Origin of the sequence: Dietzia maris, from assembly GCF_014144855.1 — a bacterium.
In the GTDB taxonomy this organism is placed as follows: domain Bacteria; phylum Actinomycetota; class Actinomycetes; order Mycobacteriales; family Mycobacteriaceae; genus Dietzia; species Dietzia kunjamensis.
Window position 1 is genome coordinate 1 of record NZ_JAALDN010000123.1, and the last position, 43,423, is coordinate 43,423.

The following is a 43,423-nucleotide window of genomic DNA, read 5'->3' on the forward strand; positions in this document are numbered from 1 at the left end:
TCAGTCGCCGGGTGCGCGGGCGGCTCAGTCGCCGGTGAGGACGACCGCCCGGCCGAGCACCTCACCGCGGTCGAGCGCCTGGTAGGTCTCCGGAGCCTCGGCCAGCGGGACGCGCCGGGAGATCATGCCGCCCAGGTCGAGCTTCCCCGCCGCCAACAGGCGCACGAGCGCCGGAACGTCCTGACGGGCGCGGGCGCCGTACGAGCCCTTGATCTGGATCTTGCGACGCACGATGCGGGCCAGGTCCACGTCGAGCGTGGTGCCCGCGGGGGGGATGCCCACGACCACGACCCGCCCGCCCTCGCGGGCGATGTCGGTCGCCTGCCGGGTGGTGGCCGCCGACCCCAGCGCCTCGAAGGCGACGTCCACCCCGCGTCCGCCGGTGATCTCCATGATCGCCTCGGTGGCGTCGGCCTCACGCGAGTTGACGGTGTGGGTGGCGCCCATGCGGCGCGCGAGGGCGAGCTTGTCGTCGTCCACGTCGATCGCGATCACCGACTCCGCGCCACTGACCGCCGACAGCTGGACGATGTTCTGACCGACCCCACCGACCGCCACCACCGCAACGGATTCCCCGGTCCGGACGTCGCCCACGTTGCGGACCGCTCCGTAGGCGGTGAACATCGAACACCCGAGGATGGCGGAATCGGTGAGGTCGAGCTGCTCGGGGAGGGCGAACACCGCGGTGGCGGGCGTGACGCTGTACTCGGCCAGCCCGCCCATCGAGTACATGGACAGTGGTTCGCCGGAGGCCCGGTGCAGGCGCGTCTCGCCGTCGTACAGGGTGCCGCGCAGGCGGTTGTACTCGAAGAATGTGGAGCAGATGTCCTCCATGCCACGGGCGCAGTTCTCGCACGACCCGCACGGCATGATGAAGGAGCCGACCACCCGGTCGCCGGGCCGAACGTGGGTGACCCCGGCGCCGACCTCGGCGACGACACCGGAGATCTCGTGGCCCAGGACTCCCGGCAGCGGGAACCCGACCTCGCCCTTCATCACGTGCAGGTCCGTGTGGCAGACCCCGCAGGCGTGGTTGTGGACCAGGACCTCGCCGGCGCGCGGTTCCGGAATCGGGATGTCCTCGATCACCAACGGGGACCCGGTCTCGACGCACACCGCAGCTCTCATGGGGCCGACTGTACGCAGCGTTCAGCGGCCGAGGAGCTCGTCCGAGATGATCCGCATCTGGATCTCGCTGGTGCCCTCGAAGATCCTGGTGAGGCGGGCGTCGCGCCAGTGCCGTTCCACCTGGAAGTCGGTGGTGTAACCGGCACCCCCGTGGATCTGGACGCCCTGCGACGTGACCCGCTCGGCCATCTCGGTCGCCACGAGCTTGCACATGGCGGCCTCGAGCGAACACCGGCGTCCCGAGTCGATCGCGGTGGCCACCGAGTACATGAGCTGACGCGCGGCCTCGATGTCCGCGGCCATCTTGGCGATCTCGAAGCGCAGATACTGGAACTGGCCGATCGGCTGACCGAACTGCTCCCGGGTGGCGACGTACGCGATCGAGTCCTCCAGTGCGGCGCGGGCGAGTCCGATCGCGCGGGCCGCGGTGTGGGCACGCCCTACTTCGAGACCGGACACCGCCATGTAGAAGCCCTTGCCCTCCTCGCCGAGCAGCGCGTCGGCGGGGATCCGGAAGTCGTCGAAGGACAACTCCCAGGTCTGCCAGCCGAAGTAACCGATCTTGCGGACCGGGTTGCCGCTGATGCCGGAGGGGAAGGAGCCGCGCTCCTTCTCCACCAGGAAGGTCGAGATGCCCCGGTGCGGGTTGTCCGGGTCGCGGTCCGGATCGGTGCGGGCGAACAGAACGAGGTAGTCGGCCTGGTCGGCGTAGGTGCACCACATCTTGGTCCCGTTGATCACCCAGGCGTCGCCGTCGCGGACGGCGCGGCACGAGATGTTGGCGACGTCGGACCCCGCCTCGGCCTCCGAGAGCGCGTACGCGCCCAGCCATTCGCCGCGGGCGACGCGGGGGAGCAGGTGGGCCTGCTGCTCGGCGGTGAAGCCGCCGCCCATGCCGTTTCCCCGCGCGAGCAGACCGGACACCGACAGCCACCCGCGGGCCAACTCCTCGGCGACCAGGCAGTACTCGAAGACGCCCAGTCCCAGGCCGCCGTGCTCCTCGTCGATCATGATCCCGAAGAAGCCCATGTCGGCCATCTTCTGCCGTAGCTCGTCCGGGATGTCGCCCTTCTCCGGGTCCAGGCGGTTCGCGACCGGGAGGACCTCTCTGGCGGTGAAGTCGCGTGCGAGGTCCCGGATCGCGAGGCGCTCCTCCGTGAGGTAGACGGGAACGTACTCGCGGGCGGTGGGTTTGTGGGTCATCCGGATCGTCCTCCCGGTGTGAGTCGGTCGTTGTCCGCGCCGAGGGAGGGCGCCGGGCCCGTGGCGAGGTGGTCCCCGTCGAACGTCGCGGGGTGCGCGGCGGCCAGATAGGGGCCGATGCCGGGTTGGTCGAGGCGCGAGAAGAGGGGGTTGGCCTCGAGTTCGCCCTCTGAGACGACCTCGGCGAACGTGCGGTAGCGCTCGTGCAGCACCACCGAGTCGTCCAGGGCCCGCGCGACCTCGTCGGTGGTGTGGGCGGAGAACCAGCGGGCGAACAGTGCGGCGAGGACCTCGCGATAGGAGTAGCGGTCGGACTCTTCCGTGAAGTCGGCGCCGGTCGCGGTCTCGAGCGCGTCGACGGCCTCCCGGGTGCCCGTGAGGCGGGCCAGGTCGTGGAAGTGCCGGGCGGTCAGGGCGACGATCATGAACCGACCGCCGTCGCAGGTGGTGAAGTCCGTGCCGAAGGTCCCGTAGACGTGATTGCCCACGGCAGGCCGCGACGACCCGTCGAGCTGTGGTTCGGTGAGGTACCCGAGTGTCCCCGCGGTGGCCAGCGCGACGTCGTCGAGGGGCAGGACGATCCGCCGCCCGCGGCCGGTCCGCTCACGTTCGCGGACGGCGGCCACCACGGCCAGCGCCGCGTGCAGTCCGGCGGCCAGGTCCCAGGCCGGCAGGGCGTGGTTGACGACGCGGCCCGAGCCGGGGCCGGTGATGGCGGGGAAACCGAGGGCGGCGTTGACGGTGTAGTCGACCGCCGGGCGGCCATCGCGGCGACCGAGGAGCTCCAGGCTGATGAGGTCGGGTCGGGATCCGGCCAGGACGTCGTGACTCATCCACGACCGCCCGCCCGAGTTCGTCACGAGGATCCCCCCACCCTCGCCGGGCGCGGTGACGAGCTCGCGGAACGCCCGCCGGCCGTCGTCGGAGCGCAGATCGAGAGTGACCGAGGCCTTGCCCCGGTTGAGCCCGGTCCAGTAGATCGACGTCCCGTCGGGCGCAAGGGGCCACCGGTTCACGTCCGCCGCGCCACCCACCGGGTCGACCCGGATGATCTCGGCGCCGAGCTGCGCCAGCGTGAGTCCGCACAAGGGTGAGGCGACGAAGCTCGAGAGCTCGACGACGCGGATCCCGTCCAGCGGTCGGGACGCGGAGGGCTCTGTCATCAACGGCTCCCGGTGGTGCGGCGGGCCGGTTGCCCCGCGGTGCAAATCCTGATAATAGTTTGAAGCATACAGCGTGGATTGTGTTCCGCGACACCCATCGCCGGCGGACAGGGGCGAGACCATGAGCGAGCAGCCGAGCAGCGCGACCCCCGTGGTCGACACAGACACGGAGGTCGACGCGGAAGACTTCGCGGCCATCCTCGCGACCACGCGTGAATACATCCGTTCGGTGGTCGTGCCCCGAGAGCGGGAGATCGCCGACACCGACGCGGTCCCCGACGACATCCGTGCAGACCTGGCCGACATGGGCTTGTTCGGGTACGCGATCCCACAGCAGTGGGGCGGGTTGGGCCTCGACCTGACCCAGGATGTCGAGTTGGCGATGGAATTCGGCTACACGACGCTGGCCATGAGGTCGTTGTTCGGAACCAACAACGGGATCGCCGGCCAGGTTCTCGTGAACTTCGGCACCGACGCCCAGAAGGCTGAATGGCTCGAGCGGATCGCCTCCGGCGAGGTCATCGCCTCGTTCGCCCTGACCGAGGACGGCGCCGGCTCGAACCCCGCCGGGCTGACCACGAAGGCCGTGCGAGACGGCGGTGCGGGCAGTGGGGGCGGTGACTGGATCATCGACGGCACCAAGCGTTTCATCACCAACGCCCCGCTGGCGGATCTGTTCATCGTGTTCGCACGTACCCGTCCCGCCGATGCCGGCGGGACGGGGATCGCCGTGTTCCTCGTCCCGGCGGACGCCCCGGGCGTGAGTGTCGGCCCCAGGGACAAGAAAATGGGGCAGGAGGGCGCGTGGACCGCCGAGGTGGACTTCCGGGGTGTGCGCGTACCCGCCACCGCCCTGGTGGGGGGCGACGAGGACGCCGGGTACCGGGCGGCGATGACCTCGCTGGCCCGCGGCCGCATCCACATCGCCGCCGTCGCCGTGGGATCGGCGCAGCGGGCGCTCGACGAGTCGCTCGCCTTCGCGGCGACCACCACCCAGGGTGGCGAGGCCATCGGCGGGTTCCAACTGGTCCAGGGGATGCTCGCCGACCAGCAGACCGGCGTCATGGCGGGCCGTGCCCTCGTCCGCGAGGCCGCCGCCAAGTACGTCTCCGGCGAGGACCGCAGGATCGCCCCCTCGGTGGCCAAGCTGTACTGCACCGAGATGGTCGCCGACGTCGCGGACAAGGCGGTCCAGATCCACGGCGGCACGGGCTACATGCGGGGCGTGGCGGTGGAGCGGATCTACCGTGACGTCCGACTGCTCCGCCTGTACGAGGGCACGAGCGAGATCCAGCGCCTCATCATCGGCGGTGGCCTCGTGCGCGGGGCGATGCGGGACGCGGGTCCCCGGTGACCGCCGAGCCCCTTCCGCTGGCGGGTATCACCGTGGTCGCGGTGGAGCAGGCCGTCGCCGCGCCCCTGGCCACCCGGCACCTGGCCGACCTCGGCGCGCGCGTCATCAAGATCGAACGCCCGGGGGAGGGTGACTTCGCCCGTGCCTATGACGACGCCGTGCACGGGCTGGCCTCCCACTTCGTGTGGCTGGGCCGGGGCAAGGAGTCGATCGAACTCGACCTCGCCTCGCCGGGCGGCAGGGAGACCGCGCTGGCCCTGGTCGACCGGGCAGACGTGGTGATCAGCAACCTGGCGCCCGGGGCGATGGACCGGTTGGGATTCGGGGCGACGGCGCTACGTGAGCGACGGAAGGACCTCGTCGTCGTCACCATCTCCGGCTACGGAGACGGCGGTCCGTACACGGACCGCAAGGCCTACGACATGCTCGTGCAGGCCGAGTCCGGGCTGTGCTCGATCACCGGCACCCCCGAGGCCGCCGCCAAGACCGGGGTCCCGGTGTCCGACATCGCCACCGGGATGTACGCCCTGTCGGCGATCCTGTCGGCGCTCTTCCGGCGGGAACGGACCGGGCGCGGGGCCACCGTCGAGGTGTCCATGTTCGAGGCCACCGCCGAGTGGATGGGCCACCCCATGTACACCCGGATGTATGCGGGGAGACAGGTCGAGCGGATGGGACTGTCCCACGCGTCGATCTGCCCGTACGACGCGTTCCCGACCCGCGACGGGCAGGTGTTGATCGGCGTCCAGAACGACCGGGGATGGGCCGCGCTGGTGCGCGATGTGTTGGGGCGGCCGGAGTTGGTCGACGACGAAAGGTACGCCACCAACATCGCTCGCGTCGCCCGGAGGGCCGAGGTGGACGCGCTGATCGGCTCCCTGACCATGGGGTACGGCTCTGTGGAGCTGGCCGACCGGCTCGACGAGTTCGGCGTCCCGGCGGGGCGGCTCAACGACGTCGCCGGGCTGGTCGACCACCCGCAACTCGCGGCGCGGGATCGGTGGCGGGACGTCGAGACGCCCGCGGGTCCGGTCCGCGGTCTGCTCCCGCCGATGACCTTCACCGATGTAGAGCTGCCCATGGGGCCCGTTCCCGCACTGGGGCAGCACACCGACGCGATCCTGGCGGAACTGGGCGCGAACGCACGAGAAGAGGACACGCATCATGGGACTACTTGAGGGCAAGACCGCAGTCGTCACCGGGGCCGCGCGCGGCATCGGGTTGGAGATCGCCCGGACGTTCATCGACCAGGGCGCGCGGGTGGTGATCGGCGACATCGACGACGAGGCGGGCGCCGCGGCCGTCGCCGACCTGGGCGGGCAGGACACCGCGCGCTACGTCCACTGCGACGTCCGGGACGGAGCGGCGGTCGAGGCGATGATCGACGTGGCCGAGGAGGCGTTCGGGCCGCTGGGGGTGTTCGTCAACAACGCGGGCATCACCCGTGACGCGACCATGCGCAAGATGACCGAGCAGCAGTTCGACGACATCATCGCCATCCACCTCAAGGGCACGTGGAACGGCACCCGCGCCGCCGCCGGCCGGATGCGCGGGCACGGGGGAGGGGCGATCGTCAACATCTCGTCGATCTCCGGCAAGGTCGGTCTCGTCGGCCAGACCAACTACTCCGCAGCCAAGGCCGGGATCGTGGGGCTCACCAAGGCGGCGGCCAAGGAGGTGGCATTCGCGGGGGTGCGCGTCAACGCGGTCCAGCCGGGGCTCATCCGCACCGCCATGACGCTGGCCATGCCCGAGCACGTCTGGGAGGAGAAGTTGGCCGAGATCCCCATGGGGCGCGCAGCCGAGCCGAGCGAGGTCGCGCAGGTGGTGCTGTTCCTCGCCAGTGACATGTCCAGTTACATGACCGGCACCGTCCTGGAGATCACGGGCGGGCGGCACATCTGAGTGTGCGGGACCGGGCCGCTCAGCCGAGGTCCCAGCGGATCGGCTGGGCGAGCTCGGAGTGGAACCGCTTCTCGAGGTACGTGGTGTGCTCGTCGATGTGCACGGACATCAGCCGGGAGGCGGTGTCCGCGTCGCGATCGGCGATCGCGGCGTAGATGTCCCCGTGGATGTCGCAGGTCAGTTCGCGCTGGCGCTTCGGGTAGCTGATCCCCATCGAGGCGCCGGCGATGAGGCCCGTCAGCGCGTCGAAGAGATACCCGAAGAGGGCGTTGCCGGAGCTCCAGGCGATGAGTTCGTGAAACAGCTCGGAGTGGGCCGAGAAGGCCGCCGGGTCGCCCAGTCGGTCCCGGGTCTGACGCAGGTTCCCCGCGAGTCGTTCCAGACCGGCGTCGTCGATCCGCGTGGTGGCCAGCCGCGCGATACCCGGCTCGAGGGCCGCGCGGGCCTCCATGATCGTCGAGAACGGGGCGTTCTCGAACTGCAGGAGCAGGCTCAGGCTGGCGGCGAGGGTGCCGCCGTCGGGCTGCTGCACGACCGGGCCGCCGCCCGGGCCGGGCTTGAGCATGATGACGCCCTGGAGCTCCAGGTAGCGCAGCGATTCCCGGAGGGTGCCGCGCCCGACCCCGTACTCCTCCAACATGAGGTGCTCGGGGGGCAGCCGGTCGCCGACGGTGTTCCCGCGGCGGGAGATGTCCTCGACGATCTGCTGGGCGACGAGCAGGGCCGTCTTCTTGGGCCTGCCGACCCCCGGGCGACCGCCGCCGCTGCCTGAACTCATGACAACCATTATCCCCGTCTCCCGGCTCAGGGCATGAGCACGGTGTAGGTCCAGTCCAGGACGGGCGCGTCGCCGTCCTGCCGGTGCGCGGTCACGAGCGACCGGAGGTCGAGCGCCGTGCCACCGCCTGCCGCCTCCACCGCAGCGCCCACCACGATGTCGCTGCTCAGGGTGTCGCCCTCGCGAACTGAGCCGACGTGGTCGCACGAGTGCCACCCGAGCACCGTGAGCATGGACGGCAGGGCGCGCGTGGCCTGCGAGAGCGCGAGCCCGATGGTGTGGCCGCCGTAGACCAACCGACCGGAGCCCGAGGCGCGGCCGTCGTGATGCGTCTGCGCGATGTTCATCGTCAGTCGCGCCAGCGCCGGCGCGTCGGACACCACGTCGGCGCCGACGCGCAGTACGGTGCCGGCCGCGGGGATCGGCGTGAGTCCGCGCGGGAGCGCGGCTCGGTAGGCGTCGAGGTCCCAGCCCTGCGGCGACGCCCACGGCTGCCGGTGGTCGCCGCCGATGGCCGACAGGTCGTCTTCGTGGACGCAGGACCCGGGATCGACACCCGGCGACAGCGGCAGCATCGCGCAGCGGTGGAAGTCCAGGACTGTCCGGCCGTCCTGGTCGGTGGTGGTGATCCGGAGCGCGGCCAATCCGGTGGCCGCGCGGCCGGGTCTGGGGGAGTTGGTCCTGAGACCGACCACCTCGGTCCGCGTCGAGAGGGTGTCACCGATCCGGGGAGCCGTGAGTAGGCGCAGGCCCCGATAGAACAGGTTGGCCTTCACCCGGTGGGTCACCACGGTGGACTGACCGATCGCGATGTCGGTCACCAGCCCGGGGTGCGCCACCGCGACGCCGGTGACCGCGTGGGACAGGTGGCGGTCCAGGGGAAGGCGCAGGCGGTCGCCGAGGACGGCCTGGTGCGCGGCCGCCAGCCCGTCGGTCAGGGTGACCGCGGGGGCCGTGTCGACGACCTGTCCCACCTCGAGCTGGTCGAAATAGGGGCCGCCGATCTCCACGACGGGTCCCTGCGGGGCGGGGTTCCCGGTCATCGCGGCCTCCTTCCGGCGCGGGTGGCGTGCGTCGCGCGGCAGCGCGCCCGACGGCTGACCGATCACACTCTACACAAAACCATGCGCATCATTATTGACTATTGGGCGATGCGTTGCGACGATGAGGTCCGGAGCCCGCCTGACCGGCGGATCGAGATGACGACGAGGTGTTCTGCGGTGCCGGACCTGAACGATGATGAGGCCTACCTCGTTGCGACCGTGCGTCGGTTCATCGATCGCGAGGTCAAGCCGTCCGTGCGCGAGATGGAACACGCGAACGAGTACCCCGAACGCTGGATCGAGCAGATGAAGGCGATCGGTATCTACGGCCTGGCGGTGCCCGAGGAATTCGGGGGGACGCCGGTCTCGATGCCGTGCTACGTCCGCATCACCGAGGAACTCGCCCGCGGGTGGATGTCACTCGCCGGCGCCATGGGCGGGCACACCGTGGTCGCCACACTGCTCGCCGAGTTCGGCACCGAGGAGCAGAAAGCCACCTACCTTCCCCGGTTGGCGACCGGTGAGATCCGGGCCACCATGGCGCTGACGGAGCCCGGCGGGGGATCCGATCTCCAGGCGATGACCACCACCGCCACGACTCAGGGCGAGGAGCTCGTGATCACGGGCACCAAGACGTGGATCTCCAACGCGCGACGCTCCGGCCTCATCGCTCTGCTGTGCAAGACCGACCCGTCCGCGACGCCCAGACACCAGGGCATCTCTATCGTCCTGGTCGAGCACGGTCCCGGACTGACGGTCTCCGAGGACCTGTCCAAACTCGGGTACAAGGGAGTCGAGACCTGCGAACTCGCCTTCGACGGGTACCGCACCCCCGCCTCCCGAATCCTCGGAGCAGAACCGGGTAGGGGCTTCGCGCAGATGATGAAGGGCCTGGAGACCGGCCGGATCCAGGTGGCCAGCCGCGCGCTGGGCGTCGCGGCCGCGGCGCTCGAGGACTCCCTCGCGTACGCGCAGCAACGCGAATCCTTCGGACAACCCATCTGGAAGCACCAGGCCGTCGGGCATCACCTGGCCGACATGGCCACCAAGCTCACCGCCGCCCGCCAGCTCACCCTGTTCGCCGCCGAGAAGGCCGACGCCGGCGAGCGCTGCGACATGGAGGCGGGGATGGCCAAGCTCTTCGCCTCCGAGGTGGGGATGGAGATCGCGCTCGACGCCGTCCGGATCCACGGCGGCTACGGGTACTCCACGGAGTACGACATCGAGCGGTACTTCCGCGACGCCCCGCTCATGATCGTGGGCGAGGGGACCAACGAGATCCAGCGCAACGTCATCGCATCGCAACTGGTGGCACGTGGCGGGTTGGAATGAGGAGAGGACTGTCATGAAGGTGTTCGAGGGGCTGGAGCAGCTCGAGGCCGAGCTCGGCCGGCATGTCGGGTACAGCGACTGGATGGAGATCACCCAGGAGCGCATCGACGCGTTCGCGGAGGCCACCGGGGACCACCAGTGGATCCACGTCGACCCGGCGCGGGCGGCCGAGGGACCGTACGGCCGCACCATCGCGCACGGGTACCTCACCCTGTCGCTGTTGCCGGTGCTCGGCGCCGAGGTCATGGAGATCCGGGGCTTCGCCATGATGATCAACTACGGGGTGGACAAGGTGCGGTTCCCCGCCCCGGTACCGGTCGGGTCACGGATCCGTGCGGGGATCGAGTTGACGTCGCTCCAGCGGAAGTCGTCGGGGGTGCAACTCAACAGTCTGGTGACCGTCGAGGTCGAGGGCTCCGACCGGCCGGCGGTCGTGGCCGAGACCGTGCGGATGATGGTCGAGTGAGGCGACAGGCGCCGGGGCCCGGATCCAGGATGGCCGAGGCGCTGGCCGACGTGGTGATCTGTGAACCCGTGCGGACCGCGGTGGGCCGCCGGGGCGGTGTCCTGGCGCCACTGCAGGCCGCCGACCTCGCCGCGGTCGCGATAGCCGGACTCGTCGACCGCACCGGCCTCGGAACGACGGACATCGACGACGTGATCCTGGGCCAGTGCTACCCCAACGGTGAGGCGCCCGCGATCGGGCGGGTGGCGGCACTCGATGCCGGGCTCGACATCAGCACGCCGGGGATCCAGATCGACCGCCGCTGCGGATCGGGACTTCAGGCCGTGCTCAACGCGGCGATGCAGGTCGCCGTCGGCGTGAGCGAGGTGGTGATCGCCGGTGGCGCGGAGTCGATGTCGAACAGTGAGTTCTACTCCCTGGGTCTGCGCGGCGGGGTCCGCAGCGACCGGGTCGAGTTCATCGACCGCATCGCTCGTGGCCGGGTGACCTCCGGCGGCCGCGACCACCCGGTGGCGGGCGGCATGCTCGAGACCGCCGAGAACCTCCGCGCGGAGTACTCCATCTCCCGGACGGAGCAGGACGAACTGGCGGCCGAGAGCCAGCGGCGCGCGATCGCCGCCCAGGACTCGGGGGTGTTCGACGAGGAGATCGTGCCGGTGCAGGTCCCTCAGCGGAAGGGAGAGCTCGTCGTCGTCGACACCGACGAACACCCCCGGCGAGGCGTCACGGCCGAGTCCCTCGCCGCACTGCGCCCCGTCCGCCTCCGCGTCGACCCCGGCGCGACGGTGACGGCCGGCAACGCGTCGGGGGAGAACGACGGCGCGGCGGTGTGCGTGGTGACCACCCGCGGTCGCGCCGAGGAGCTGGGGCTGCGCGCCTACGTCCGACCGCTCGGTTGGGCGGTGGCCGGCGTCCACCCCGCGCGGATGGGCATCGGCCCCGTTCCCGCGACGGCCCGGTTACTCCGGCAACTCGACCTGCGGCTGGCGGACTTCGACCTCATCGAACTCAACGAGGCGTTCGCCGCGCAGGTGCTCGCGTGCCTGCGGGAATGGGAGTCGGACCACGGGTTCACCGCCGCCGATCGCGAGCGGCTCAACGTCCACGGTTCCGGGATCTCGCTCGGGCATCCCGTCGGGGCCACCGGTACGCGCATCCTCACCACCATGGCGCGCGAACTGGCGCGCCGGGAGGGCCGGCTCGCCCTGGAGACGATGTGCCTCGGCGGTGGGCAGGGGCTGGCGGCGGCCTTCGAGCGGGTGGCGTGACGGGTCACCTGATATTTCACCCAGACTTAACTACAGGGATGTGATTCGGGCGTAGCGTCATCGGCAACGGTCGGTGGGGAAGCCGACCGTCGGGAGGTCCCAGCCGATGATCGTCTGTCTCGATCGGGAGGGGGCCGGCACCCGGCCCCGTCACCACCAGGTGACCTGGGCCGGCCGGTCCAACCCAACACGCTCGCGGGTGCCGCGGGCGAGGAGCGCGCCGTGACCGACACCGTACGTACCTACGTCCTCGACACCTCGGTTCTGCTGTCCGACCCGTGGGCCGTCACCCGCTTCGCCGAGCACCGCGTGGTGCTCCCCATCGCGGTCATCAGCGAGCTGGAGGGCAAACGCAATCATCCCGAGCTGGGCTACTTCGCGCGGGAGGCCCTCCGGCTGCTCGAGGACCTGCGGCTGCGGCACGGGCGCCTCGACGGCGACATCACCGTCACCGACGTCGGCGGCACCCTGCGGGTCGAGCTCAACCACACCGACCAGGCGGTGCTGCCGTCCGGATTCCGTGACACCGGCAACGACTCCCGGATCCTGGCGTGTGCGCTCAATCTGCGGGCCGAGGGCGCCGACACCGTGCTCGTGTCCAAGGACGTCCCCCTGCGGGTCAAGGCGGGTTCGGTGGGCCTGCCGGCCGACGAGTACCACGCCCAGGACGTCGTGCTGACCGGGTACAGCGGGGTCGCCGACCTGCCGGCCACCCAGGACCTCGTCGACACCCTGTTCTCGGAGGGCCGCGCGTCGGGCCTCGCAGCCCGGGCCGCGGGACTGGAGAGCGGGACCCCGGTGCACTGCGGCGTCCGCGTCCAGACCGAGTCGTCGTCGGCTCTGGCGCGCGTCGCCGACGACGGCGGGCTCCGGCTGGTCCGCGGCGACGTCGAGGTCTTCGGCCTGCGCGGCCGCTCGGCCGAGCAGCGCATCGCGATCGACTGCCTGTTGGACGAATCGATCGGGATCGTCTCCCTGGGCGGCCGCGCGGGCACCGGCAAATCGGCGCTGGCCCTGTGCGCGGGCCTCGAGTCGGTGCTGGAGCGGCGCCGGCATCGCAAGATCGTCGTGTTCCGCCCGCTCTACGCCGTGGGCGGGCAGGAACTGGGGTACCTGCCGGGCAGTGAGTCGGAGAAGATGTCCCCCTGGTCCCAGGCCGTGTTCGACACCCTCGAGGGACTGGTCAGCGAGAACGTCATCGACGAGGTCATGGACCGCGACATCCTCGAGGTGCTGCCGCTGACCCACATCCGCGGCAGGAGCCTGCACGACTCGTTCGTGATCGTGGACGAGGCGCAGTCGCTCGAGCGGAACGTCCTGCTCACCGTGCTCTCGCGGCTGGGGACCGGGTCGCGGGTCGTGCTCACCCACGACGTCGCGCAGCGGGACAACCTCCGTGTCGGTCGGCACGACGGCATCCAGGCCGTGGTGGAGAAGCTCAAGGGGCACCCACTGTTCGCCCACGTCACCCTCAACCGTTCGGAGCGTTCCGCCATCGCCGAACTCGTCACCACGATGCTGGAGGAATTCCACCCCGGGGGCTCCTCCGGGGAGCTGCGACGCATCCACGCCGCCTGACTGCAGGCTCCGGCGACCGTGGGATGATGCGGGTCCGGGCGAGCGAGCCCGGGCCCGCATCAAGCATGCCGTATCGGAGGTCTCCCATGTCCCGACGCTCGTCGCCGGCGCCCGCGCTCTGGCTGCTCACCGCCTGCGTCCTGGGGTTGGCCGCGTGTGGCGAGCAGATCCCGGGCGGGATGCCGGCCGAGGCGCAGTCCCAGACCGCTACGGACCAGGGCGCTGCGGACCAGGTCGGTACGGGCCAGGTCGGTACGGACCAGGTCGGTGCGGGCCAGACCGGTGCGGACCAGACCGCTGCGGACCCGGGCGCGGCCGCTCCCGCCGCGGGGGCCGATGCGGACGACCCGATCGTGGTGAAGATCGGCGAGGAGGAGTTCCTCACGAACATGGCCATCTATCGCCGGTACGACGACGCCAAGGAGACCCCGCTCGCGCTCGGGGCCCCGGTCGCCCCGGCAGAGGCGCTCGAGGGTGGCAAGAGGCAGGACTTCGCCGACGGGGCCATCTTCTGGTCACCGCAGACCGGTGCGCAGATCGTCCGCGGGCAGATCCTCGCCACCTACCGCGACAACGGTGGACCTGCCGGTCGGTTGGGGTGGCCGGTGAGCGACGAGATCGCCGAGGGCGAGGTCATCTACTCGGACTTCCAACGCGGACAGATCCGCCTCGAGGACCAGGCCATCCGGGTGGTCGAGCACTCCGGCTGACCCCGGAACGCGACGCGCCGCGGGCCGGGCGCGCCGAGCCCGGGCCGCGGCGCACATCGCGGTACGCACTCATGGCGAGACCGTCGGGTCAGCGCTCGCGGTCGAGACCCGTCATCCCCAGGACGTCGAGGCGCCGGTCGAGCTCGGACTCGGACAGTGGATCGGGGACGAAGCCGAGCGCGATGACGGCCTCGCGGATGGTGATCCCCTCGGCGAGGGCGTGCTTGGCGACCCGGGCGGCCTCCTCGTAGCCGATCGCCGAGTTCAGCGGCGTGACGATCGAGGGGGAGGACTCGGCGAGCCGTCGCATGCGATCGGTGTCCGGCTCGATCCCGTCGATGCAGCGCTCGGCGAACAGCGTGGACGAGTTCGCGAGGATCCGGACCGACTCGAGCACGTTGCGCGCCATCACCGGGATCGCGGTGTTGAGCTCGAAGGCGCCGCTCGCACCGGCCCACGCCACGGCCGCGTCGTTCCCCACGACCTGCGCGGCGACCTGCGCGACCGTCTCACACAGCACCGGGTTGACCTTGCCGGGCATTATCGACGACCCCGGCTGCAGGTCCGGAAGGTGGATCTCCGACAGCCCGGTCATGGGGCCCGACCCCATCCACCGGATGTCGTTCGCGATCTTGGTGAGCGAGACGGCGACGGAACGCAGGGCCCCGGACAGCTCGACAAGGCCGTCGCGGGCGGCCTGGGCCTCGAACGGATCCGCCGCCAGACGGAGCTCCTCCAGGCCGGTGAGGGAGCGCAGCTCCTCGACCACAGCGGAGCCGAAGCCGTCGGGGGCGTTGAGGCCCGTGCCGGCGGCGGTTCCACCGATCGGCAACTCGCCGACACGGGGCAGCGTCCCGCAGACGCGCTCGACCCCGGCGCGGATCTGCCGGGCGTAGCCGGCGAACTCCTGTCCGAGCGTCACCGGCACGGCGTCCATCAGGTGGGTGCGCCCGGGCTTGACCACCTCGCGCCACTGACCGGCCTTGGTCTCGAAGGACTCGGCGAGGGTGTTCAGCGCGGGCACGAGATCGGCGATCACGACCTCCGTGGCCGCGACGTGGGTCGCCGTCGGGAAGGTGTCATTGGACGACTGTGACATGTTCACGTCGTCGTTGGGGTGCACGGTGACGCCCTCTGCCGCGCAGAGCGAGGCGATGACCTCGTTGGTGTTCATGTTGGAACTCGTGCCCGAGCCGGTCTGGAACACGTCGACGGGGAAGTGCTCGTCCAGTTCACCCTCGGCGATGCGGCCGGCTGCGGCGACGATCGCGTCGACCTTGTCCCGGTCGAGCAGTCCCAGCCGACCGTTGACCGTCGCACAGGCGGACTTGAGCAGACCGAGCGCGCGGATCTGCGCTCGTTCGAGCCCGCTGCCCGAGACGGGGAAGTTCTCGACGGCACGCTGGGTCTGTGCCCGCCAGAGAGCGTCGACGGGGACCCGGACCTCGCCCATCGTGTCGTGTTCGATACGGAATTCAGTTTGATCGGCCATACCGGTCAGACTAGGCGCGCCCGCCGCACCGTGCAGGAGGACGGAAGCGGCGGGCGCGGGGTGCCGGGAGGGATCAGTTGCCGCCGGCGGCCTGGCCGTAGTTGACGGCGGAGAACTCGCGGAGCTTCTCCATCTTGTGGCGCCCCTCGACGTGGCGGACGGTGCCCGACTTGGACCGCATCACCAGCGAGCGGGTGACGGCGCCGTTGGCGCGGTAGCTCACACCGCGGACCATGTCGCCGTTGGTGATGCCGGTGGCGGCGAAGAAGCAGTTGTCGCCCTTGACCAGGTCATCCGTGCCGAGGATCGCGTCGACGTCGAGTCCGGCGTCGACCGCCTTCTGGCGCTCCGCCTCGTCCTGCGGCCACAGCTGGCCCTGGATCTCGCCGCCCATGCACTTCAGCGCGCACGCGGTGATGATCCCCTCCGGGGTACCGCCGATGCCCATGAGCATGTCCACCGAGCTGTCGTCGGAGGCCGCGGCCACACCGCCGGCGACGTCGCCGTCCATGATGAGCCGGACCTTGGCGCCCGCGGCACGGATCTCGGCGATGAGCTCGGCGTGGCGCGGCCGGTCGAGCACGCACACCGTCATGTCCCCGACGTCGATGTTCTTGGCCTCCGCGACCGAGCGGATGTTCCACTCAGTGGACTTGGCGAGGTCGATCCTGCCCACGGCGTCCGGGCCCACGGCGATCTTGCGCATGTAGAACACGGCCGACGGATCGAACATCGAACCGCGCTCGGCGACGGCGATCACCGCGATCGAATTGGGCCGACCCTCCGCCATGAGGCGGGTGCCGTCGATCGGGTCCACGGCCACGTCGACGGCCGGCCCCTCGCCGGTGCCGACCTTCTCACCGTTGTAGAGCATGGGCGCCTCGTCCTTCTCGCCCTCGCCGATCACCACGACGCCGTCCATGTCGACGGTCGAGATGAGCTCGCGCATCGCGTCCACCGCGGCACCGTCGCCACCGTTCTTGTCGCCACGACCGACCCACCGCCCGGCGGCCAGGGCGGCGGCCTCGGTCACACGGACCAGCTCCATTGCGAGGTTTCGATCGGGACGCTTGGTGGGTGACATAGGTGGTCTGGCTCCTCGTGAACGCTGGCTGGGGTTGAAGGTGGCACGGGCGCGACGGTGGCGCGCACGGCCGCGGTGGGATGTCGGCGCCCATTGTTCCACCTCGGCCACCCCGCCGGGGGCCACGCGTCGGACTCGCCCCGGGTGGGTGGGATACTCGCAGGCGTGGCCGAGGCGAAACCGAGAATCCTGCAGGGCAACCGCGACATGTTCTGGTCGGTGGTGGTGCTCATGGTGATCTGCGGCGTCTTCGCCGGAGTGGCCGGACTGTGCACCTTCAGCCCGTCCGGCCCGCAGCAGGGCCAGATCCCCGACTTCGACGCGCGGGCGTCGCTGGAGCAGGACGCCCGGAGCCTGGACTTCCCGATCCGCTCGCCGGAGGTCCCGGAGGGGTGGACCGCCAACTCGGGCCGTGTCCAGGGCTTCGCCGGGACCACCTCCAGCCACGTCGGCTGGGTGACGGGCGAGCGCAGCTACATCGAACTCGTCCAGTCCGACGCCCCCGAGGACGCGTTCCGGTCGCTCGGCGGCGGGCCGCGGCCCAGCCGGACCATGGTGCCCGTCTCCGGGCGCGAGTGGGCCGTCCTCACCGGGGACGACGTCCGACCGGTGTGGGTGCTCGACCTCGACGACGTCCGCGTGGCCGTCACCGGCTCCGCGCCGACGTCCGACTTCGAGTCACTCGCCGCCGCCGTACAGGACGTCGAGCCGCTGCCCGCGCCGTAGACGCCCGGCGTGCCGTGCCCGCGGTGATCGCACCGGGGCGGCGGTAGGCGTTCGCGCCCGGCCGGGCGACGGGATCACCCCCGGCCGGAGTCGCCCTCGTCGTCGTCACCCAGGACGGCGTCGATGCGCGCACGCGCGCCGTCGAGGTGTTCGGTGCACCGCTCGGCGAGTTCCTCGCCCCGCTCCCACAACGCCAGTGAGGCGTCCAGATCCTGACCGCCGGCCTCGAGGATGCGGACCACCTCGATCAACTCGTCGCGGGCCTGCTCGTATCCCAGCTCGGAGACGGGGGTCTGCTCGTCGGACATCAGGACTGCTCCTCGGTCGGTTCGGTGGAAGGGGTGGGGCGGCCGGCGGCGGGTGTCGACCCGAGTGCCGCCGCGGAGATGGAGCCGTCGGAGACGCGGATCCGCAGCTGCGATCCGGGTGGGGCGTCGGCGATCGACGAGACCACCCGGCCGTCGTGACTCCCGGCGACGGACTGCACCACGGCATAGCCACGGGCCAGGGTGGCGGCGGGCCCGAGCGTGGTGAGACGCGCCGACAGGTGGCCCAGCGACGTGGACTCCGAGTCGATGATCCGGGTGATGTCGCGTCGGGCCGCGCGCAGTGCCTCGGCGACGATCTCCGCCCGCGACTCGACGATCCCGTACGGGTTCGCCATGCACGGCCGCGACCGCACGGCCGCCAGCTGGTTGCGCTCCCGGTCCACCCAACCGCGCAGCGCCCGGGCGGTACGGGACCGGGCCTCGGCGATACGACGACGCTCCTCGATCACGTCGGGCACGACCCGCTTGGCCGCATCGGTCGGGGTGGCCGCCCGCAGGTCGGCGACGAGATCCGACAACGGCGAGTCGGGCTCGTGGCCGATCGCGGAGACCACCGGGGTGCGGCACCGCGAGATCGCGCGGATGAGAGCCTCGTCGGAGAAGGGGAGCAGGTCCTCGACCGACCCGCCGCCGCGGGCGAGGATGATGACGTCGACGACGGGGTCGGCGTCGAGCTCGGCCAGCGCGTCCAGGATCTGGGGCACAGCCGACACCCCCTGCACCGGGGTGTTGCGCACGGCGAAACGCACGTCCGGCCAGCGGCCGCGGGCCACCTCCACGACGTCGCGTTCGGCGGCGCTCGCCCGACCGGTGATCAGGCCGACGCACGTGGGCAGGAACGGCAGGGGCCGCTTGAGTCGGGGATCGAACAGCCCCTCCGCCGACAGCGCCTGCTTGAGCCGCTCGATGCGGGCGAGGAGCTCGCCCACGCCCACCGGGCGGATCTCCGAAACCTGCAGGGAGAACGACCCGCGGCCCGTGTAGAAGCGGGGCGTCCCCCGCACGACCACCCGGCTGCCCTCGGTGACCGGCACCGGCGACTCCGAGATGAGCCTGGGCGGACACGTGAGCGTCAGCGAGTTGTCGACGGAGGGGTCACGCAGGGTGAGGAACGCGGTGCGGGTGCCGGGGCGCAGGCTCAGCTGGGTGATCTGACCCTCGACCCACACCGCCCCGAGCCGGTGGATCCACGCCGCTATCTGGTCCGAGACCACCCGGACCGGCCACGGCTGCTCGGCGCTGCTCGGCGTGCGCGGGGACGAGGCCGTCACGCGTCGCGGGGGGCGACGCGGCCGGTCGGCACGTCGGGGTCGTCGTCCCGGTCGCGGGCGGCTCTCGAGGACGACCCGTAGACCCGGTAGGACACGTCCAAGACCTCGTCGGGGTCGGCCTCGTCCTCGTCGAACGTCGCCCACTCCGGCTGGTCGGACCGCGCCGGGAACACCGAGGCGAGCACCTTGTCGCCCTTGACGGCCAGGTCCGTGAGGGTCTGACCGGCGTGGAGATAGGACTGGACCAGGCCGCCGGCGACCCGCACGGGGATCGCGGGCAGCGTGGTGACCGCCTCGACCGCACGGCCGGGCAGGGCCACGACACGCTCCGCCGCGGTGGCAGCGAGACCGATCGAGGCACGGGTCAGGAACAGGGGTCGGAGCATGCGGACCTCTCTGCCGGGGGGCGTGAAGGGAGGCGTAATGGTCGAAATCCAGTATGAACCGTACCCTGGGGACATGACCGAGCAGACCGACATGATCGCCGAACCGGCAACCAAGCGGGTACTTCTCGCGGAACCGCGCGGCTACTGTGCCGGCGTCGACCGAGCCGTCGAGACGGTCGAGAAAGCCCTGGCCAAGCACGGGGCGCCGCTGTACGTCCGTAAGGAGATCGTCCACAACAAGCACGTGGTCGAGTCGTTCACCGACCAGGGCGTGATCTTCGTCGACGAGACCGACGAGGTCCCGCACGGGGCGAACCTGGTGTTCTCCGCGCACGGCGTCTCGCCCGCCGTCCGGGAGAGCGCTCTCCAGCTCGAACTCAAGACGTTCGACGCCACCTGCCCCCTGGTGACCAAGGTCCACACCGAGGTCAAGCGCTTCGCGCGCGAGGGTTACCTCATCCTGCTGGTGGGCCACGAGGGCCACGAGGAGGTCGAGGGGACCGCCGGTGAGGCGCCCGACGTGGTGACGCTGGTCGACGGCCCCGAGTCCGTGGACGCGCTGGACATCCCCGTGGACACCGAGAAGCTGATCTGGCTCTCGCAGACCACGCTCAGCGTGGACGAGACCATGGAGACGGTGCGCCGCCTCAAGCAGAAGTACCCCACGCTCATCGACCCGCCGTCCGACGACATCTGCTACGCCACGCAGAACCGTCAGGTCGCGGTCAAGACCATGGCCCCGCAGTGCGACCTGGTGATCGTGGTGGGGTCACAGAACTCGTCCAACTCCGTGCGACTGGTGGAGGTCGCGCTGCAGGCGGGAGCCCGCGACGCGCACCTGGTGGACTACGCCAAGGAGATCGACACGTCCTGGTTCGAGGGCGTCACCACCGTCGGCGTGACCTCGGGCGCGTCCGTGCCGGAGATCCTCGTCCGCGGAGTGGTGGACCTGCTCGCCGACCACGGCTTCGGTGACGTCTCCACCGTCCGGACGGCGCAGGAGACCATCACGTTCTCGCTGCCCCGCGAACTGCGGGTTCCCAAGAAGGTCTGATACGCGCCCCCGCCCGACGGTAGGTGGCGGGGAGGACGCGGTAGCCGTCAGCGCCCCGTCGCACCCCGCCTCAACGGCGGGCGTGTGCCGGGGCGCTGCGCTGGATGGGCGGCGCCGCGGGGCGGGCGACCCGCGGCCGCGGCTCCAGCACCAGAGCACGGATCAGGGCGATCGCCACCACCACGACGGTCGTGGTGATCATCAGAGGGAAGCGGGTCGCCAGCGGCAGGATGATCGACACGAGCTGGGACCGCGAGAAGACGTCCGCGCCCGAACCGACCCCGGAGACGACGTAGACCAGCGGGACCAGCAGGGCCATGATGATCGGTGGCTGCACCCCCGCGACGAACACCGAGCGCCGCGCGACCGCGAGCACGGACACCACGCAGCCGAGGAAGAACGCGACCGTGAAGCCCGCGCCGAGGTCCCCGGAAACCGAGTCGATGGCCACGCCGGTCAGCGAGATCGCCACCGCCAGGAGGACCGCGGTCCAGGCAGGCAGCCCCCGCGTCGAGGACAGCACGGACCGCTCGTCCGCGGGTACCCGTCCACTCCTGCGTCTAGTCACGGGAGAAGACTCTAACCTCCCAGTCGGCGGGCGAGGAAACGGCCGAACCGCCGTAGCGGGTTGGGCTTCTCCGCCTCCTGCTCCTGCGGGGACGGGCGGTAGCCGTCGACCGCCTTCGGATCGACGGGGCCCGCCGCCGGCGGGGGTTCATCCGACAACCCCGGGGCGGCGGTGGTGGAGCCGCCGCCCACCTCGTCGTCGTCGGCCTCCACGGTGACCCCTGCGCCCGCACTGGTGGGGACCGGGCGCCGGGGCCCGGCGATGTCGGGGCGCTCGTCGATCATCCCGGCCATGATCGCGGTACTGCTCTTGCGCAGAGGTGCGAAGCGCGAGCTCGACAGCTCGGCGAGCCACGCGGTCAGACGTCCCTCGTCTGTCGCCGACGCCAGATCCGACGCGGTCACATCACCGGTACGCAGGTCGATCTGCTCGTTGATGTAGCGCAGCGCGACCGCCAGTACCGCGAGGAGCGGGACGGCCAGGAACGCGCCGATGATGCCGAACAGCGTGCTACCCGCGGCCACGCCGAGCAGGATGACCCCCGGGTGCAGGTTCATCGCCCGCGACTGGACGATCGGCTGGAGAACATTGCCCTCGAGCTGCTGCACGAGAATGATCACGACCAGGACGATGATCGCGGTCGTGAAGCCGTTGGCGACCAGGGCGATGAGGACTGCGAGCGCACCCGCGGTGAAGGCGCCGACGATGGGGATGAACCCGGCGATGAACGTGATGACGGCCAACGCCCACGCCAGCGGTACGCCCAGGATCACCAGAGCCAGACCGATGAGCACCGCGTCGACGAACGACACGATCGCCTGGGCGCGGATGTAGCCGCCGAGGGTGTTCCAGGCGCGGGTCAGGACCTCGGTCAGGTGACGGCCGGCGGTGCGCCCGGAGATGCGGCGGACGAACGGGAGGAACCTCGGCCCGTCCTTGATGAAGAAGAACGTCAGGACCAGAACCAGCACGAGGGTGATCACGAAGGACCCCACCGCGCTGACACCGCTGAACACACCCGAGGCGATCTGGTCACCGCGGTCCTGCAGGGTGGAGCTGAGCTGCTCGAGGACCCCGTCGAGCTGCTCGTCCCGGATGTTCAGCGGCGGTCCGCGCAACCAGTCCTGGACCTGGGTGATCGCCTCCGAGGTCTGGTCGGCGAGCTGCACGCTCTGCTCGACGATCGACGGGGCGATGAGGGCGACCACGCCCGAGACGAGGCCGAGTGACGCGATGATGGACAACAGCGAGGCCAGCGTCTTGGGGACCCTGTGCCGCACCATCCACCCCGTCGGCGGCCACAGCACCGTGGAGACGATGAGCGCCAACAGGATCGGGAGGATGCCGACCCACAGGGCGCCACCGATCCTCGATACCAACCAGCCCGCGACGAGAAGGATGGCCAGTCGCAGGGCCCAGTCGGTGACCCAGCGCCCGCCCAGTCCGATGAGGACGGAACGGTCGACGTGCTGCTCCTGGTCCTCGACGGGGGGACGCGGTTTCGGCTCGTCGGTCATGGGTCACATGATGTCAGAGGTCACGGTGGTGTGCTCCCTGACGAGGCGCCCGACGGCCGCGGGGGAGGAGCCGGGGTGCTGTCCGTAGACTGTGCCCTCGTGAGCCTCACCCTCGGAATCGTCGGACTGCCCAACGTCGGTAAGTCGACCCTGTTCAACGCCCTGACGAACAACGACGTCCTCGCGGCGAACTACCCGTTCGCCACCATCGAGCCCAACGTCGGCGTGGTCGATCTGCCGGACCCACGCCTGAACCGACTCGCGGAGATCTTCGGCTCCGAGCGGATCCTGCCCGCCGTCGTGTCGTTCGTCGACATCGCGGGCATCGTCAAGGGCGCCAGCACCGGTGAAGGGATGGGCAACAAGTTCCTCGCCAACATCCGTGAGGCCGACGCGATCTGCCAGGTCGTGCGCGTCTTCGACGACCCGGACGTCATCCACGTCGACGGCAAGGTCGATCCGATGGCCGACATCGAGGTGATCGCCACCGAGCTGATCCTGGCCGACCTGGAGACCATCGAGAAGGCGATCCCGCGGCTCGAGAAGGACTCGCGCAAGGACAAGTCCCTCGTGGCGTTGTTGGACGAGGTCCGCAAGGCGCAGGCCGTGCTCGAGGACGGGCGCACACTGTTCAAGGCCCAGGACGAGATCGACCGCGGCCTCCTGCGCGACCTGCACCTCATGACCGCCAAGCCCTTCCTCTACGTCTTCAACGCCGACGAGTCGGTGCTCACGAGCGACGAGCGCAAGGATGAGCTGAGCGCCGCCGTGGCGCCGGCCGACGCCGTGTTCCTCGACGCCAAGGTGGAGGCCGAGCTGCAGGAACTCGACGAGGAGGACGCCATGGAGCTGCTCGAGTCGATCGGCCAGACCGAACCGGGCCTCAACGCACTGGCCCGCGCGGGCTTCCACACCCTCGGGCTGCAGACCTACCTCACCGCCGGCCCCAAGGAGTCGCGCGCCTGGACGATCCGCAAGGGCGACACCGCCCCCAAGGCCGCCGGCGTCATCCACACCGACTTCGAGAATGGCTTCATCAAGGCCGAGATCGTCTCCTTTGACGACCTCGACGCCGCCGGCTCGATGGCCGCCGCCAAGGCCGCCGGCAAGGTGCGCATGGAGGGCAAGGACTATGTCATGGCCGACGGCGACGTGGTGGAGTTCCGGTTCAACGTGTGAGTCGGCCGGTCACCGAGCATGCATGCCGACGTTGACCACATTGCCTGATGCGTCGCGGTAGAAGAACCGGACGACGCCCCACTTCTCTGATCTGAGCCGGTGCACGATCTGGAGACCTGCCGCCACGGTGCGGTCGTACGCGGTCTGAACGTCGTCCACGAAGATTGAGACGTCTGGGTTCTCCGGGGCTTGTGTCATCGGCGGTGATCAGACTCAGACCGTCAGATCGGGAACGATGCGTTCGATGTTCATGACAGCACCATCGCCCTCCGCGATTCGCCGCACAAGAGAACGGTGTGTGCCGGGGCTCGGTGGGATGCGGGTTTACCATGCGGAAACCGGGACATCGCACACCTCGGTCCGGATCCGATCACGCGGAACCGCCGCGCCTCAGGAGGGCTTCCATGACCCGCTACCGCTACTTCGCAGCCTCGACCCTCGATGGGTTCCTGGCCGACGATGAGCACTCCCTGGCCTGGCTTTTCAAGCACGATATCGACGAGAACGGGCCGGGCAGCACCGCGGCGTTCCTCGTCGATGTGGGAGCCCAGGTCATGGGCTCGTCCACGTATATGTGGGTGCTCGAGCACGACCGTGAGTGGCTGCCGGAGATCCCCACCTTCGTGTTCACCCACCGCAGTCTGGAGGCGGCGAACGAACATGTCTCCTTCGTCGCCGGGGACCCTGTGGATCATCGCGGAGCTCTTGAATCCGCGGCCGGCGGCCGCGATGTGTGGGTGATGGGGGGTGGTGGCATCGCGGCAGAATTCGCGGGGGCCGGGATGCTCGACGAGGTGGTGGTCTCGATCGCGCCCGTGACCCTCGGTTCAGGAAAGCCGCTGTTCGGCGGTGCCTTCGATCTCCAACTCACGGGGTGCGAGCGGAACCGTGACTTCGTGGTGGTCCGGTACGACGTCCAGGGGCCACTGACAAGCCCTTGAAATTGCGCGCGGTTCAGCCCAGCTGACGTGATGAACGCGCGAGCTGTGCCACGGGGTCGCCCGGGATCCGGATGACTGAACCCTGGCTACCTCACTGCCTCGGTGAGGGACGCGGCAGAAATCTCCTCGCGAACGATGCGAGCGCCCGCGCTGAGCGCGCTCAACTTCGCGAGCGCGATGTCCCGTGGGAAGGGCGCCATCCCGCAGTTCGTACTCGGCAGGAGTTTGTCCGCGTCGACGAACCCGAGTGCCCGCCGGAGAGTGGCGGCGACCTCGTGCGGGGTCTCGACGCGCTCGTCTGCCACGTCGATCGCCCCGAGCATGACCTTCTTGCCCCGGACTAGCTCGACGAGGTCAATCGGGACACGAGAGTTGTGGCACTCCAGCGAGATGATGTCGATGCTGGACTGCTGCAGTAGTGGAAACGACTCCTCGTACTGTCGCCATTCCGACCCGAGGGAGGCCTTCCAGTCGGTGTTGGCCTTGATCCCGTAGCCGTAGCAGATGTGTACCGCGGTCTCCGCGCGGAGTCCCTCGGCTGCTCGTTCCAGTGCCGCCACGCCCCAGTCCTTCATCTCGTCGAAGTAGACGTTGAACGCGGGCTCGTCGAACTGGATGATGTCGACCCCCGCGGCCTCGAGATCTCGGGCCTCCTGGTTGAGGATCGTCGCGAACTCCCACGCCAACTTCTCACGGCTCTTGTAGTGGCCGTCGTAGAGCGTGTCGATCATCGTCATGGGGCCGGGGAGCGCCCACTTGATCGGCTGATCGGTCTGCTGCCGGAGGAACCTCGCGTCGTCGACGAACACGGGCTTTGAGCGGCTCACGTCGCCGATTACTGTGGGCACGCTCGCGTCGTAGCGGTTGCGGATCCGGACGGTCTCGCGCCGATCGAAGTCGACGCCGTCGAGATGCTCGATGAAGGTCGTGACGAAGTGCTGACGGGTCTGCTCGCCGTCGCTGACGATGTCGATGCCGCGGTTGCTCTGTTCGTGGGCTGCGATACGCAGCGCGTCCTGTTTGCCCTCGCTCAGCTCGTCGCCCTGCAACCGCCAGGGCGACCAGAGGACTTCAGGCTGGGCGAGCCACGAGGGCTTGGGCAGGCTGCCGACGGTGGACGTGGGCAGGATCCGGTTCATGGTCGACTTTCCTCCGGTGGTCATCCGACGAGAACGGCGTGGCGGGCGGCCCACTGCTCGAGGAGTTCTCGGTGCGGCTTGATGAAGTGTTCTTCCGTGTACGCGCCCTGCTTCTTCGCGAGCTGACTGCGCTCGTCACGGTCGTAGACAATCGGGGTGCGCGAGTAGTCCTGTTGATCCAAGGACGGCCGGTAGACGTCAGTTGCGGCCGAGTGCGCGTTGTAGATCTCCGGCCGATAGATCTTCTGGAACGTCTCCATGACGCTGATCGTGCCGATGAGCTGCAGGTCCGAGTAGTCGTTGAGCAGTTCGCCGCGGAAATAGAACGCGAGCGGGGCGACCCCGCCGGGTGGCATGAAGTACCTGACCTGGAGCCCCATCTTGTGAAAGTACTCGTCGGTCAACGAGTAGTCGTTCTGCTGGTACTCGGCGCCGAGGACCGGGTGCTGGTAGCCGGTCCGGTGGTAGGTCCTGCTCGTCGACACGCTGATGCAGATCACGGGATCCACCTCGAATCGTTCCCCGTACGCCGCGGAGTCGAGAAAGTGCTGAAACAGCTTTCCGTGCAGGACACCGAAGTCGCTGGGCACGGTGAACTCGGAGCTTCCTTCATTGACCGACGGCAGCCGAACGCTGAAGTCGTAGTCGCGGACGTAGGACGAGAAATTGTTGCCCACGATGCCCGGCAGGCGGTGCCCGGTCTGGTGATCGACGATCTGGATATCCAGTACCTCGATCAGGGGGAACCCGTGATCGGCATCGTCCGTATAGAACTGCAGGTCCGCGGAGACGATCTCGAGTTCGACCGAATAGCGGTCCCCGGTCGGGTTATCCCGGCGTGCGAGGTCGTTGAATCGGTGGTTGATCATCGACAGGGTTCGGCGGAGATTCTGCTGCCGATGCTCGCCGCGAGCCAGGTTCGCGAAGTTCGTGGTGGTCCGAGAGCTCTCCGACGGAGAGTAGTTCTCGTCGAAGCGGGTGGTGGTGATGCTGAACGTGAGTTCGTTCGACATGTACGTCCAATTCAGGGCTTGGTCGGCCGGGCTCGGCGCTGCGGAAATTCTGTATCCCCATCCTGCAGTCCCAGTTCAGGTATCGGGTAACTAACGTTTGCTATGGATCTCTATAGGCTGTAGCTATGCGCCGGGAATCCAGAGGTATCACACTCCAGCAGCTGCACTACTTCATCGAGGTCGTCGCGGAGGGCTCGATCACCGGCGCTGCGGAGTTGCTCTACGTCACCCAGCCGACCATGTCCGCCGCGATGAAGGACCTCGAATCCAGGGTGGGGCGCACCCTGCTTGCCCGGTCCGCCCGGGGAGTGACGCTGACCGACGAGGGCGCGGAATTCCTCGGCTACGCCCGACAGGTCGTCGAACAGATGTCGCTGCTGGAGCAGCGCTACCTCGGCCAGCCACCCTCACGGCGGTTGCTCGGGGTATCCGCACAGCACTACTCGTTCGTCGTGGAGGCGTTCATCCGGATGGTCAGGTCCGGCGACGCGGAGCAGTACGAGTTCTCGCTCCGGGAGACCCGCACGTGGGACATCATCGAGGACGTCCGGACACTCCGCAGTGAGGTGGGAGTCCTCTACCGGAATGACTTCAACCGCAAGGTCATCGACAAGCTGTTGCGGGACTCCGGGCTGGTGTTCCACCCGCTGTTCACGGCGACCCCGCACGTGTTCATCTCCCGGCAGAACCCCCTGGCCACCAGGGACCACGTCACGCTCGAGGATCTCGCAGACCTTCCGCGGCTGACGTTCGACCAGGGCGCGAACAACTCGTTCTACTTCGCCGAGGAGATCCTCTCCACACTCTCCAGTGCCCGGGAGATCCGGGTGTCCGACCGTGCGACCATCTTCAACCTCATGATCGGGCTGGACGGCTACACGATCTCGACCGGCATCATCAGTGACGACCTGGATCCCGAGATCGTCGCCATCCCCCTCGAAGTGGACCAGAGCATCGAGATCGGATGGATCAGCCACTCCGGAATCCCGCTCACCGAACAGGCGCAGCGCTACCTGGCCGAGATGCGGGCCGTCGTGGCCGACTACGGAATCGACCTGCTCGACGCCCGTGAACGCCCGGGCGGGCCTAGTCGGAGTCGGGACGTCGGCGGTTCTCCTTGATGGCACCGCGCCGGCTCTTGGCTTCCAGTCGGCGGCGCTGCGAACCCCGGGTCGGGCGCGTCGGTCGACGGGGACCCGCCGGGGCAACGGCCTCACGAAGAAGCCCGGCGAGACGGACGCGGGCCGCGGCCCGGTTCCGCCGCTGGGAACGCTCCTCGGAGGCCGCGATCGTCAGTACCGTGTCGTCGAGCTGAGAGGCGAGATTGCGCAGCACCCGGGCCCGCTGCGTCTCTTCGAGTGCAGTGGTGGTGGCGAGATCGAGGCTGAGCTGGACCCGCGAATCTGTGGTGTTGACGCCCTGGCCGCCGGGGCCGGAGGAGCGGGAGAACTGCTCGACGAGCTCGACCGCCGGGATCCGGAGGCCGTGTGGTGCCCCGGGCCCCGGCGCGATGAGCAGATCGTCCATGGTGTCATTGTCCCCGCTCGTCCTCAGGCGCCTTTCGCCGCAGAGTCAGTCGACCTCCAGCTCGTACACGCCAGAGGTGTCAGTGAACAGTGCGGTGTCACCGGGGCGGGCAACGGCAAGGAAATCGGCGCCCCACCGGAACCGGTCGGTGAACGAGCACACGTCCCAGATCTCGTGGTTGGCCGCGTCGTCCATGTACTCCTCGGATTCCAGTCCGGTCACCGATTCGATGCTGTCCCCGACGAACGTCACCCACCGCGGCGGGTGCTGGGCGTGCAGCTTCGACAGGAACACGGGCAATCCGCTCGCTCCACCGGATGCCACGGTGCTCTCCCGGGTCACGTCGAGGAGGGCATCGACGGATCCGGCGGCGTCGACCAGCGCATCCCAGCCGTTGGTCGCCGCGAACCCGGCTTCGGCATCGGTGAGCAGGCGAAGGGTGCGCATGTGTCCGACGACTGTGCCGCCCTCGGTACGGACCTCGTCAAATGTCGAGCCCCAGCGCGATCCCGTCGCCATGATCGCGGAGATCCCGGTGCCGTTGAGAAACGGGCCGTCGTTGCGCCACGGCGCCTCGACGGGTGGCACGCGCCGGTGGGCGGCGATGTCGTCACAGACGATCTACAGGGCGACCTGCGCCGCCCCCTGCTGACCGTCGAGAACCTCGACGGCGAGTTCGACCCGCTCACCCGAGTCGGTCGGGAGTCTGGACACGCCGGCGGTCATCACGGTGATCGGTCCGTTCGCAGGACACTTCTCGATGACCCGGACAGCGCCCCCGATCAGCTCGGGATACATCGAGGGATCCACCCCGAACGCATCGAAGACGTGCATCGGGAAAGCCTCGTCGGCGGTCATGGGCACAGTCTGGCAAGCGACCTGAAGCCCTGCAAGGTGTCGAGACCGGTGCGCCGAGCCGGGACGCGTGAAAAGGGGTGCCGGCAGCTGCAGCCGTTCGGGTCGACGTGGCCGCCGGTGAAGTCGTCGTCGTCAAAAAACATCGCGGCCACGGATTCCGGGTCCGGCGACAGCTACCCCTGATGCTCGAGACGGGACCTGCGTCGAAGGGACTTGGGGGTCCTGCGGAGGAACACCGCGTCGGACTCATCGAAGGTCTCGGCCGTCCGCGGATCCGCCAGCGCCCACCCCAGGTACAGGTGCGGCATGATCGACGGCTTACGCCACACCCACACGCCGCGCATCGGCTCACCGAAGATCTCCACGCCACTGATCACATCGCGCTCGGCGAAGCTGTCGCCGAGGCGGATGGCCCTGTCGCGCTGCGAGGCCTCCAGAACCTCGTCGATCCACGCCGTCACCGCGGCGCGCTGGCGGCGCAACACCTCGGGCGGCACGATCGTCATGAACAGCGCCACATACACAAGCACCGGCCGCAGCCACCACGCCGGAAGGGAGGAGTAGTTCCTGCGGACCTCGGCTGCGGTCCCTGACGGAGGGAGATCGGCCAGCGATGGCACCCACAGATCGGCCAGATCGGGCCCGCGGCCGAGACGGTCGAATATGCCTCGCGGATCGCACGGACAGGAAGACTTTACAGCCGTCGAAACAGCCTCTCCGCAAGGGGAGAAGCATTGTAGGGCCTTCGAAGTGGTTCGGCCCGGCGGCTCAGTGGGATTCGTCGTAGAGGGCCCGGGCTTCGAGGACGCTGGGGAGCTCGGACTCGATGATCGCCGTCAGTTGCTGGAGCGGATCGGCGACCCGGAGGCCGAGCGGGGCGAGTGCATAGGTGACGTGCGGCGGGATAGTGCTGTGCACCGTGCGGACGACCATGCCATCCCGTTCGAGGTCGCCCAGAGTCTGGGAGAGCATCCGGTCGCTGATGCCGTCGACGCGGCGCCGGACCTCACTGAAGCGCAGGGGCTCGTCGGCCAGCCGTAGCGCCACGATCGTGAGCGCGCCCCACCGGCCGGTGAGGTGCTGCAGGGCTCCCCGGGATGAGCAGCCCCGGGCGAACACGTCGGCCGGGAGGGGCTCGTGGGGCGCGTGGTCAGGGGAGGTCATACCCGCCATCATGGCATACGTAATTGCTAACAAATGGGTTGCGCTAATAGAAAGTTAGTGGCAAAGTGGGTGACGAATCACCAACCAACTAACCCAAGGAGTTCTTCCCATGCGTATCGCAGTAACCGGAGCAACCGGCCATCTCGGCGGTCTGGTCATCGACTCTCTGCTCGCCCGCGGCGTCGAAGCGTCCGACATCGTCGCCGTGGTCCGTGACGAAGCAAAGGCGGAGCCCCTCGCCGCGAAGGGCCTGAAGCTCGGCGTCGCCTCCTATGAGGACGAGGCGGCACTCACCGAGGCGCTCGAGGGCGTCGATCGACTCGTCCTGGTATCGGGTAGTGAGGTGGGCCAGCGCCTCGCGCAGCACACCAACATCATCAATGCCGCCAAGGCCGCCGGGGTCTCGCTGATCGCCTACACCAGCCTGCTCAACCTCGACACCTCCGAGCTGGGCCTGGCCCCCGAGCATCGTGGCACCGAGAAGCTGCTCGCCGACAGTGGAATCGACCACGTCCTGCTCCGCAACGGCTGGTACTGGGAGAACTACGCGTCCGCGCTCGACTCGGGACGAGCGGTCGGAAAATTCTTCGGCGCTGCCGGCGATGCGAAGGTCTCAGGCGCGGCCCGTCGCGACTACGCGGAGGCCGCTGCAGTGGTGGTGACCACCGACGGGCACGTCGGCAAGGTGTATGAGCTCGCCGGAGCGCCGGCTGTGACCTACCCGGAGATCGCTGCCGCGGTGGGCACCGTGATCGGAGCCGATGTCCAGTACGTCAACCAGGCGGTCGGGGAGTACGGGGAGACCCTCAAGGGCTTCGGTCTGCCCGCCGAGGTCGCGGAGATGTTCGCCGGGATGGACCCGGTGATCGCCGGTGGCGCCCTCTACTCGGACAGCACCGACCTGCAGGACCTCATCGGGCGCCCGTCGACCTCCGTGGCGGAGGCTCTCTCGCAGGGATGACGTCCTCGACGTAGTGCCGCGATGGGTCGGTGGCCCGCGTGGTTCCCCGCTCCACTGATGCTGACGAACGATGACGGCCCCGCTTCCTCCATGGGAAGCGGGGCTGTTCTGCTGGTAGTTGCCGCAGGCGAGGTGGCGTGCGGGGAAGTCGCGCGGCCCACCGTGCAGCGCAATCGTCCTCTGTAACGTGCTGGGGGAGCAGCAGTCGGTTCGCGGCGACACCGGCGTGACAGAGATCGGCGGAAGCAGATGGCGTCCCAGCATCAGTGGAGTTCAGCGTTCGAATGGAACCCGCCGGCGACCCCCGCTGAGATCGCGCTGGCGGAAGACGAGCACGGAAGGCCACTACCCGCGGCCTACGTCGCACTGGTGACAGTGCACAACGGTGGATTCACCCCGAGCAGCCTGAGCATCCTCGAGGTGGAGGAGATCGTCCAGCGAAACGCGGACTATGAAGTGTCGGAGTACATGCCCGGATACCTCATGATCGGCGACGACGGAGGCGGTACGGCAATCCTGCTCAACGAGGGGGACGGGCGCATCTAAGAAGTCGACATGGGGGTCATGGACGAGAGTGAGGCGACGCTGAGTGCGCACTCGCTCGACGAACTCCTGGAGTTCGGCACGGGTCTTGCCGATCGGGGTCCCCGGGCCAGCTGACCTACCGGGATTCGGCTGGGTGCGGGTCAACGACTAGCGTCCAGGGAAGGTGGCGTCCAGAGCTGGTGACGAGAACCGGCGCCACCGCACACAGGAGGACTGAGTCATGAGTTTTTCCGTCTACCTCGCCGGTGAGATCCACACCGACTGGCGCGAGGAGATCAGGCGCGGTGCCGAAGCCGCCGGTCTGGATGTGGTGTTCACCGCCCCCGTCACCGACCATCCGGCCAGCGACGCCGCCGGGGACCATCTGGGGGAGACCGGGAACCAGTTCTGGCGCGACCACCAGTCGGCCAAGGTGAACTCCATCCGCACACGAACCCTGATCGAGCAGGCGGACATGGTGGTGGTCCGTTTCGGGGACAAGTACAAGCAGTGGAACGCCGCCTTTGACGCGGGCCACTGCGCGGCGCTCGGCAAGCCTTACGTGACTCTCCACGATGCCGACATCATCCACCCGCTCAAGGAGGTCGACGCCGAGGCACAGGCGTGGTGTACGACCACCGATCAGGTGGTGGAGACGCTGCAGTACATCCTCAAGCCCTGACCGGGCGGTGCTCCCCGTGCAGCCCGGCCGCGAAGACGGTGCAGTCGTGACGGGTCCTCCGGCGCCTGCCGGGAGCCCGCGACGTCCTTCCCCTATGGGCGGCGCTCGCCCGCGGCGCGAGGATCTGGCCCGGTTCGCCACCGATGACCCGGACGCGATGGACGATGTGCTGCCCGTCGCGCCGGCGCGTCTCCGACTGCTCATCGTGGGAATCAACCCCGGATTGTGGACCGCTGCGGTCAACGCGCCGTTCGCCCGCCCGGGGAACCGCTTCTGGCCCTCACTCCACCGTGCAGGTCTGACCGATGAGCTCGTGGACGCCTCCGCAGGACTCTCGGCCCCGGACGAACGTCAGCTCACCTCGCGAGGGATCGGGGTGACCAACCTCGTCGGTCGTGCCACCGCCAGGGCCGATGAACTCTCTCGCGATGAGCTCCGCGCCGGAGGGGAACGATTGATCTCGCGGGTCCGCGACCTGAGGCCCGGTCTCGTGGCGATCGTGGGGATCACCGCCTACCGGGCGGCCTTCGTGCAGCCGCGGGCGACCACGGGCCCACAGGATGCGTCTGCGATTCGAGGCTGGCCGGCCGGTGTGGCGCTCTGGGTGGTGCCCCAGCCGAGCGGATTGAACGCGCACGAGACCGTCGATTCGCTGGCCGGGTACTGGCAAGAGGTCTGGCGTGTCGTTGAGGGCACGGGTGGTGATCACGGCACCGATGCCCGAGGCATGACGCTGTGAGTCGAGGGTGGCCGGATATCTGTTCACCGGCCGTAAGCACCAGATCCGCGTGCATCTCCAGCACGCCGGGCACCCGATCGCCGGTGACGACCGATACGGGGATCCCCGCTTCAACACTGTCGTGGCCTCTCGCGGCCGCACGCGGCCTCCATCTGCACGCCGCGACGATGCTGATCCCGCTGCCGGACGGGACGGACCTGATCGTGTCTGCTCCGATGCCGGGTACCTGGGATCGGCTGCTCACCCGCGGTCTCTAGCGTTCGGGGTCTCGGGGAGGTCCCGAGGATCAGCAGGGGTCGATGTGTTCCGCCGTGATGGTGAGCAGCCGCGCATTGCCTCCGCGGGCCGCCTTGTCGCGGCACACGGCCACGGTGTCGTGTCCGTGGTCGGTGAAGATGGGATAGACACGGGCGCCGTCCAGGCTGCCGCGCAGCGAGGGGCACCGGCCCGGCATGGCGAACTCGGCACCCGGGTGACGGTCCAGGAGCGCGGCGATGCCCTCCTGGGGACCGGATGACTCCACGTACGAGTCGAGGATGAGGATCCCCCTGCCGTCACACGGCGGAACGGAGGCGGTGACCAGAGCGCCCGAGGCCGTGCGGACCCCGCTGACCATACCGCTGGCACCCATGTAGCCCGATGGATGTCCGCTGGCGGCGGTCGTGGAGGACGACGATGTGGTGCCGGATCCGGAGTCGGGATGATTGGAGTAGTCCCGCTCCGCGAGCACCGTGCCCGCCGTAGTGATGGCCCGGCCCGGGCCGCTGATGGTGAACGAGTTGCCGCCGGAACTGCACTCCAGGGTGGCGGCGTCCGGCTTGGCGCACCGCAGGTCGCCGAACTCCACGGACTGACCGGTCTCGAGCCGGGCGGACACCGGCGGCACTCCCTCGACAAACGTATAGCGCAGTCCTGCCGGGCCGAGTTCCATAGCGCCGGGACGGCCCGGGAAATACTCGGTGAGATCCGGAGCCTCCGCCCCCGGCACACCGGTGCAGGTCACCGCCCCGCCCCCGGACACGCACAGGCCCACGTACTGACCGCCGGTGGAGCACTTCCACACATACGTTCCCGCATGGTGCTGCGAGGCGAGAGAGGAGGGATCGATACTGGTCAGCGCGTCGGGGACGGCGGCGGGGGAGGACGCCGTGACCGTGATGGTCTCCGTGGCGGGGGAGGATGACCCCTCGGCCTGTTCCGACGCGTCCTGTCCGACCTGCCCGGACGAACACCCCGCCACTAGCAGGAGCGCGCCCGACACCACCAAGGCTCTCGAATTCCGACACACCTTTCACACAGCTGACCGGGGAGCCGCTCCGTACCTCGGGAGGCAGGACCGAACTGCACTATCGCACAGCCCTGCGACACTCCGGCCCGGCTCCCGACCCTCCCGACGACAAGGGCAGCGACTGTTAGCCTGACCAGGCACTTTCCGAATCGTCGAGGAGGACACCCGTGGAACTGAGCATGGACAAGGGCGACCAGTTCGTCGAGCAGACGCAGTCACCGGAGGGAGCGGCCGCCTGGAAGCAGCAGTTGGACGAGTTCGCGCCGGGTGCCTCCGACTGGGTGGTGGGCGCGGTGTTCGGCGGCACCTACCAGCGGCCGGGGATCGAGTTGCGCGACCGTCAGATGCTCACCATGGCGGCCCTCGCGGCGATGGGCGGCACCGAGCCCCAGTTGACCGGGCACATCCGGACCGCGGTCGAGGTGGCCGGCATGACCAAGGAAGAGGTCGCCGAGTGTTTCGTGCACCTCATGCCGTACATCGGCGTGCCCAAGACCCTGGCTGCGATGCGGTGTCTGAGCTCGGCGTTCGGCGAGTGACATGAGCTGAGTCGTCGTCGTAGTCCTCGTCCCACGACACACCGCGCCCCCGTCGGATCACTCCGGCGGGGGCGCGGTGGGGTGGTGCGGGTTCAGCGGGAGATCAGGCGAAGGCGCTGTCGAGGTGGTCGTTGAGCGTCTTGCTCGGACGCATCGCAGCCTTCAGCTTCTCGGTGTCGGGCTGGTAGTAGCCGCCGAGATCGACCGAGTGGCCCTGGACAACCGTCAGCTCCTCGAGGATTCTGTCCTTGTCGGCGTCCAGCTTCTCGGCGAGCGGGGCGAACCGCGCTGCGAGCTCGGCGTCCTCGGTCTGCGCCGCCAGCTCCTGCGCCCAGTACAACGCCAGCCAGAACTGGCTGCCCCGGTTGTCGAGCTCGCCGGTCACGCGCGAGGGCGACTTGCCGTTCTCCAGCAGCTTGCCGGTCGCGGTGTCCAGCGCTTGGGCGAGGATGGTGGCCTTCGGGTTGTCGTACTTGCGACCGAGGTCGTCGAGGCTCGCACCGATCGCGAGGAACTCCCCGAGCGAATCCCAGCGCAAGTGGTTCTCCTCCACCAGCTGCTGGACGTGCTTCGGCGCGGAACCGCCGGCACCCGTCTCGTAGAGCCCACCGCCGGCCATGAGCGGCACGATCGAGAGCATCTTGGCACTGGTGCCCAGCTCGAGGATCGGGAACAGATCCGTGAGGTAGTCGCGCAGGATATTGCCGGTCACCGAGATGGTGTCCAGGCCGCGCCACGCGCGCTCGAGGGTGTAGCGCATGGCGCGCACCTGCGACATGATCTGGATGTCCAGGCCCTCGGTGTCGTGATCCTGGAGGTACTTGTTGACCAGCGTGATCAGGTTGTTCTCGTGCGGCCGGTACGGGTCGAGCCAGAAGACGGCGGGCATGCCGGAGGCGCGGGCACGGTCCACGGCGAGCTTGACCCAGTCACGGATCGGCGCGTCGTTGACAGTGCACATGCGCCAGATGTCGCCGGCCTCGACCTCCTGAGAGACCAGGACCTCACCGGTCGCGGCGTCGACGATGTTGGCCACGCCGCCGGTCTCGACCTCGAAGGTCTTGTCGTGGCTGCCGTACTCCTCGGCCTTCTGCGCCATGAGTCCGACGTTCGGCACGGTGCCCATGGTGGTGGGGTCGAACGCGCCGTTGGTCTTGCAGAAGTTGATGATCTCCTGGTAGATCCGCGCGAAGGTGGATTCCGGGATGACCGCCTTGGTGTCCTTCTTGCGGCCGTCGGCGCCGTACATCTTGCCGCCGATGCGGATCATCGCGGGCATGGAAGCGTCGACGATCACATCCGAGGGGGAGTGGAAGTTGGAGATGCCGCGGGCCGAGTCGACCATCGCGAGCTCCGGCCGCTGCTCGTGGCAGCGGTGCAGCTCCTCGATGATCTCTTCCTTCTTGGCCGAGGGCAGGGTGTCGATCTTTGCGTACAGGTCGCCCATGCCGTTGTTGACGTTGATGCCGAGCTCATCGAACAGCTCGCCGTACTTTTCGAAGGCGTCCTTGTAGAACACGCGGACGGCGTGCCCGAACACGATCGGGTGGCTCACCTTCATCATGGTGGCCTTGACGTGCAGCGAGAACATGACGCCGGTCTCCTTGGCGTCATTGAGTTGTTCCTCGTAGAACTCCAGCAGAGCCTTCTTGCTCATGAACATGGAGTCCACGACGGTGCCCTTCTGCAGCGGCACGGTCTTGAGGACCTCGGTCTTCCCGTCGGGCGTCACGACCTCCATGCGAGCATCGCAGTCACGGTCGAGGATGATCGACTTCTCGCCGGCGTAGAAGTCGCCGTGGGTCATGTGCGCGACGTGGGTCTGCGAGGCCATGGACCACTTGCCCATGGAGTGCGGGTTGGCCTTGGCGTACTCCTTGACGGCCTTCGGGGCACGACGGTCGGAGTTGCCCTGGCGTAGGACCGGGTTGACCGCACTTCCGAGGATGCCGGAGTACCGCTTGGCGGTCTCCTTCTCCTCGTCGGTCTGCGGGTCCCACGGGAAGTCGGGAATGTCGTAACCCTGCGACTGCAGCTCTGCGATCGCCTTGGTGAGCTGCGGGACGGAGGCGCTGATGTTGGGCAGCTTGATGATGTTGGTGTCCGGGTCCTGAGTCAGACGACCGAGCTCGGCAAGGTTGTCCTGCACCTTCTGCTCGTCGGTGAGTCGCTCGGGGAACGCTCCGAGGATGCGCGCGGCCACCGAGATGTCACTGGTCTCGACGGCGATACCGGCGGGCTCGGCAAAAGTGCGGAGGACCGGGAGGAACGCCTCGGTCGCGAGTCGCGGGGCCTCATCGGTGAGGGTGTAAATGATCTTCTGGGGACCTTGGGTCATGGATGTCGACTCTTCTCGTTTCGGGCTGATCGTGTTCTTGTGGAACTGCGCCATCTGGCCGCCCACCATCATCCCCCAGGTCGGACCGACGGTGTCGGAGCCCGGGCGGGCCGATGGGCGCCCCGTTCCGCGCGTACGGACCGGGAGTCGGGGACGGCCTCCCCTGCAGTGTGGTCCAACTCGCGCTCGCTCGCCGGGTTTCCCGACGTCGCTCACCCCGGTCGGGCCCGTTCTAGGCCGGGCCCGGAGTGCTGTCCACGGCCGTCGCCCGCCGGCCGGCGGACCATGCGGCCCACAGTCGGTGGTAGATCCCGCCGTGAGCGACCAGGTCGTCGTGGGTGCCGCGCTCGACGATCCGTCCGGAGTCCATCACGAGGATGATGTCCGCGCGAGAGGCCTGATCGAGCCGGTGGGCGATCACGAGGGAGGACCTGTCGCGGATGACCTCGTCGGCTGCGCGCTCCAACGCCTCCGCGCCCGCCGAGCCGGCCTCGGCCGTGGCCTCGTCCATGACGATGACGGCCGGATCGAGCAGGAGGACGCGGGCCAGGGCCAGCTGCTGCGCGGCGACCGGATCCAGCTGGAGCCCGCGCGCCCCGACGATCGTGTCGAGCCCCTCCGGCAGGCGCTCGAACCACGCGGAGGCGTTGACCCGGCGCAGCGCGTCGAGCAGCTCGTCGTCGGTGGCCTTGGGCCGGGCCAGGGTGAGGTCGTGGCGCAGGGTCCCCGAGAACACGTGGACCTCCTGGCTGACCGTGGCCAGACGAGCGATGCGCTCCCGATCGGACAGCGATGACACCGGGTAACCGTCGACGAGCACCTCGCCGGCATCCGGCACCAGGAGGCCCGCCAGCAGAGCGGCGACCGTAGTCTTGCCGGCGCCCGACGCACCGACGATCGCGACGGTCCGACCCGGTTCGATGGAGAAGCTGATGTCGCGCACCGCCCACGAGTCGCCGTAGCTGAAGCTCACATCGCGCAGGTCGACCCGGCCCTGCGGCGGCTCGACACCGCTGTCGGGCACCGGTACGGGCGGGTCCACGACCACGCCGACGATCCGGGACAGCGACGCGTAGCCCGACTGGACCACGTCCAGGATGCGCATGAAGGTCATGAGCGGACCCCGCAGGCGGATGATCATGAGCACCGCCCCGGTCACCGCGCCCACGGTGAGGGAGCCGGTGGCGACGAGGCGGTAGCCCACCGTGAGAGCGATCGCGAGCATGAGGAACTCGCCCACCAGCATCCAGACGTTGAGCACGAGCATCGTCGTGCGCGCTCGGATGCCCTTGCGCACCACGTCCCAGGAGGCGTTGCCGATCCGGGTGTGCATCCGGTCTTCGAGCGAGAAGGCGCGTACGGTCGCCCGGCCACGGATGGCCTCGAGGACCCGTCGCGCCCGCTCGGCCATTGCCGCGCGCTCCGCGGCGTAGCGGTCCGGGGCCTTGGCGAGGTAACGACGCGCGGCGAGGTAGTAGACGGGCGCGACGACGAGGGGGACGACGAGGAACTGCCAGTCCAGGGCGAACAGCGCGATCACTGTCGCCACGACCGTCAGGGCCGAGGTGGACAGCGTCGGGACGGTCTCGGTGACCGCCGAGGACAGTTCGGCCACGTCATCGGTGGACCGGCTGACGAGGTCGCCGGAGCCCGCGTCCTCCACCCGGTGGGTGGGCAGTCCGAGTGCGGTGCCGACCATGTCCTGCCGCAGGTTGGCGATCACCCGCTCGGACAGCCGGGCCACCAGGTAGAAGCCGGATGCGCTGAGCGCCGCGCCGCCGACCGCCGCCGCCAACAGCAGTCCGCCGATCTGCCACAGCGACCCCCCGCGTTCACCGGTGACCAGGTCCACGATCCGACCCATCAGCTGGGGGATGAGCACACCCGCGGTCGCCCCGAGGCTCAGCAGGATCAACGCCAGCGCCAGCCACCGCCCGGCGTGGCGGACCCGGGAGAGCTGCCTGGCCACCTCGCGACGGACCTGGCCCGCGGAGGCGACCGGAAACCTCAGGGCGGTGTCGGTCTTCAGGGGTGGTGTCGAACTCGTCGTCGTCATCCCTCGGCCCCCACGAGCAGACCCTCCGCGGTCTCGCGCAGTCGCCGTGCGGTCAGCCGCGCGTCCGCGACGGCGTTCCACGCCGGGGCCGGGCTGAAGACGATCGTGGTCTTCCCGATCCGCTCACGGGCGATGTTGTCCGCGAGGTTCTGTTCGGTCACCGAGTCCACAGCGGTGGTGGGGTCCTGCAGTACGAGTACCTCCGGGGCGAGCGCGACGGCACGCGCGAGGGCGACGCGCTGCCGCTGACCGCCCGAGAGCATCCGCCCGCTCTCACCGACCCGCTTGTCGGGGCCGTCGGGGATGTCGTCGCAGCAGGCGACCCGCAGGGCGTGTTCCGCCGCCGCGCGATCGGGGTGGACGTTGTCCGCCACGCTGCCGTCGAACAGGTCGGCGGCGTGGGGCACGACCGCCACCCGCGTGCGGGGCAGTGACTCGAGGAGGCGGATCAGCTCGGCGTCGGTGCCGTCGACGACCGTCAGGCCTGACGGAAGGGCGCGGATGAACCGCTCCGTGGTGGCGGCGTCGGCCTCCGAGATACGCTCGAAATCCGCGCCGAGCACCTCGCGTATCCGTCGGCCGGACGCCTCCGCCGACGCCCAGCGGGAGGCGATGTTGCGGCCGAACATGGTCATGGGGACCACGAGGAACTGGGTGAGGCCGACCACCGTGATCAGCTCGCCGATGGTGACGTGCCCGGCGAGCGCCAACGCGCCCGCCGCGATCCCGAGCGTGGACACGAAGACGGCTCCGGTCGCCTCGGTGGCGCCGTTGAGCCGTGTCTCGGCCGCGTCGGCGTGAACGGTCTTGCGGTAGGCGTCGTCCGACACCTCGTCGTAGCGCCTCCGGACGGTGACGATGGCGCCCAGCCCCTTGAGGATCCGCAGCCCCTGCACCACGTCGGTCGCGGTGGCGGCGGCCTGGGCGATGGCCTGCTGGCGCGCCACCGACCGGCGCTGCAGCGGCCGTGCCACCCGGAGCGCGACGATGACCAACACCGGGCCGCCGACCAGGGTGGCCAGGCTCAGCCACGGGTTGATCGTGAACATCATCGCCGCGCCGTACGTGATGGCCGCCGCCTCGGCGACCGGCATCACGGTCATCATGACGATGTCCCCGACGCGCGTGGTGTCCGACGAGGCGATGGACAGCAGGCCGCCCGCGGTGCGTTCCCGGCTCGCGAACCCGCGCGGGTCCTGGATGCGGTCGGTGACCGCGGTACGCAGGTCGTGACTGACGAGCTGCTGGCTGCGGACCAGCATGAAGCGGGCGGTCCAGTTGGCGACCATCGCCACCAGGAACACGCAGGCGAGGACGCCGATCCAGAGCCATAGCCGGTTCAGGCGGCCGGTGGCGATCGCGTCGTCGACCGCACGGCCGACGACGACCGGGGTGAGCCCGTTGCAGAGGAATCCCACGGCCATGCCGCCGGAGGCGATGAAGCTCCAGGGACGCTGGGACAGCGCCACTTTGAGGGTCCACCGCGGTGAGTCGACGGCGGGCAGCTTGGATCGGCGGCCCCCCGGCCCGGGAAGCGCCGAGTAGTCGACGATGCTGCCCGTTCCCGGGGTCTGTGAGTTGTCGGGCACGAGGGTCGATGTTACCGGCGGGACGCCGGGGTCCCGTCATCCGCGAGCAGTGGTCAGGGCCGCTCTCGCGGAGGTGCCCCGCCTGCTCACGCGCGGCTCCCGTTGCGCGCGGCACGGCCGCCGACGATCTCCACGGTGTCTACGTCCGCCACCCCCAACGCCAGGAGCGCCTGTCCCGTGGCGTCCAGTTCGTCCTCGATCGTCCGCAGCCAGCCCCGCACCACCTCGTCGGGGAGGCGGCGCCTCGCGGACAGTCCGACGACGAATCCGGGCGACGGGATGGCGGGCAGGACGGCCATCGCGTCGCGGCGCTCGTGCGACGTGCACAGCCAGTCCACGTCGCTGATGAGGATGGGGGCGGGGAGGCCGACGTCGTGTTCGTCGCACGGGAGGATGAGCATCGTGTTCCGGCCGCGGTCGTGGTGACCGATGACGAGGTCGATCACGCCGGCGGCGAGCGGGGCGTCGTCGAGCGGGAGTGTGTTCCAGTTGTCGGGGAGGTCCTCGAATCTCATGCCCCGAGTCTCGGCGGGCCCGAGGTCCGGCGACAGCCCCGCGACGCGTTCTGTGGAGCCGCCGGAACGCCCTGTGGACAGCGGGATCCGCGGGAACCCGGAGGCGGCCGGAGGCGTCTGGTCAGGACTCGTGCCGGAATCCCACCTTGATGGTCACCTGCCAGTGGGCGACCGCGCCGCCGTCGAGCTTGCCGCGGACGGACTGGACCTCGAACCACTCGAGGTTCCGCAGGGTCTTGGACGCCTCCGCGACCGCGTTGGCGATGGCCTGGTCCGTTCCGTCCGGCGAGGAGCCGACGATCTCGGTGACGCTGTAGACGTGGTTCATGGTGACCTCCGGAGTGCGCGTGACGGCATGTGATACGGGTCACTCTACGGTGGTCCGAGGGCCGGGCCACCGGCGTAGGGTCGGGAGACGAAAGCCCGCGCTCCCGAGGAGGACCGAGATGCCCGACGTACGTGCACGAGCAACCACGCTGGCCGAGCTCCACGAATCGGGTGAGCTGGCCGTCCTGCCGACCGTGTGGGACACCTGGAGCGCCCGGGTCGCCGCCGACGCCGGCTTCCGGGGCCTGACGGTGGGCAGCCACCCCGTCGCCGACGCGATCGGCAGCGCGGACGGGGAGAAGATGGACTTCTCCGAGTACCTGCGCGTGGTCAAGCGGATCACGGACGCGGTCTCCGTCCCCGTCAGCGCGGACGTCGAGTCGGGCTACGGTCTCGACCCGGCCGAGTTGATCACCCGCCTGCTCGAGGCGGGCGCGGTCGGCGCGAACATCGAGGACGTCGTGCACCGCGAGGGTAAGCGTGTCCGCGATCGCCAGGAGCACGCCGACTACATCGCCGCCGCCCGCCGCGCGGCCGATGACGCCGGGGTCCCGTTCGTCATCAACGGACGCACCGACGCCGTCAAGCTGGGGACGGACGTCTTCTCGGACCCGCTGGCGGAGGCCGAGGCCCGCATCACGCTCATGGAGGACGCCGGAGCGCGATCGGTGTACCCGGTGGGCGTGACGACCGCCGATCAGCTCACGCGTCTCGTGCAGGCGGTGACGATCCCCGTCAACGCGACCGCCCATCCGGTGAAGGGACACGGCGCCGGTGACCTGGCGGCCCTGAAGAAGCTCGGTGTGCGCCGGGTGTCCTTCGGACCGCTCTGGCAGATGTGGCTCTCCGAGGTCTCCGCCGACCGGTTCGCCGACTGGCTCCCCGCGAACGGCTGACGCGGACCGACCCGATCCGGCCGCGGGACCGCCGGGACGGTGAGACGGTGGAGGCATGGACACCCCTCCCGAACCCTCGCTGCCGGACACGAAAGACTGGACGACCGTTCTCGAGTCTGGCTGTGACGACTGTGGATACCGGCCTCACGACCCGGCTTTCACGAGCGACCGACTGGCTTCCGCCCGCGACCGGTGGCTCGCCGTCCTCCGGCGGACCGGGGTCGAGCGGCGACCGTCGCCGCGGGTGTGGTCGCCGCTGGAGTACGCGGGCCACTGCCGTGACCTCATCGAAGTCCTGGGGGACCGCATAGCGGCGATGCTCGACCGAGCCGAGCCGACCTACGACGATTTCGACGGCGAGGCGGCGGTCGTCGAGCACGGGTACTGGCGCAGCGACCCGGACGATCTCGCCCGCCGACTCGACGCCACCACCGCTCGGACGCTGAAGGTTCTCGACCGCGTCGGCCCCGCGGACCGGGACAGGACCGGTCGACGCGGCGACGGCTACGTCTTCACCATCGCCTCTCTGTGCCAGTACATCGTGCACGACGTCGAACACCATCTGGGTGACGTCGACGGGTGAGAACGCGCGGTCCCTGTTTTCCGCCCCGGGGCCTCGCGGGCGGGCTCGCCGACCGGCCCGTGGTCGGCGCCCACGCCGTCGCCCAGCGGCGTCACGCACCTGACGTTCCAGCGGCGTCGCTGACGGGGGCGTGTGTGAGGGTCCGGCGCGTGGCGAACCGTCGGGGCTCGCCGGTGACTGGGTCGGTGAACCCGAGCTCGCGGGCGAGG

At 69.4% G+C, this 43,423-nt stretch carries 46 protein-coding genes; 20 read left to right on the top strand and 26 right to left on the bottom strand.

Annotation, left to right across the window (positions count from 1 at the left end; translation table 11 throughout):
- Positions 1 to 24: 24 nt before the first annotated feature.
- From G6024_RS04620 to G6024_RS04630, 3 genes are read right to left on the bottom strand one after another with little or no spacing between them, the layout of a single operon-like run.
- Entirely contained in the window at positions 25 to 1,128 is a 1,104-nt protein-coding gene (locus tag G6024_RS04620; protein WP_067715642.1) for a zinc-binding dehydrogenase, read from the bottom strand.
- A 21-nt stretch (positions 1,129 to 1,149) separates the two neighbouring features.
- A complete protein-coding gene (locus G6024_RS04625) occupies positions 1,150 to 2,331 on the bottom strand; it encodes an acyl-CoA dehydrogenase family protein (RefSeq protein WP_159148172.1) in 1,182 nt (393 codons plus the stop codon).
- Positions 2,328 to 3,494 (bottom strand): CoA transferase, encoded by a 1,167-nt coding sequence (locus tag G6024_RS04630; protein WP_069390325.1) that lies wholly within the window; start codon positions 3,492 to 3,494, stop codon positions 2,328 to 2,330. Before G6024_RS04630 ends, G6024_RS04625 begins: the two co-directional genes overlap by 4 nt.
- A 121-nt stretch (positions 3,495 to 3,615) precedes the next feature.
- Between G6024_RS04630 and G6024_RS04635 the strand changes: the two genes are divergently transcribed.
- The 3 genes from G6024_RS04635 to fabG are packed head-to-tail and all read left to right on the top strand — an operon-like array spanning position 3,616 to position 6,753.
- Complete coding sequence (locus G6024_RS04635; RefSeq protein ID WP_159148173.1) at positions 3,616 to 4,848, top strand: acyl-CoA dehydrogenase family protein; 1,233 nt, start codon at positions 3,616 to 3,618, stop codon at positions 4,846 to 4,848.
- A complete protein-coding gene (locus G6024_RS04640) occupies positions 4,845 to 6,026 on the top strand; it encodes a CaiB/BaiF CoA transferase family protein (protein WP_159148174.1) in 1,182 nt (393 codons plus the stop codon). Before G6024_RS04635 ends, G6024_RS04640 begins: the two co-directional genes overlap by 4 nt.
- Positions 6,013 to 6,753 carry a 3-oxoacyl-ACP reductase FabG gene (gene fabG / locus G6024_RS04645; RefSeq protein ID WP_159148175.1) on the top strand — a complete coding sequence of 247 codons (741 nt, stop codon included), beginning with the start codon at positions 6,013 to 6,015 and terminating at the stop codon, positions 6,751 to 6,753. Before G6024_RS04640 ends, fabG begins: the two co-directional genes overlap by 14 nt.
- 19 nt (positions 6,754 to 6,772) lie before the next feature.
- Here the strand turns inward: fabG and G6024_RS04650 are convergent, their stop codons facing one another.
- Both G6024_RS04650 and G6024_RS04655 read right to left on the bottom strand, forming a co-directional pair.
- Complete coding sequence (locus G6024_RS04650) at positions 6,773 to 7,531, bottom strand: FadR/GntR family transcriptional regulator (protein WP_159148176.1); 759 nt, start codon at positions 7,529 to 7,531, stop codon at positions 6,773 to 6,775.
- 26 nt (positions 7,532 to 7,557) lie between these two features.
- Positions 7,558 to 8,574: a MaoC family dehydratase gene (locus G6024_RS04655; RefSeq protein WP_159148177.1), complete on the bottom strand. Its 1,017-nt coding sequence runs from the start codon at positions 8,572 to 8,574 to the stop codon at positions 7,558 to 7,560.
- 177 nt (positions 8,575 to 8,751) lie between these two features.
- Between G6024_RS04655 and G6024_RS04660 the strand changes: the two genes are divergently transcribed.
- The 5 genes from G6024_RS04660 to G6024_RS04680 all read left to right on the top strand — a co-directional run bounded on the left by G6024_RS04660 (position 8,752) and on the right by G6024_RS04680 (position 13,928).
- Positions 8,752 to 9,906, top strand: a complete 1,155-nt coding sequence (locus G6024_RS04660) for an acyl-CoA dehydrogenase family protein (RefSeq protein ID WP_069390329.1) — start codon at positions 8,752 to 8,754, stop codon at positions 9,904 to 9,906.
- 13 nt (positions 9,907 to 9,919) lie between these two features.
- Complete coding sequence (locus tag G6024_RS04665) at positions 9,920 to 10,372, top strand: MaoC family dehydratase (protein ID WP_069390320.1); 453 nt, start codon at positions 9,920 to 9,922, stop codon at positions 10,370 to 10,372.
- Positions 10,373 to 10,401: 29 nt separating this feature from the next.
- The gene (locus G6024_RS04670; protein WP_119191742.1) at positions 10,402 to 11,640 is read left to right on the top strand and encodes an acetyl-CoA C-acetyltransferase; all 1,239 of its coding nucleotides are present in this window, start codon (positions 10,402 to 10,404) and stop codon (positions 11,638 to 11,640) included.
- A 222-nt stretch (positions 11,641 to 11,862) separates the two neighbouring features.
- On the top strand, positions 11,863 to 13,218 hold the full coding sequence (locus G6024_RS04675; protein WP_069390319.1) for an RNA 5'-3' helicase PhoH2: 1,356 nt from the start codon (positions 11,863 to 11,865) through the stop codon (positions 13,216 to 13,218).
- Positions 13,219 to 13,304: 86 nt separating this feature from the next.
- The gene (locus tag G6024_RS04680) at positions 13,305 to 13,928 is read left to right on the top strand and encodes an LGFP repeat-containing protein (RefSeq protein WP_119191743.1); all 624 of its coding nucleotides are present in this window, start codon (positions 13,305 to 13,307) and stop codon (positions 13,926 to 13,928) included.
- Positions 13,929 to 14,016: 88 nt separating this feature from the next.
- Here the strand turns inward: G6024_RS04680 and G6024_RS04685 are convergent, their stop codons facing one another.
- Positions 14,017 to 15,420: a class II fumarate hydratase gene (locus G6024_RS04685; protein ID WP_067715607.1), complete on the bottom strand. Its 1,404-nt coding sequence runs from the start codon at positions 15,418 to 15,420 to the stop codon at positions 14,017 to 14,019.
- A gap of 73 nt (positions 15,421 to 15,493) precedes the next feature.
- A complete protein-coding gene (gene glpX, locus G6024_RS04690) occupies positions 15,494 to 16,504 on the bottom strand; it encodes a class II fructose-bisphosphatase (RefSeq protein ID WP_069390316.1) in 1,011 nt (336 codons plus the stop codon).
- A gap of 165 nt (positions 16,505 to 16,669) precedes the next feature.
- On the opposite strand from glpX, the gene G6024_RS04695 reads away from it, so the two are divergent.
- Complete coding sequence (locus G6024_RS04695; protein WP_067715601.1) at positions 16,670 to 17,230, top strand: DUF4245 domain-containing protein; 561 nt, start codon at positions 16,670 to 16,672, stop codon at positions 17,228 to 17,230.
- Between the two features lie 74 nt (positions 17,231 to 17,304).
- On the opposite strand, the gene G6024_RS04700 is transcribed toward G6024_RS04695, so the two are convergent.
- From G6024_RS04700 to G6024_RS04710, 3 genes are read right to left on the bottom strand one after another with little or no spacing between them, the layout of a single operon-like run.
- Positions 17,305 to 17,538 carry an exodeoxyribonuclease VII small subunit gene (locus G6024_RS04700; RefSeq protein WP_067715599.1) on the bottom strand — a complete coding sequence of 78 codons (234 nt, stop codon included), beginning with the start codon at positions 17,536 to 17,538 and terminating at the stop codon, positions 17,305 to 17,307.
- Entirely contained in the window at positions 17,538 to 18,830 is a 1,293-nt protein-coding gene (gene xseA, locus G6024_RS04705) for an exodeoxyribonuclease VII large subunit (protein WP_069390313.1), read from the bottom strand. Before xseA ends, G6024_RS04700 begins: the two co-directional genes overlap by 1 nt.
- Positions 18,827 to 19,216 carry a hypothetical protein gene (locus tag G6024_RS04710; RefSeq protein ID WP_067715593.1) on the bottom strand — a complete coding sequence of 130 codons (390 nt, stop codon included), beginning with the start codon at positions 19,214 to 19,216 and terminating at the stop codon, positions 18,827 to 18,829. Before G6024_RS04710 ends, xseA begins: the two co-directional genes overlap by 4 nt.
- A gap of 73 nt (positions 19,217 to 19,289) precedes the next feature.
- Here G6024_RS04710 and G6024_RS04715 point away from each other — a divergent pair, with 73 nt between their 5' ends.
- Complete coding sequence (locus tag G6024_RS04715; protein WP_069390312.1) at positions 19,290 to 20,270, top strand: 4-hydroxy-3-methylbut-2-enyl diphosphate reductase; 981 nt, start codon at positions 19,290 to 19,292, stop codon at positions 20,268 to 20,270.
- 70 nt (positions 20,271 to 20,340) lie between these two features.
- Here G6024_RS04715 and G6024_RS04720 read toward each other — a convergent pair whose 3' ends face one another.
- Positions 20,341 to 20,838, bottom strand: coding sequence for a DUF6542 domain-containing protein (locus tag G6024_RS04720; RefSeq protein WP_181694249.1), 498 nt, complete (start codon positions 20,836 to 20,838; stop codon positions 20,341 to 20,343).
- 11 nt (positions 20,839 to 20,849) lie between these two features.
- Positions 20,850 to 22,355, bottom strand: coding sequence for an AI-2E family transporter (locus G6024_RS04725; protein WP_067715587.1), 1,506 nt, complete (start codon positions 22,353 to 22,355; stop codon positions 20,850 to 20,852).
- Positions 22,356 to 22,454: 99 nt separating this feature from the next.
- On the opposite strand from G6024_RS04725, the gene ychF reads away from it, so the two are divergent.
- Complete coding sequence (ychF, locus tag G6024_RS04730; RefSeq protein ID WP_159148178.1) at positions 22,455 to 23,534, top strand: redox-regulated ATPase YchF; 1,080 nt, start codon at positions 22,455 to 22,457, stop codon at positions 23,532 to 23,534.
- A 9-nt stretch (positions 23,535 to 23,543) separates the two neighbouring features.
- Here the strand turns inward: ychF and G6024_RS04735 are convergent, their stop codons facing one another.
- Positions 23,544 to 23,693, bottom strand: a complete 150-nt coding sequence (locus tag G6024_RS04735) for a VOC family protein (RefSeq protein ID WP_156523563.1) — start codon at positions 23,691 to 23,693, stop codon at positions 23,544 to 23,546.
- A 245-nt stretch (positions 23,694 to 23,938) separates the two neighbouring features.
- Between G6024_RS04735 and G6024_RS04740 the strand changes: the two genes are divergently transcribed.
- A complete protein-coding gene (locus tag G6024_RS04740) occupies positions 23,939 to 24,475 on the top strand; it encodes a dihydrofolate reductase family protein (RefSeq protein WP_067715554.1) in 537 nt (178 codons plus the stop codon).
- 86 nt (positions 24,476 to 24,561) lie between these two features.
- Here G6024_RS04740 and G6024_RS04745 read toward each other — a convergent pair whose 3' ends face one another.
- Both G6024_RS04745 and G6024_RS04750 read right to left on the bottom strand, forming a co-directional pair.
- Positions 24,562 to 25,614, bottom strand: a complete 1,053-nt coding sequence (locus G6024_RS04745; protein WP_067715552.1) for a methionine synthase — start codon at positions 25,612 to 25,614, stop codon at positions 24,562 to 24,564.
- Positions 25,615 to 25,634: 20 nt separating this feature from the next.
- Positions 25,635 to 26,627 carry a putative oxygenase MesX gene (locus tag G6024_RS04750; RefSeq protein ID WP_119191746.1) on the bottom strand — a complete coding sequence of 331 codons (993 nt, stop codon included), beginning with the start codon at positions 26,625 to 26,627 and terminating at the stop codon, positions 25,635 to 25,637.
- A 125-nt stretch (positions 26,628 to 26,752) separates the two neighbouring features.
- Here G6024_RS04750 and G6024_RS04755 point away from each other — a divergent pair, with 125 nt between their 5' ends.
- Positions 26,753 to 27,748: a LysR family transcriptional regulator gene (locus tag G6024_RS04755; protein ID WP_159148179.1), complete on the top strand. Its 996-nt coding sequence runs from the start codon at positions 26,753 to 26,755 to the stop codon at positions 27,746 to 27,748.
- On the opposite strand, the gene arfB is transcribed toward G6024_RS04755, so the two are convergent.
- From arfB to G6024_RS04775, 5 genes are all read right to left on the bottom strand, one after another.
- Positions 27,714 to 28,154, bottom strand: coding sequence for an alternative ribosome rescue aminoacyl-tRNA hydrolase ArfB (gene arfB / locus G6024_RS04760; protein WP_119191747.1), 441 nt, complete (start codon positions 28,152 to 28,154; stop codon positions 27,714 to 27,716). The genes G6024_RS04755 and arfB overlap by 35 nt on opposite strands.
- A 45-nt stretch (positions 28,155 to 28,199) precedes the next feature.
- Entirely contained in the window at positions 28,200 to 28,742 is a 543-nt protein-coding gene (locus tag G6024_RS04765; RefSeq protein WP_200841553.1) for a suppressor of fused domain protein, read from the bottom strand.
- 33 nt (positions 28,743 to 28,775) lie between these two features.
- Positions 28,776 to 29,012, bottom strand: coding sequence for a hypothetical protein (locus G6024_RS16365; RefSeq protein ID WP_200841554.1), 237 nt, complete (start codon positions 29,010 to 29,012; stop codon positions 28,776 to 28,778).
- 173 nt (positions 29,013 to 29,185) lie between these two features.
- Positions 29,186 to 29,518 (bottom strand): hypothetical protein, encoded by a 333-nt coding sequence (locus G6024_RS04770; protein ID WP_182640314.1) that lies wholly within the window; start codon positions 29,516 to 29,518, stop codon positions 29,186 to 29,188.
- Positions 29,519 to 29,780: 262 nt separating this feature from the next.
- Positions 29,781 to 30,176, bottom strand: coding sequence for a winged helix-turn-helix transcriptional regulator (locus G6024_RS04775; RefSeq protein ID WP_067719208.1), 396 nt, complete (start codon positions 30,174 to 30,176; stop codon positions 29,781 to 29,783).
- A gap of 109 nt (positions 30,177 to 30,285) precedes the next feature.
- Here G6024_RS04775 and G6024_RS04780 point away from each other — a divergent pair, with 109 nt between their 5' ends.
- From G6024_RS04780 to G6024_RS04795, 4 genes are all read left to right on the top strand, one after another.
- Positions 30,286 to 31,137, top strand: coding sequence for an SDR family oxidoreductase (locus G6024_RS04780; protein ID WP_067719211.1), 852 nt, complete (start codon positions 30,286 to 30,288; stop codon positions 31,135 to 31,137).
- Positions 31,138 to 31,386: 249 nt separating this feature from the next.
- Positions 31,387 to 31,683, top strand: coding sequence for an SMI1/KNR4 family protein (locus G6024_RS04785; protein ID WP_067719213.1), 297 nt, complete (start codon positions 31,387 to 31,389; stop codon positions 31,681 to 31,683).
- Between the two features lie 220 nt (positions 31,684 to 31,903).
- Complete coding sequence (locus G6024_RS04790; protein WP_067718552.1) at positions 31,904 to 32,344, top strand: YtoQ family protein; 441 nt, start codon at positions 31,904 to 31,906, stop codon at positions 32,342 to 32,344.
- Positions 32,345 to 32,438: 94 nt separating this feature from the next.
- Positions 32,439 to 33,083 (top strand): mismatch-specific DNA-glycosylase, encoded by a 645-nt coding sequence (locus tag G6024_RS04795; protein WP_119191749.1) that lies wholly within the window; start codon positions 32,439 to 32,441, stop codon positions 33,081 to 33,083.
- A gap of 286 nt (positions 33,084 to 33,369) precedes the next feature.
- On the opposite strand, the gene G6024_RS04800 is transcribed toward G6024_RS04795, so the two are convergent.
- Positions 33,370 to 34,344 (bottom strand): hypothetical protein, encoded by a 975-nt coding sequence (locus G6024_RS04800; RefSeq protein WP_159148181.1) that lies wholly within the window; start codon positions 34,342 to 34,344, stop codon positions 33,370 to 33,372.
- A 194-nt stretch (positions 34,345 to 34,538) separates the two neighbouring features.
- Between G6024_RS04800 and G6024_RS04805 the strand changes: the two genes are divergently transcribed.
- Positions 34,539 to 34,910, top strand: coding sequence for a carboxymuconolactone decarboxylase family protein (locus G6024_RS04805; protein WP_067718544.1), 372 nt, complete (start codon positions 34,539 to 34,541; stop codon positions 34,908 to 34,910).
- A gap of 103 nt (positions 34,911 to 35,013) precedes the next feature.
- Here the strand turns inward: G6024_RS04805 and G6024_RS04810 are convergent, their stop codons facing one another.
- The 5 genes from G6024_RS04810 to G6024_RS04830 form a co-directional block, all read right to left on the bottom strand.
- Positions 35,014 to 37,248: an NADP-dependent isocitrate dehydrogenase gene (locus tag G6024_RS04810; RefSeq protein WP_067718640.1), complete on the bottom strand. Its 2,235-nt coding sequence runs from the start codon at positions 37,246 to 37,248 to the stop codon at positions 35,014 to 35,016.
- 232 nt (positions 37,249 to 37,480) lie between these two features.
- A complete protein-coding gene (locus G6024_RS04815; protein ID WP_067718541.1) occupies positions 37,481 to 39,304 on the bottom strand; it encodes an ABC transporter ATP-binding protein in 1,824 nt (607 codons plus the stop codon).
- Positions 39,301 to 40,893 carry an ABC transporter transmembrane domain-containing protein gene (locus G6024_RS04820; protein WP_159148182.1) on the bottom strand — a complete coding sequence of 531 codons (1,593 nt, stop codon included), beginning with the start codon at positions 40,891 to 40,893 and terminating at the stop codon, positions 39,301 to 39,303. The genes G6024_RS04815 and G6024_RS04820 overlap by 4 nt, the downstream gene beginning before the upstream one ends.
- 86 nt (positions 40,894 to 40,979) lie before the next feature.
- The gene (locus tag G6024_RS04825) at positions 40,980 to 41,408 is read right to left on the bottom strand and encodes a hypothetical protein (RefSeq protein ID WP_159148183.1); all 429 of its coding nucleotides are present in this window, start codon (positions 41,406 to 41,408) and stop codon (positions 40,980 to 40,982) included.
- Positions 41,409 to 41,529: 121 nt separating this feature from the next.
- A complete protein-coding gene (locus G6024_RS04830) occupies positions 41,530 to 41,736 on the bottom strand; it encodes a dodecin (RefSeq protein ID WP_007629964.1) in 207 nt (68 codons plus the stop codon).
- A gap of 118 nt (positions 41,737 to 41,854) precedes the next feature.
- On the opposite strand from G6024_RS04830, the gene G6024_RS04835 reads away from it, so the two are divergent.
- Positions 41,855 to 42,631 carry an isocitrate lyase/PEP mutase family protein gene (locus tag G6024_RS04835; RefSeq protein ID WP_119191752.1) on the top strand — a complete coding sequence of 259 codons (777 nt, stop codon included), beginning with the start codon at positions 41,855 to 41,857 and terminating at the stop codon, positions 42,629 to 42,631.
- Between the two features lie 55 nt (positions 42,632 to 42,686).
- Entirely contained in the window at positions 42,687 to 43,214 is a 528-nt protein-coding gene (locus G6024_RS04840) for a DinB family protein (protein WP_067718532.1), read from the top strand.
- Positions 43,215 to 43,423 lie beyond the last annotated feature (209 nt).

What these genes read in the sequence shown, in the direction of transcription:
- G6024_RS04620 (WP_067715642.1), bottom strand. Translation starts at nt 1,128, where the DNA reads ATGAGAGCTGCGGTGTGCGTCGAGACCGGGTCCCCGTTGGTGATCGAG.
- G6024_RS04625 (WP_159148172.1), bottom strand. Translation starts at nt 2,331, where the DNA reads ATGACCCACAAACCCACCGCCCGCGAGTACGTTCCCGTCTACCTCACG.
- G6024_RS04630 (WP_069390325.1), bottom strand. Translation starts at nt 3,494, where the DNA reads ATGACAGAGCCCTCCGCGTCCCGACCGCTGGACGGGATCCGCGTCGTC.
- G6024_RS04635 (WP_159148173.1), top strand. Translation starts at nt 3,616, where the DNA reads ATGAGCGAGCAGCCGAGCAGCGCGACCCCCGTGGTCGACACAGACACG.
- fabG (WP_159148175.1), top strand. Translation starts at nt 6,013, where the DNA reads ATGGGACTACTTGAGGGCAAGACCGCAGTCGTCACCGGGGCCGCGCGC.
- G6024_RS04650 (WP_159148176.1), bottom strand. Translation starts at nt 7,531, where the DNA reads ATGAGTTCAGGCAGCGGCGGCGGTCGCCCGGGGGTCGGCAGGCCCAAG.
- G6024_RS04655 (WP_159148177.1), bottom strand. Translation starts at nt 8,574, where the DNA reads ATGACCGGGAACCCCGCCCCGCAGGGACCCGTCGTGGAGATCGGCGGC.
- G6024_RS04665 (WP_069390320.1), top strand. Translation starts at nt 9,920, where the DNA reads ATGAAGGTGTTCGAGGGGCTGGAGCAGCTCGAGGCCGAGCTCGGCCGG.
- G6024_RS04670 (WP_119191742.1), top strand. Translation starts at nt 10,402, where the DNA reads ATGGCCGAGGCGCTGGCCGACGTGGTGATCTGTGAACCCGTGCGGACC.
- G6024_RS04680 (WP_119191743.1), top strand. Translation starts at nt 13,305, where the DNA reads ATGTCCCGACGCTCGTCGCCGGCGCCCGCGCTCTGGCTGCTCACCGCC.
- G6024_RS04685 (WP_067715607.1), bottom strand. Translation starts at nt 15,420, where the DNA reads ATGGCCGATCAAACTGAATTCCGTATCGAACACGACACGATGGGCGAG.
- glpX (WP_069390316.1), bottom strand. Translation starts at nt 16,504, where the DNA reads ATGTCACCCACCAAGCGTCCCGATCGAAACCTCGCAATGGAGCTGGTC.
- G6024_RS04700 (WP_067715599.1), bottom strand. Translation starts at nt 17,538, where the DNA reads ATGTCCGACGAGCAGACCCCCGTCTCCGAGCTGGGATACGAGCAGGCC.
- G6024_RS04710 (WP_067715593.1), bottom strand. Translation starts at nt 19,216, where the DNA reads ATGCTCCGACCCCTGTTCCTGACCCGTGCCTCGATCGGTCTCGCTGCC.
- G6024_RS04715 (WP_069390312.1), top strand. Translation starts at nt 19,290, where the DNA reads ATGACCGAGCAGACCGACATGATCGCCGAACCGGCAACCAAGCGGGTA.
- G6024_RS04725 (WP_067715587.1), bottom strand. Translation starts at nt 22,355, where the DNA reads ATGACCGACGAGCCGAAACCGCGTCCCCCCGTCGAGGACCAGGAGCAG.
- G6024_RS04740 (WP_067715554.1), top strand. Translation starts at nt 23,939, where the DNA reads ATGACCCGCTACCGCTACTTCGCAGCCTCGACCCTCGATGGGTTCCTG.
- G6024_RS04745 (WP_067715552.1), bottom strand. Translation starts at nt 25,614, where the DNA reads ATGAACCGGATCCTGCCCACGTCCACCGTCGGCAGCCTGCCCAAGCCC.
- G6024_RS04750 (WP_119191746.1), bottom strand. Translation starts at nt 26,627, where the DNA reads ATGTCGAACGAACTCACGTTCAGCATCACCACCACCCGCTTCGACGAG.
- G6024_RS04755 (WP_159148179.1), top strand. Translation starts at nt 26,753, where the DNA reads ATGCGCCGGGAATCCAGAGGTATCACACTCCAGCAGCTGCACTACTTC.
- arfB (WP_119191747.1), bottom strand. Translation starts at nt 28,154, where the DNA reads ATGGACGATCTGCTCATCGCGCCGGGGCCCGGGGCACCACACGGCCTC.
- G6024_RS16365 (WP_200841554.1), bottom strand. Translation starts at nt 29,012, where the DNA reads ATGACCGCCGACGAGGCTTTCCCGATGCACGTCTTCGATGCGTTCGGG.
- G6024_RS04770 (WP_182640314.1), bottom strand. Translation starts at nt 29,518, where the DNA reads ATGACGATCGTGCCGCCCGAGGTGTTGCGCCGCCAGCGCGCCGCGGTG.
- G6024_RS04775 (WP_067719208.1), bottom strand. Translation starts at nt 30,176, where the DNA reads ATGACCTCCCCTGACCACGCGCCCCACGAGCCCCTCCCGGCCGACGTG.
- G6024_RS04780 (WP_067719211.1), top strand. Translation starts at nt 30,286, where the DNA reads ATGCGTATCGCAGTAACCGGAGCAACCGGCCATCTCGGCGGTCTGGTC.
- G6024_RS04785 (WP_067719213.1), top strand. Translation starts at nt 31,387, where the DNA reads ATGGCGTCCCAGCATCAGTGGAGTTCAGCGTTCGAATGGAACCCGCCG.
- G6024_RS04790 (WP_067718552.1), top strand. Translation starts at nt 31,904, where the DNA reads ATGAGTTTTTCCGTCTACCTCGCCGGTGAGATCCACACCGACTGGCGC.
- G6024_RS04795 (WP_119191749.1), top strand. Translation starts at nt 32,439, where the DNA reads ATGGGCGGCGCTCGCCCGCGGCGCGAGGATCTGGCCCGGTTCGCCACC.
- G6024_RS04810 (WP_067718640.1), bottom strand. Translation starts at nt 37,248, where the DNA reads ATGACCCAAGGTCCCCAGAAGATCATTTACACCCTCACCGATGAGGCC.
- G6024_RS04815 (WP_067718541.1), bottom strand. Translation starts at nt 39,304, where the DNA reads ATGACGACGACGAGTTCGACACCACCCCTGAAGACCGACACCGCCCTG.
- G6024_RS04825 (WP_159148183.1), bottom strand. Translation starts at nt 41,408, where the DNA reads ATGAGATTCGAGGACCTCCCCGACAACTGGAACACACTCCCGCTCGAC.
- G6024_RS04830 (WP_007629964.1), bottom strand. Translation starts at nt 41,736, where the DNA reads ATGAACCACGTCTACAGCGTCACCGAGATCGTCGGCTCCTCGCCGGAC.
- G6024_RS04835 (WP_119191752.1), top strand. Translation starts at nt 41,855, where the DNA reads ATGCCCGACGTACGTGCACGAGCAACCACGCTGGCCGAGCTCCACGAA.
- G6024_RS04840 (WP_067718532.1), top strand. Translation starts at nt 42,687, where the DNA reads ATGGACACCCCTCCCGAACCCTCGCTGCCGGACACGAAAGACTGGACG.